Origin of the sequence: Waltera sp. (assembly GCF_046969025.1) — a bacterium.
Lineage (GTDB): Bacteria > Bacillota > Clostridia > Lachnospirales > Lachnospiraceae > Acetatifactor > Acetatifactor acetigignens.
On the sequence record NZ_JBKVQF010000013.1, the window covers coordinates 1 to 57671 of the forward strand.

The 57671-nt window shown below is 48.3% G+C and carries 50 protein-coding genes (1 of these 50 running past the window's edge); 11 read left to right on the plus strand and 39 right to left on the minus strand.

Features of this window, described 5'->3' with window-relative positions; translation table 11 throughout:
- Both ACLTOH_RS08630 and srtB read right to left on the minus strand, forming a co-directional pair.
- Positions 1-1015: collagen-binding domain-containing protein (locus tag ACLTOH_RS08630; protein WP_412223936.1), on the minus strand; the 1015-nt coding region annotated here is incomplete at its 3' end.
- A 157-nt stretch (positions 1016-1172) separates the two neighbouring features.
- Positions 1173-1940: a class B sortase gene (srtB, locus tag ACLTOH_RS08635; protein WP_412195774.1), complete on the minus strand. Its 768-nt coding sequence runs from the start codon at positions 1938-1940 to the stop codon at positions 1173-1175.
- 144 nt (positions 1941-2084) lie between these two features.
- Between srtB and ACLTOH_RS08640 the strand changes: the two genes are divergently transcribed.
- Positions 2085-5378 carry a phospholipid carrier-dependent glycosyltransferase gene (locus ACLTOH_RS08640; RefSeq protein WP_412223937.1) on the plus strand — a complete coding sequence of 1098 codons (3294 nt, stop codon included), beginning with the start codon at positions 2085-2087 and terminating at the stop codon, positions 5376-5378.
- 304 nt (positions 5379-5682) lie between these two features.
- On the opposite strand, the gene ACLTOH_RS08645 is transcribed toward ACLTOH_RS08640, so the two are convergent.
- From ACLTOH_RS08645 to ACLTOH_RS08675, 7 genes are all read right to left on the minus strand, one after another.
- Complete coding sequence (locus ACLTOH_RS08645) at positions 5683-7608, minus strand: ABC transporter ATP-binding protein (protein WP_118668669.1); 1926 nt, start codon at positions 7606-7608, stop codon at positions 5683-5685.
- Complete coding sequence (locus ACLTOH_RS08650; RefSeq protein WP_118539349.1) at positions 7608-9362, minus strand: ABC transporter ATP-binding protein; 1755 nt, start codon at positions 9360-9362, stop codon at positions 7608-7610. Before ACLTOH_RS08650 ends, ACLTOH_RS08645 begins: the two co-directional genes overlap by 1 nt.
- Positions 9363-9439: 77 nt before the next feature.
- Complete coding sequence (locus tag ACLTOH_RS08655; protein ID WP_118539347.1) at positions 9440-9943, minus strand: MarR family winged helix-turn-helix transcriptional regulator; 504 nt, start codon at positions 9941-9943, stop codon at positions 9440-9442.
- A gap of 279 nt (positions 9944-10222) precedes the next feature.
- On the minus strand, positions 10223-11284 hold the full coding sequence (locus ACLTOH_RS08660; RefSeq protein WP_262593767.1) for an iron-containing alcohol dehydrogenase family protein: 1062 nt from the start codon (positions 11282-11284) through the stop codon (positions 10223-10225).
- 92 nt (positions 11285-11376) lie between these two features.
- The gene (locus ACLTOH_RS08665) at positions 11377-11859 is read right to left on the minus strand and encodes a SpoVA/SpoVAEb family sporulation membrane protein (RefSeq protein WP_262593768.1); all 483 of its coding nucleotides are present in this window, start codon (positions 11857-11859) and stop codon (positions 11377-11379) included.
- 111 nt (positions 11860-11970) lie between these two features.
- Positions 11971-12192, minus strand: coding sequence for a hypothetical protein (locus ACLTOH_RS08670; protein WP_262593770.1), 222 nt, complete (start codon positions 12190-12192; stop codon positions 11971-11973).
- On the minus strand, positions 12164-12517 hold the full coding sequence (locus ACLTOH_RS08675; RefSeq protein WP_262593771.1) for a hypothetical protein: 354 nt from the start codon (positions 12515-12517) through the stop codon (positions 12164-12166). Before ACLTOH_RS08675 ends, ACLTOH_RS08670 begins: the two co-directional genes overlap by 29 nt.
- A gap of 161 nt (positions 12518-12678) precedes the next feature.
- On the opposite strand from ACLTOH_RS08675, the gene ACLTOH_RS08680 reads away from it, so the two are divergent.
- The gene (locus ACLTOH_RS08680) at positions 12679-14814 is read left to right on the plus strand and encodes a clostripain-related cysteine peptidase (protein ID WP_191835470.1); all 2136 of its coding nucleotides are present in this window, start codon (positions 12679-12681) and stop codon (positions 14812-14814) included.
- A gap of 7 nt (positions 14815-14821) precedes the next feature.
- Here the strand turns inward: ACLTOH_RS08680 and ACLTOH_RS08685 are convergent, their stop codons facing one another.
- Positions 14822-15448 carry a stage V sporulation protein AA gene (locus ACLTOH_RS08685; protein WP_118504425.1) on the minus strand — a complete coding sequence of 209 codons (627 nt, stop codon included), beginning with the start codon at positions 15446-15448 and terminating at the stop codon, positions 14822-14824.
- A 99-nt stretch (positions 15449-15547) separates the two neighbouring features.
- Positions 15548-16033 carry a stage V sporulation protein AB gene (locus tag ACLTOH_RS08690; protein ID WP_022313040.1) on the minus strand — a complete coding sequence of 162 codons (486 nt, stop codon included), beginning with the start codon at positions 16031-16033 and terminating at the stop codon, positions 15548-15550.
- 232 nt (positions 16034-16265) lie between these two features.
- Here ACLTOH_RS08690 and ACLTOH_RS08695 point away from each other — a divergent pair, with 232 nt between their 5' ends.
- Positions 16266-16784, plus strand: a complete 519-nt coding sequence (locus ACLTOH_RS08695) for an acyl-CoA thioesterase (protein WP_022313041.1) — start codon at positions 16266-16268, stop codon at positions 16782-16784.
- Here the strand turns inward: ACLTOH_RS08695 and ACLTOH_RS08700 are convergent.
- The 12 genes from ACLTOH_RS08700 to ACLTOH_RS08755 all read right to left on the minus strand — a co-directional run bounded on the left by ACLTOH_RS08700 (position 16781) and on the right by ACLTOH_RS08755 (position 28911).
- Entirely contained in the window at positions 16781-16954 is a 174-nt protein-coding gene (locus tag ACLTOH_RS08700; protein ID WP_182427106.1) for a hypothetical protein, read from the minus strand. The two genes, ACLTOH_RS08695 and ACLTOH_RS08700, sit on opposite strands and share 4 nt — an antisense overlap.
- Positions 16951-17310 carry a hypothetical protein gene (locus tag ACLTOH_RS08705; RefSeq protein ID WP_262593772.1) on the minus strand — a complete coding sequence of 120 codons (360 nt, stop codon included), beginning with the start codon at positions 17308-17310 and terminating at the stop codon, positions 16951-16953. The genes ACLTOH_RS08700 and ACLTOH_RS08705 overlap by 4 nt, the downstream gene beginning before the upstream one ends.
- A 234-nt stretch (positions 17311-17544) precedes the next feature.
- Positions 17545-18243 carry a metallophosphoesterase gene (locus ACLTOH_RS08710; RefSeq protein ID WP_022313042.1) on the minus strand — a complete coding sequence of 233 codons (699 nt, stop codon included), beginning with the start codon at positions 18241-18243 and terminating at the stop codon, positions 17545-17547.
- Between the two features lie 920 nt (positions 18244-19163).
- Positions 19164-19886 (minus strand): hypothetical protein, encoded by a 723-nt coding sequence (locus ACLTOH_RS08715; protein WP_412223941.1) that lies wholly within the window; start codon positions 19884-19886, stop codon positions 19164-19166.
- A 27-nt stretch (positions 19887-19913) separates the two neighbouring features.
- Positions 19914-21059: a glycoside hydrolase family 25 protein gene (locus ACLTOH_RS08720; protein WP_412223943.1), complete on the minus strand. Its 1146-nt coding sequence runs from the start codon at positions 21057-21059 to the stop codon at positions 19914-19916.
- Positions 21060-21360: 301 nt separating this feature from the next.
- Positions 21361-22128: a SigB/SigF/SigG family RNA polymerase sigma factor gene (locus ACLTOH_RS08725; RefSeq protein ID WP_117464822.1), complete on the minus strand. Its 768-nt coding sequence runs from the start codon at positions 22126-22128 to the stop codon at positions 21361-21363.
- A gap of 3 nt (positions 22129-22131) precedes the next feature.
- Positions 22132-22614 (minus strand): anti-sigma F factor, encoded by a 483-nt coding sequence (gene spoIIAB, locus ACLTOH_RS08730; RefSeq protein ID WP_227064248.1) that lies wholly within the window; start codon positions 22612-22614, stop codon positions 22132-22134.
- Positions 22615-22786: 172 nt separating this feature from the next.
- Positions 22787-23095, minus strand: coding sequence for an anti-sigma factor antagonist (locus ACLTOH_RS08735; RefSeq protein WP_022313048.1), 309 nt, complete (start codon positions 23093-23095; stop codon positions 22787-22789).
- 123 nt (positions 23096-23218) lie between these two features.
- A complete protein-coding gene (locus ACLTOH_RS08740; protein WP_022313049.1) occupies positions 23219-24634 on the minus strand; it encodes a tetratricopeptide repeat protein in 1416 nt (471 codons plus the stop codon).
- Between the two features lie 11 nt (positions 24635-24645).
- Positions 24646-24795, minus strand: a complete 150-nt coding sequence (locus ACLTOH_RS08745) for a hypothetical protein (protein WP_022313050.1) — start codon at positions 24793-24795, stop codon at positions 24646-24648.
- Positions 24782-26182 (minus strand): bifunctional folylpolyglutamate synthase/dihydrofolate synthase, encoded by a 1401-nt coding sequence (locus ACLTOH_RS08750; protein WP_412223945.1) that lies wholly within the window; start codon positions 26180-26182, stop codon positions 24782-24784. The genes ACLTOH_RS08745 and ACLTOH_RS08750 overlap by 14 nt, the downstream gene beginning before the upstream one ends.
- A 50-nt stretch (positions 26183-26232) precedes the next feature.
- Entirely contained in the window at positions 26233-28911 is a 2679-nt protein-coding gene (locus ACLTOH_RS08755; RefSeq protein WP_412223947.1) for a valine--tRNA ligase, read from the minus strand.
- A 901-nt stretch (positions 28912-29812) separates the two neighbouring features.
- Between ACLTOH_RS08755 and ACLTOH_RS08760 the strand changes: the two genes are divergently transcribed.
- The 3 genes from ACLTOH_RS08760 (at position 29813) to ACLTOH_RS08770 (ending at position 32532) form a co-directional block, all read left to right on the plus strand.
- The gene (locus ACLTOH_RS08760) at positions 29813-30397 is read left to right on the plus strand and encodes an ECF transporter S component (protein ID WP_227064249.1); all 585 of its coding nucleotides are present in this window, start codon (positions 29813-29815) and stop codon (positions 30395-30397) included.
- Complete coding sequence (locus tag ACLTOH_RS08765; protein WP_227733030.1) at positions 30387-31322, plus strand: bifunctional hydroxymethylpyrimidine kinase/phosphomethylpyrimidine kinase; 936 nt, start codon at positions 30387-30389, stop codon at positions 31320-31322. The genes ACLTOH_RS08760 and ACLTOH_RS08765 overlap by 11 nt, the downstream gene beginning before the upstream one ends.
- A gap of 208 nt (positions 31323-31530) precedes the next feature.
- Positions 31531-32532, plus strand: coding sequence for a PDDEXK nuclease domain-containing protein (locus tag ACLTOH_RS08770; RefSeq protein ID WP_118539359.1), 1002 nt, complete (start codon positions 31531-31533; stop codon positions 32530-32532).
- Positions 32533-32660: 128 nt separating this feature from the next.
- On the opposite strand, the gene ACLTOH_RS08775 is transcribed toward ACLTOH_RS08770, so the two are convergent.
- The 8 genes from ACLTOH_RS08775 to ACLTOH_RS08810 all read right to left on the minus strand — a co-directional run bounded on the left by ACLTOH_RS08775 (position 32661) and on the right by ACLTOH_RS08810 (position 42153).
- Positions 32661-33635 carry a DUF4097 family beta strand repeat-containing protein gene (locus ACLTOH_RS08775; protein WP_337545202.1) on the minus strand — a complete coding sequence of 325 codons (975 nt, stop codon included), beginning with the start codon at positions 33633-33635 and terminating at the stop codon, positions 32661-32663.
- On the minus strand, positions 33632-34357 hold the full coding sequence (locus ACLTOH_RS08780) for a DUF1700 domain-containing protein (RefSeq protein WP_182427102.1): 726 nt from the start codon (positions 34355-34357) through the stop codon (positions 33632-33634). Before ACLTOH_RS08780 ends, ACLTOH_RS08775 begins: the two co-directional genes overlap by 4 nt.
- 28 nt (positions 34358-34385) lie before the next feature.
- Positions 34386-34721, minus strand: coding sequence for a PadR family transcriptional regulator (locus ACLTOH_RS08785; protein WP_117464831.1), 336 nt, complete (start codon positions 34719-34721; stop codon positions 34386-34388).
- Between the two features lie 189 nt (positions 34722-34910).
- Positions 34911-36224 carry an alpha-amylase family glycosyl hydrolase gene (locus ACLTOH_RS08790; protein ID WP_117464984.1) on the minus strand — a complete coding sequence of 438 codons (1314 nt, stop codon included), beginning with the start codon at positions 36222-36224 and terminating at the stop codon, positions 34911-34913.
- Positions 36225-36486: 262 nt separating this feature from the next.
- Positions 36487-39108 carry an ATP-dependent DNA helicase gene (locus ACLTOH_RS08795; RefSeq protein ID WP_337413147.1) on the minus strand — a complete coding sequence of 874 codons (2622 nt, stop codon included), beginning with the start codon at positions 39106-39108 and terminating at the stop codon, positions 36487-36489.
- A 299-nt stretch (positions 39109-39407) separates the two neighbouring features.
- The gene (locus ACLTOH_RS08800; protein ID WP_022312539.1) at positions 39408-39632 is read right to left on the minus strand and encodes an HPr family phosphocarrier protein; all 225 of its coding nucleotides are present in this window, start codon (positions 39630-39632) and stop codon (positions 39408-39410) included.
- Between the two features lie 268 nt (positions 39633-39900).
- Positions 39901-40668: a TIGR03915 family putative DNA repair protein gene (locus tag ACLTOH_RS08805; protein ID WP_337545203.1), complete on the minus strand. Its 768-nt coding sequence runs from the start codon at positions 40666-40668 to the stop codon at positions 39901-39903.
- A gap of 168 nt (positions 40669-40836) precedes the next feature.
- Positions 40837-42153, minus strand: a complete 1317-nt coding sequence (locus ACLTOH_RS08810; protein WP_337545205.1) for a putative DNA modification/repair radical SAM protein — start codon at positions 42151-42153, stop codon at positions 40837-40839.
- 233 nt (positions 42154-42386) lie between these two features.
- Here ACLTOH_RS08810 and asnA point away from each other — a divergent pair, with 233 nt between their 5' ends.
- Complete coding sequence (gene asnA, locus ACLTOH_RS08815; RefSeq protein ID WP_117464834.1) at positions 42387-43397, plus strand: aspartate--ammonia ligase; 1011 nt, start codon at positions 42387-42389, stop codon at positions 43395-43397.
- Positions 43398-43463: 66 nt separating this feature from the next.
- On the opposite strand, the gene ACLTOH_RS08820 is transcribed toward asnA, so the two are convergent.
- Both ACLTOH_RS08820 and ACLTOH_RS08825 read right to left on the minus strand, forming a co-directional pair.
- Entirely contained in the window at positions 43464-45425 is a 1962-nt protein-coding gene (locus ACLTOH_RS08820) for a hypothetical protein (RefSeq protein WP_412195747.1), read from the minus strand.
- Complete coding sequence (locus ACLTOH_RS08825) at positions 45422-46549, minus strand: acyltransferase (protein ID WP_118539307.1); 1128 nt, start codon at positions 46547-46549, stop codon at positions 45422-45424. Before ACLTOH_RS08825 ends, ACLTOH_RS08820 begins: the two co-directional genes overlap by 4 nt.
- Positions 46550-46835: 286 nt before the next feature.
- Between ACLTOH_RS08825 and ACLTOH_RS08830 the strand changes: the two genes are divergently transcribed.
- Complete coding sequence (locus ACLTOH_RS08830) at positions 46836-48893, plus strand: methyl-accepting chemotaxis protein (RefSeq protein WP_337545392.1); 2058 nt, start codon at positions 46836-46838, stop codon at positions 48891-48893.
- Between the two features lie 92 nt (positions 48894-48985).
- The gene (gene arcC / locus ACLTOH_RS08835) at positions 48986-49921 is read left to right on the plus strand and encodes a carbamate kinase (protein ID WP_118504372.1); all 936 of its coding nucleotides are present in this window, start codon (positions 48986-48988) and stop codon (positions 49919-49921) included.
- A 107-nt stretch (positions 49922-50028) separates the two neighbouring features.
- Here arcC and ACLTOH_RS08840 read toward each other — a convergent pair whose 3' ends face one another.
- Together ACLTOH_RS08840 and ACLTOH_RS08845 are read right to left on the minus strand one after the other, a co-directional pair.
- On the minus strand, positions 50029-50178 hold the full coding sequence (locus ACLTOH_RS08840; RefSeq protein ID WP_182427098.1) for a hypothetical protein: 150 nt from the start codon (positions 50176-50178) through the stop codon (positions 50029-50031).
- Positions 50144-50425: a hypothetical protein gene (locus tag ACLTOH_RS08845; RefSeq protein ID WP_337545394.1), complete on the minus strand. Its 282-nt coding sequence runs from the start codon at positions 50423-50425 to the stop codon at positions 50144-50146. The genes ACLTOH_RS08840 and ACLTOH_RS08845 overlap by 35 nt, the downstream gene beginning before the upstream one ends.
- Positions 50426-50664: 239 nt before the next feature.
- On the opposite strand from ACLTOH_RS08845, the gene ACLTOH_RS08850 reads away from it, so the two are divergent.
- Positions 50665-51225 (plus strand): RNA polymerase sigma factor, encoded by a 561-nt coding sequence (locus ACLTOH_RS08850; RefSeq protein ID WP_119623462.1) that lies wholly within the window; start codon positions 50665-50667, stop codon positions 51223-51225.
- Complete coding sequence (locus ACLTOH_RS08855) at positions 51222-51947, plus strand: hypothetical protein (RefSeq protein WP_119623461.1); 726 nt, start codon at positions 51222-51224, stop codon at positions 51945-51947. Before ACLTOH_RS08850 ends, ACLTOH_RS08855 begins: the two co-directional genes overlap by 4 nt.
- 261 nt (positions 51948-52208) lie before the next feature.
- On the opposite strand, the gene ACLTOH_RS08860 is transcribed toward ACLTOH_RS08855, so the two are convergent.
- From ACLTOH_RS08860 to addA, 4 genes are all read right to left on the minus strand, one after another.
- Positions 52209-52883, minus strand: a complete 675-nt coding sequence (locus ACLTOH_RS08860; protein ID WP_337545395.1) for a sensor histidine kinase — start codon at positions 52881-52883, stop codon at positions 52209-52211.
- Positions 52884-52994: 111 nt separating this feature from the next.
- Complete coding sequence (locus ACLTOH_RS08865; protein ID WP_337545397.1) at positions 52995-54092, minus strand: J domain-containing protein; 1098 nt, start codon at positions 54090-54092, stop codon at positions 52995-52997.
- 117 nt (positions 54093-54209) lie between these two features.
- A complete protein-coding gene (locus ACLTOH_RS08870; protein ID WP_022311789.1) occupies positions 54210-54743 on the minus strand; it encodes a GNAT family N-acetyltransferase in 534 nt (177 codons plus the stop codon).
- Between the two features lie 27 nt (positions 54744-54770).
- Positions 54771-57671 carry the 3' portion of a helicase-exonuclease AddAB subunit AddA gene (gene addA, locus ACLTOH_RS08875; RefSeq protein WP_412195744.1) on the minus strand. 1143 nt of this gene lie beyond the right edge of the window, so the window shows 2901 of its 4044 coding nt (coding positions 1144-4044); its start codon lies off the right edge, out of view — the gene reads right to left on this strand; the stop codon is at positions 54771-54773.

Below are 57671 nucleotides of genomic sequence, written 5' to 3' on the forward strand. Positions count from 1 at the left end.
CGGTTACTACCGGCGTAGGCGTAGGCTCCTCGGTTACTACCGGCGTAGGCGTAGGTTCCTCGGTTACCACCGGTACCGTCGGCGTAGGCGTAGGTTCCGGCTCATCCGGTTCGCACGGACAGTGAATCTCTCCACCCTGCTTATACTTATCCGCTATGATGCCTCCGACAACAGTTCCGCCATTATAGACAGTTGCATTCGGAGCCAGAATATATCCGAAAATAGAATTTACATTAACTTCTGTTGCATTGCCAAAGTTCCAAATAATTCTGTCTGCCCACAGCTGATGTTCCAATGCTTGCTTTTTTGCACCATGCGCATTCATCCAGCCGGTAATATTCACAGTACCGGAATCACTTACATTTACCACAACTGTTTTTCCATAAAAAGCAGCACCGGTGATCTTTTTATCATACTCTTCTATTCCAGAATTCAACTCAGCACTTGTCACATTCAACACCAGCCGTGTATCGCTGTCTTCATTCGCCATAGCATATAAATCTTTGCTTTTCTGTACCATATTACCTGCCAGGACATTGCTGATCTCAGATGCAATATCCGTATCCCATACCTCGCAGTTCTTCAGAAGATTTCCAGTATATAATTTATTTTCACCAGCTATAACATTATAACCCTGTCCAGTCACTTCCCGCTCAACAGAGTTCTGGGTTCCGTCAGAATTAGTAAGGGGAATCACCAGCTCCTTTTCATCTGTTCTGCCTGAAGCTGTATATTTAAGAATCTGATTGGGAGCAGAAAGATCTCCCAGATAAGATCTTCCCCCATAGCTTACCATAGAAACCTTTAATTCTTTAATTGCGGCATTTCCCTCAATATGGTCCAGATTTGAGGATACAAATTCATTTGTATATAATACAAATGAAAATGGATCATTTAAATCTGCACCTGCTGCCTGCAAAGTAATCCCTTCGTTCCCTGCAACAGAACCTATAACCAGTGCTGTCACCAGAACCTTTACCACTTTTTCCCTTACATACCTGCTCAATCTGCTCATCTGATTTCTCCCTCAATGAAACTGCGTGTTTCAACGTCTTTAAACGTTTTCGTTCCTCTTTACAATCATTAAGACTGGCGCTATTTCAAAAAAGGTTCAGATTTTTATTATATTTTTGATCTTTTCAGTATCATTTGCTATTTTTGTAACATAAGCCTTAGTATACAGCCGTTTCTGTCAGGACTCCATGGATCAGAGCCCGCCTTTTTGTACCGGATGAGCCGTAGCAGGTAGATAGGGATACGATATTTCCCCTGTCACTTAAGTCTGCATCTGAAGCATACAGGGAATGTTCCGTGGCCCACTGCACATAATCATCATAGGAGGCATCTGAGGTAAACGTGGCAAAACGGTCACTGGTACTCTTTGTTTCATAATAGGAAAAAATCTCATAAATGTAGACTTTATCTTCCGTGTATATATAGAAGTAAGGATTCTCCTCGCAGCTTGCCGTCCCCTTCAGCAAATTTTTAAAAGCCCCAAACATGCTCTCATCCCGCATATTATGTCCGAATACAAAGGTATTCCTGTCTGACCAGTCTGCTGAAGCCCCACAGTCCATGAAAATGCATCCAGCATTCACACTCTCCCCCTCGAAGGAATGCTTCAGATAATAGTCATTGTCCTCCCCCTGTACCACCGGATAACTGATGTCCAATACCGGGAAATAGAGCCATCCACGAAAATCCTGGTTGGTCCTGATAAGTTCGGCAAAGTCGATCTGCAGCTCCGGATAATTTTTCTCCGCAATCTCTTCCTGTGTTTCCCCCGCCGCAGGCTCTGCCACCACCTCCTGGCGGATGGCATCGTATTCATTTTTTGCTCTCTGCTCTGACAGATAAGAATGCAGACTCATTCCTCCGGTCACCAGTACCGCTGCCGCCAGCACTGCTGTGATCGCATTTTCCGCTTTTTTATTTTTCATGCCAGTTTCCCCTTCCTGCAAGAATCGTTATAATTTGTTAATGATTATACCTTATTTTTCCGCATTCGTCTTTACGAAAGAGTCATTTTTTGATATTTTTAAGGTATGATTTTAAATAAGAAACTATTGGGGGAATAAAATCTTATGATACATCTTTTTGCACTGCTTTCACTGCTTTTGTGCGGTGTCTGCTATACAGGCTTTCAGAACAGTTCTCATTTCCGCAATACCGGCAGCCGGCGTTCTCTTCTGTTGCTTGTATTTGGAGGTGCCCTGCTTCTGCGCCTGCTCCTTGCATACACCACCCACGGCTTCAGTAATGATATCGCCTGTTTTGCAGCCTGGGCTGACCGGATTTTCACTTTAGGGCCAGGGCAGTTCTATTCTGCCGAGATGTTTACGGACTATCCGCCAGGTTTCATGTATGTATTGTATCTGATCGGAGCGTTACGATCTCTGCTGCAGATTCCTTATTATTCCGATCTGCATATTTTACTGTTAAAATTACCCGCAATTCTCTGTGATATTGCCTGTGGGTTTCTACTCTACAGAGAGGCGGTAAAGCGGCTGCATTTTTCCGATCTGCAGGGAATCTTTGCTGCCTCTGCGTATCTGTTCCAGCCGGCGGTCATTCTGAATTCTTCCTGCTGGGGACAGGTGGATTCCGTATACACGCTGATGATCATCCTTATGTGCCTGTTCCTCATGAAGGGAAACCTGCTTCCTGCTTATGCTGTCTACGGACTGGGTGTCCTGTTAAAGCCACAGATGCTGATCTTCACGCCGGTACTGCTGGCAGGGATCTGGGACCATGTGTTCTTACAGGATTTTTCCTGGCGGAAATTCTTCTATAATTTGTGCGGTGGTCTGGTTGTCATCTGCGGGATGCTCCTTCTGTGCGCTCCTTTCGGATTAACCGCTGCAATCTCACAATATACTTCAACGTTGGGATCCTATGAATATGCAGCCATCAATGCCTACAATTTCTGGGGACTATTAGGAATGAACTGGGTCGACCAGAACACGATTTTCCTCTTCCTGCCCTGTAAGACCTGGGGCACTATCGTGATCCTGCTGATCGTACTCTTTACCTTCCTTATTGCAGCCCGCTGCCGGAAAGAGCCTTCAAGATATTTCTGTCTCGGTGCCTTTATCATCCTGACGATGTTCCTGTTCTCCGTCCGTATGCATGAGCGTTATATGTATCCCGGTCTGGCCCTGTTGCTTTTCTGCTGCCTGTACCGGCCCTCTACACCTCTCTGGAAATGCTTCAGTGGATTTGCAGTGCTGCATTTTTACAACACCGCCAATGTGCTGTACCATTACGATCCGCAGAATTATGACCGCAAGGCTCCCATCATTCTGCTGGTATCTGCCGGAATGTTGTGCTGCCTGTATTATTTCTATAAGATCATCTGGAAATATTATGTTCACGGTGAAGCAGGAGCTGCCACCGATGCAAAGCCGCAGCCCACGATAGGCCGTAGAGCTTCCGGGCATACTGCTTCCACAAGATCTGCCGCAGGACTCGGACAAAGACTTCGAGAATATTTTCTCTCTCCCCTGGAGCCCATTCCTTCCGAAGAGAGAATCCGTTTCACGAAACCGGATCTGTGCCTGTTGCTGGCAATCGGTATTCTGTACAGTTGCTTTGCCCTCTATGATCTGGGAGACCGCAAAGCTCCGACAACAACTTACGATATGTCGGGAGAATTACAGGCCATCGAGCTGGAATTCCCCGAAGATGCGCTGCCTGTGACTATGGCCAGTTATCTGGCTCCCTGGCACCAGCGACATTTTGGGATGGATGTCAAAAGTAATGCCGAAGACTCCTGGACTTATCTCGGTGAGATCATTTTAAACAATGTCTTCACCTGGCAGGATGTCTCCCTGCAGGATCTGCTGACACAGGCCACAGAAAACAGTACTTCTGATATGTCTGCCACAACCAGATATCTGCGTCTGTCATTGACGGATAATGATGCCTCTCTGATTGAACTGGTCTTCCTGGACGCGAATGGCAACATCACACGCCCGTTGAACGCAGATGCCTACCCTACACTGTTTGACGAAAGCGATCTGTACCCGGAACGCTATTCCTTCCGCAACAGCATGTATTTCGATGAAATCTATCACGCACGCACGGCTTACGAGTTCCTTCACGGCCTGCCGACCTACGAAAATACCCACCCGCCTCTGGGCAAGATCTTCATCGCCCTGGGTGTTGCCATCTTTGGAATGAATCCTTTCGGCTGGCGTATCATGGGTACTCTGTTCGGCATTGCCATGCTGCCGTTTATCTACCTGCTGGGGAAAAAAATGACAAGGAATACTCCTGCGGCAGCTCTGGCCTGCTTCCTGTTTGCCTTTGATTTTATGCATTTTACGCAGACAAGGATTGCCACCATCGATGTTTATATCACATTCTTTGTGATTGCAATGTACTATTTTATGTACTACTATTGTTCTATGAGTTTTTACGATACACCGTTGTATAAGACCTTTGTGCCTCTGGGCTTATGCGGCATCTGCATGGGACTGGGAATTGCCAGCAAATGGACCGGTATCTATGCGGGCTGTGGACTGGCACTGCTGTTTTTTGCGCATCTGCTGCGACGCTACCGGGAATACCTCTATGCCAAAGCCCATCCCGGAAAAAGCACCAACGGCATGGAGCATCAGCAGATTGTAAAGAAATTCCCGGATTATACGGTAAAGACGATCGACTTCTGCCTGACCTTTTTCGTGCTGGTTCCGGCAGTGATCTATCTGTTGTCCTACCTGCCATTTGTAGACAATTCCCATCCGGGACTTTTTGACCGTATGCTGACCAACCAGACTTCCATGTTCAACTATCACAGCGGCCTGGAGGCAACGCATCCTTATTCCTCTTCCTGGTATCAGTGGCCCACTATGGTCCGCCCGATCTGGTACTATTCCGGATATCTGACCGATGCAGTCAAAGAGGGAATCAGTGCTTTCGGCAATCCTCTGGTGTGGTGGGGCGGCATTCCGGCATTTTTGTATGTGCTGTATCTGCTTGTCACCCACAGCAGTTTCCTGCGTGCCCTGACAGGCAAAGCTACCGCTTCCTCTGCGACAACTCCCCTGTCCCGCAGAGAATATCATGCTGCCGCATTTCTGGTGGTTGGCTACCTGGCGCAATATCTGCCCTGGTTCTTCGTCACCAGAATCACCTTCATCTACCACTATTTCCCCAGCACACCGTTTGTGGTACTGATGATCGTGTACAGCCTGATGCAACTGAAAAAGCGGGTATCCAACCGCACTTTTGCAGTCATCTGCTGTGCCTATGCCGTGCTGGCCTTCGGTCTGTTCCTGCTGTTCTATCCGGTACTTTCGGGTCAGCCGGTGGATGTGGATTTTGTAGTAAAATACTTACGCTGGCGGGATACCTGGGTGTTGATCTCGGGTTAAGTCATTTTTATAATATCTTACTTTAGGAGGTTTTTATGTAGTCAGAACACACCTTATAAATACTATTTACTGAGCGCTTTTATCATACTTACAATGTTCACTTTCTCCGTTCGTATGCATGAGCGATACATTTTCCCAGGAATTGTTTTACTGGTCTTTCTGCTGATTTATTTTTACTATATAATAGGTAAATATTGTCTCGTTCATTCTTTTCCTGAAAAATCATAAGAAAATGTAAAAATTATTTCATACAAAAAACAGTGCCAACCCAGGCACTGTTTTTGGGTATAGCATATCTATTCACTTACCCCTCAGCGATCGCATTACCGGTATACAACTGATAATATCTGCCCTTCTGGGCGATGAGTTCATCGTGGTTGCCGCGCTCGATGATGCGGCCCTGTTCCAGAACCATGATGCAGTCACTATTCTTGACAGTGGACAGTCTGTGGGCAATGACAAAGGTGGTTCTGCCCTTCATCAGTTTATCCATGCCGTCCTGTACAATTTTCTCAGTACGGGTATCGATGGAGCTGGTAGCCTCATCCAGGATCAGCACCGGCGGATCCGCTACTGCGGCTCTGGCAATGGACAGAAGCTGTCTCTGACCCTGGCTTAAGTTCGCACCGTCACCGGTGAGGACTGTGTTGTAACCATCCGGAAGCTGACGGATAAAGGTATCCGCGTTAGCCAGTTTTGCTGCGGCAATGACTTCCTCGTCTGTAGCATCCAGCTTACCGAAACGAATATTGTCCATAACGGTAGCGGTGAACAAATGGGTATCCTGCAATACGATACCCAGAGACTTCCGCAGATCCGCTTTTTTGATCTTGTTGATATTGATGCCGTCGTAACGGATCTTACCATCCTGAATATCATAAAAACGGTTGATCAGGTTCGTGATTGTGGTCTTGCCGGCACCGGTGGAGCCTACAAATGCAATCTTCTGACCGGGCTTTGCATACATCTCGATGTTATGCAGCACGATCTTGTCATCATTGTAGCCGAAGTCCACATCATCGAATACTACTTCACCCTGTAATTCAATATAATCTACGGAACCATCTGCCTGATGCACATGCTTCCATGCCCACATACCGGTTCTCTCGGTACACTCCACGATCTTGCCGCTTACCTTCTTGGCACGGACGATGGTCACATATCCCTCGTCGGTCTCTACCGGCTCATCCAGCAGATCGAAGACTCTCTTGGCACCAGCCTGTGCCATAACGATACTGTTCAGCTGCTGGCTGACCTGGCTGATAGGCATGTTGAAGCTCTTGTTAAAAGTTAAGAAGCTGGCAAGCTTACCCAGCGTCAGTCCTGCGAAACCACCCAGCGCCATGGCACCACCGACGATGGCACATACCACATAGCTTAAGTTACCCAGCTGGGCATTGATGGGTCCCATCAGGTTTGCGAACTTATTCGCATTGTATGCGCTGTCGCACAGTTCATCATTCAGAGCCTTGAACTCCTCCAGACTCTTATCTTCATGGCAGAATACCTTGACTACCTTCTGGCCTTCCATCATTTCCTCAATGTAACCGTTGACTTTACCGATATTCTTCTGCTGCTTTACGAAATATTTTCCGCTTAAGCCCGCTACCTTACCAGTGACGAACATCATCAGTGCCACCATGATCAGACTGACTGCTGTCAGAGGCACACTTAATACCAGCATACTTCCCAGGGTACCGACTACGGTGATGAAGCTGGAAAATACCTGCGGGATACTCTGGCTGATCATCTGACGTAAAGTATCAATATCATTGGTGTAAATGGACATGATATCGCCGTGGGAATGGGTATCAAAATACTTGATCGGCAGCTTTTCCATGTGTTCGAACAGATCATCACGGAGATTCTTCAGTGTTCCCTGAGTTATGGTTACCATGATACGGTTGTAAGCATAAGTGGCCGCCACACCGACCAGATAAAAACCAGCCACACGGACAATTTCCCGGAACAGATTGCCAAAGTCAGGAGTCTTCTGTCCGATCATGGGCATGATATAGTCATCGATCAGTCTCTGCATGAACAGAGTACCCTGAATGCTTGCCACAACGCTCAGTACAATACAGACCAACACAAAGATAAAGTGAATGCCGTAATTTTTAAAGATATACGCCATCAGTCGTTTAAATACTTTTCCCGGATTCTCAATACGTGTACCGCCCTGCATTCTTCTGCCGGGTCCACGCATTCCGCCGCCCATAGGTCCTGGCATTATGACTCACCTCCATTCTCATCAAAGTCGCCGCCACCCGTCTGGGTCTGGGCTTCATATACTTCCTTATAGATCTCATTAGTACGAAGCAGTTCTTCGTGAGGTGCAAATGCATCGATCTTACCGTTATCCATAACGATGATACGATCTGCATCCTGAATACTGGAGATACGCTGTGCAATGATGATTTTCGTCGTACCGGGGATCTCCGTGGCAAATGCCTTACGGATCTTCGCATCGGTAGCGGTATCCACGGCACTGGTAGAGTCATCCAGAATCAGTACCTTCGGCTTTTTCAGCAGTGCTCTGGCAATACACAGTCTCTGCTTCTGTCCGCCGGATACGTTACTTCCGCCCTGTTCAATATAGGTATTGTATTTCTCTGGCATCTTCTCAATGAATTCATCGGCGCAGGCCAGACGACAGGCACGGATGCATTCCTCTTCAGTAGCATTCTCATCGCCCCAACGGAGATTCTCTAAGATGGTACCGGAGAACAGCACGTTCTTCTGTAATACTACGGATACTTCGTTACGCAGAGTCTCCAGATCATAGCTTCTGACATCCTTACCGCCGACATAGACCGTACCCTCATTTACATCATACAGACGGCTGATGAGGTTCACCAGACTGGTCTTGGAACTACCGGTACCACCCAGAATACCGATGGTCTCTCCGGCTTTGATCTCAAAGTTCAAATCATCCAGTACCGGCTTCTCACTCTGTTTGTTATAGCGGAAGGTCACATGATCAAAACGGATACTACCGTCTGTCACATCGTAGTCAGGTTGTTCGGGGTTGGTGATGTCCGCCTTTTCATTTAATACTTCCGCGATACGCTTTCCGCTGGCAGCGCTCATGGTCATCATAACGAAGATCATGGCTAACATCATCAGGTTCATCAGAATCGTCATACAATAGGTCAGCAGGCTCATCAGTTCACCGGTAGTCAACTGGCTGGCAACGATCATGTGAGCGCCAAGCCAGCTGATTCCAAGGATACAGCCGTATACGGTAAACTGCATTACCGGCCATACATAAGTCATGGTACATTCTGCTTTTTTGAACATCTTGTAGATGTTGTAGCTGGCCTTATGGAACTTGTCGATCTCATAGTCCTCACGCACATAAGCCTTTACCACACGCTGTGCGGCTACGTTCTCCTGTACGCTGGCATTTAAATCATCGTATTTCTTGAATACTTCACTGAAATACTTGGACACTGCTCTCATAATAAAAATGATAACGATTCCAAGGAACACTACCGCCACCAGATAAATACTTGCCACTCTTGCATTAATCAGGAACGCCATCAGCATAGCACAGATCAGGCTGACCGGTGCGCGGAAGCACATACGTAAGAGCATCTGGTAAGCGTTCTGGATATTGGTAACATCCGTGGTCATACGGGTGACCAGTCCTGCCGTGGAGAACTTATCAATGTTGGAGAAAGAGAAGGTCTGAATGTTCTCATACATGGCCTCTCTTAAATTTCTGGCAAAACCGGTGGATGCTTTCGCACCGTATTTACCACCCATGACACCGGCGAACAATCCGACAATAGCTGCCAGGATCATGTAACAACCGATGGCAAAAATATGTTTCATATCTCCCGCCTGCACACCGTCATCAATGATGGATGCCATCAGGAGCGGAATCACCATTTCCATGGCTACTTCCAGGATCATGAAAATAGGAGTTACAAGAGATGCACTCTTATATTCCTTGATCTGTTTTGCTAATGTTTTGATCATAGCTGGTTTCCTTTCTTGTATTTTTCTATCCTATAATAAATGTTTTGTAACCTCTCTGTTATGCATGACTGCCAGCATCACTCGTTCCGGCATGGCCCGTTACAACGTCCGGTCCGCCTGCTGTCCTGCCCCAGATTCTGCATCATCTTATCTAAAATAGTTAAGAATGTCTGCTTCTCTTCTTCGGTAATACCGTTCTCCAGCTCTCGATTGAAATCCCGGATCTGCTCTTCGATCAGATTGTGATGCTCGATCGCTTTCTCCGTCAACAGGATCCTTTTCAGTCGGGCATCCTCCGTGGATGCCACCCGGACGATATAGCCCTTCTGTTCCAGATTTTGGAGCATTACCGTTGCCGTGGATCTGCGGATTCGGAATTCCTTCTCCACATCCTTCTGATATACATCGCCGTTCCGGCTCTTGTGATACAGATATCCCAACAGCGGCCCCTGCATTCCGTTGATTTCATTTCCTTCCATCTGAGCAAAGATCGCATCGATCTTCCGGCGGATCATGTTGTTGGCGGCCTTGATCTCAAATCCAAGCTGACGGTTCGTCAGTACACTTGTCTCTTCGTTCATCCTGCCTCCTTATCTCCTATGCCTCTAATGCGGTGTTCGTCAAATCCTCATGCCAGCATGGGATTTTCCTCTCTACTCGCGCAAACTATGAGAAACACGCTTCGCGAGTTTCTCAAGTTATCGCGGCAGTCGCCAAGGTCTCGTGCAAGCACGGACTTTGGCTCGTTGCTCGCGTAAATAAAAATGTTAGATAGCTAACCATTTTTGTTAGCCATCTAACATTATAACGCAATCTTTTATGTTTGCAAGAAAAAAAGTATAAACTCTTTATAAACTCCGTCAATCCTCCAGTACCCGGTTCAGAACTTCATCTTCCAGCACCAGTTTCTTTGCTGCTTCGCGGTATTTTTCCTCGTGGAGATAGGTATGGCGGTGGGGTTTGATGGTGGGAGCCATGTCGATGGCTTTGAGGAAATCGGCCTTCTTCATATGTAAGGTTGCCACGTAATCCCAGAATCCGGTATCTTTAAGTACCGTGCTGACACGGATGTAACGGTGATCCTGTACCTTTGCCATGATATAGGTGGCAATACCTACCTGGATGCCATGAAGCTGCGGCACTTCCAGGATCTTATCCAATGCATGGGAAATCAGGTGCTCACTTCCGCTGGTAGGGGCACTGCTGCCGGCAATCTCGTTGGCAATACCGCTCATGGCCAAAGAATCCAGCAGTTCTTTTAGGAACAGCTCGTCCTTGATGCTCTCATAAGGGGTACGAACGAAGCTGTTCACCGCTTTCTTTGCGATCATCACTGCAAAATCATTCACCTCACCGCAGCCGGCCTTTTCTTCGAAAATCCAGTCATAGAGTGCCGTGATCTTGGAAATCATATCTCCGATGCCGGAGTAAATGAACTTCTCCGGAGCGGTACGGATCACCTGGGTATCCACGATAATGCCATAAGCCAGTCTGGCAGGGACAGAAGTTCGCTTTCCCTGCACCAGAAGGGATGCGCTGGCACTGGAAAAGCCGTCGCTTGAACTGGAAGTCGGCACACTGATAAAAGGAAGGTTCCGCAGAAATGCCGCATATTTTCCGGCATCGATGACCTTGCCTCCACCGATAGAGATCACCGCCTTTGCCTTGTTGGGAATAGCGAAAGCCAGCGTAATGATATCGTCAATATCCACCGTATCCAATTCATTGTATTCCAGAACATTCACGTCCGCTTCCTTCAGTGAATTCATGACCAGCTCTCCGAACATATCGATCAGTCCGTTACCGAAAAATAACACTACCTGATCCAGACCTTCCGTTTTTAAATAACTACCGATCTTACCTAATGCCCCGTTTCCGATCTTCAGGATGGACGGGATCGCCATCTCTTTTCCTATCTGCATGGTAATCTCTCCTTTAACATTTCATAAAAAAACTTTGCCCGAAACCGCGTCCGGACAAAGTCATTTTACACTGTTTTCTATTTCAGTTCAACTTACAATTGGATCCCGAACATCTGCAGCACCCAGCAGATCAGTCCCAATGCCCAGCTGGCGAAAATTCCGTACAGGATCACAGGTCCTGCAATGGTGAATATCTTGCAGCCGATACCGAATACCTGTCCTTCTTTCTGGTATTCCACCGCCGGGGCTGTCACGGAATTGGCAAAGCCGGTGATGGGTACTAAGGCTCCTGCACCTCCCCATTTGACGATCTTGGGATAAATATGCAGTGCCGTGAGTACCACCGATGCAAACACCAGGATCAGGGAACACCAGCTGCCTGCCGTCTGGGGATCCATTCCCAGCACATTGCCGGTATAGTTCAGGATTCCCTGCCCAATACAGCAGATGATCCCACCGGTCAGAAACGCTTTTCCCATCTGTGCCCACAGATTGTGGGTGGGGGTCACCGATTTGACATACTGTTCGTATTCCTGCTTCTGCTGATTGCCCTGTTTTGTTTCTTCCTGTTTCATAGATGTACCATGCCTTTCCGCCGCCCGGCCGCTTGCACGGCAGGCAGACTCTGTGACTGCTCTCTCTGATAACAGAATGTCCTTTTTCACTCTTTTTATGTATGCTTCTATTTACAAATTTTCTTTTAACACAGTTTTCTTCCATAAAAACAGACTTCTCAGCAGCTCCGCGATCTCTGCCACGGCGGTATCCATATCATTTCCGGTATCCGTGATCTGTTCCGCATCCATAAGATTATGATCTTCTGCCAATGTCTTGTGCACCATATCCGGTGTCGCCACCATCTGCTGCAATTTCACCGCGTCATAATAATACCCCGGTGTCACATCCACCGGAAGCCATCCAATACCGTCGAAATAGACCTCCGCCCAGCAGGATCCTGCGGCCGCGGAACGCGTTATCCGCATTCTGTTCCCGATTCTCTGTTGTCGTTTTCTCTTCGATACTGCCTTCCTCTGCCAGAGGCAGCTGCAAAAACACGGTGAAATCCGAGCCCTTATCTTTCAGACTCTCTACGACGGTTTCTCCGCCCATGAGCTGTACCAGCTGATCCGTGATGGCCATACCGATTCCGGTGTCATGTACCCGGATCATGAGGTTCACACCGTTTTCCTGTAAAAAAGTCTTTTCTTCTTTCCTGTGGTTCTGACTGTCCACCGGATTCCGGCTCCCCATCTTTTTCCGAAAAAAAAGAACCAGAATTTTGTTTTTTCTTTGGTATTTTTTCAGATTGTAAGCAATTACACTGTTTGACGCTCTCTTTTTTTCATGCGATAATGGGCGATGAGTATAAATTTTATTTCATGAGGGAGATTATTATGAAAAAAAGAACAAGGAAAAAGTTACGGGCCCTTTGGGGTCTGCTGCTGGTCCCCGTGGTTCTGACCGGGTGCCGCATCCGTACCACGCCTATGGGCGTATTTGCACAGATCCTGGAGTATGCCGGACAAAACAATTCGCAGGCATCCTCGTCTCACGGTCATGGTACTTACCATACCGAATCACAGCCGTCTTCCACCCCTATTCCCCAGATGGATTACGACTCGCTGGATGCTATCGGTGAGGTCCAGACCATCATGGTCTATCTGGTAGGCTCAGATCTGGAATCCGATTACGGTAATGCCAGTCTGGATCTGGACGAGATGGAAACGGCCGGAGTGGACACAGCGCACAATAATATTCTGGTCTATGCCGGTGGTGCATCCGAATGGCAGGACCGCGGCCTGTCCAGTGACGAATGCACCGTCCTGCTGTTGACCGACACCGGTTTCGTCCCCGTGGATACCTATCCGGCGGAAAACATGGGGGATCCCCTGACTTTGAGCAGCTTTTTAAATTACGGTTTTGATTTCTTCCCGGCAGATTCCTACAGCCTGATCCTCTGGGATCACGGCGGCGGACCAGTGCTGGGCTACGGTGTAGATGAGAATTTCCGTGACCTTCTGACGCTGGATGAACTGTCCGAGGCGCTGGAAGATTCCGTGGGTGCACACATGACAAAACTGGAATGGATCGGCTTTGATGCCTGCCTGATGAGTTCCCTGGAAGTGGCTTCCGTGCTGGCTCCCTACGCCAACTATATGATTGCCTCCCAGGAGACCGAACCCGGTTGGGGCTGGAATTACGATTTCCTGTCAGAGCTGTCCGATGAGGTGATCCCGGGCGATGTCATGGGGGAATATATCGTGGATTCCTACATGGATTACGGGGAATACGTCTTCAACATCTATCCGAATCTGTATTCCGACCTGACGCTCTCCTGCGTCGATCTGAGCGCCTATGCTGAAGCCGAAGAAGCTCTGAACGATTATTTTGCGGAACTGGACACTTCTCTGGATGTGCAGAATTACCCCAGACTGGTGCGTAACCGTGCACGGGTGAGAGACTTCGGTACTTACTCCTCCGATATGAATTACGGCATGGTGGATGTCCTGCATCTGTTAGAACTGGTGGGGAATGATTCTGAAGCCGCACAGGCTGCCACAGAGGCCGTAGAAAACTGTATCGTCTATTCCGACACCAACATGGACAATGCCGGAGGAATCTCTATCTGCTATCCTTACCAGACGGATACGGATTACCGGGATGCCTGCATTGAAATGTTATATTATCTGGACTTTGCTCCCAATTACACCCGTTTTCTGGAAGACTTTTACGCCATTGAAAACGGTGACACCCTGCTGGCAGATCGAGAGATCTCCAATGCGGAGACTTCCGTCACCACCCAGAACGACGGTGCTTACGATGAATCCGACATTACCGTGCAGCTGACCCCCGAACAGCAGGCGAACTTTGCCTCCGGCGGCTACTACATCCTCTGCAAAGCCAGGGACGAAGGCTATATTACCGCGGAGGAAGACGAACGTGCCGATGATATGTATCTCTTCATTCAGGGAAGTACCCGTGTGACTCTGGATGAAAATGGTTTCTTACATGCTGCTTACAAAAATAACGCTGTCTACATGCAGGATCAGGACGGTCTCTCCGATATTCCCATGATCCTGACAGAGACCGATATCAGCGACACAGAGAATCGTTATCTGGCACATGCGGTGCTGATGAATTATACTGACAACTGGGAATCCCAGACGGCGAAAGTACAGATCGTCGTCAGCGACGAATATCCCGATGGTATCATCCGTAGTGCGATTCCTCTGGATCATGACGATGCGGAATTGCAGAGTGCCAGCAAGCAGTTGATCCATCTGGATGACTATGAGACTATGTCCTTAGTGGCAAGATGCAGCTACGTGACCCGGGATGATAACGGTAATCTGTTGAACTTCTTCGACTGGGAAAAATCCGGCTGGATGATGGGCTTCGATGTGGATCTGACCGGCGATTATCATACCGTGGTACAGCCGCTGGATCACCCGGAAAATTACGTATGCATCTTCTTCATGAAGGATTCCCAGGGGAATACCTCTTATTCCGAAATGATTCCACTAAAATAAGGGAAGGTCAGCTTTCCAGCTCTTTTCCTTCTCTTCCTGCTTGTTCGATCAGGGTCTTATCCACGTCGGTCTCGTAGTTTTTGATGGAGACTTCGACGGGGGTAGGATCCTTGGTCAGGCGCCTGCCACCGACATGATTGAAGAAAACGATAATGCCAGCTGCCAGCCCAAGAGAATAGAATACTTCCAACGTATTCAAGCCTCCGGGTTCAGCACCCATGGCCATCCGGTACACTTCCGTGAAAACCTCATTGATTCCCACATCATTATGGTAAGCCATAATCGTATAGGCTGTACCGAAAAAGCTGATCAGGCACACAAAAGCAGCCTTGATCCACTGCTGCCAGCCTTTGTGTCTGTTCACACAGATCCATTCCACCAGCACATCTGTCTCTCCAACCACCTGCACATCGATCTCCGGACAGATTTCTTCCATAAGACTTACCAGTTTCAGACAACTGATCACACATCGTTTTTCGCCGTCCTTGGGAAAATGATAAATTTTGATGGCTTTTAGTTTTGCCTGCAATACCGGATCCTGACAGCGAATCTCTGCCACATCTTTCAGGAAAACATCCTGTGCCTGCACCTCCGCACTTCTGTCACATTTCAGATAAACCGTCTGCTGCTTCATATACCCTGTCCCTTCCTGCCGTTTCTGCTCTGCATAGACATATTTTCCCAGATTGTCCATATCATTTGTGTGCTTGCTCCCCCGGAAGAATTTCCTTGCTTATTGCACGGTCCGATGCAGTTCTGTGGCAAAATAAAACAGTGACCCGCAGATCTTTCCCGCTGCCATCCCCAGAATGGCCCCGCCCAGCCCGTGGCGGAAAGAGATTCTTCTGGCAAAAATAGGAATACTGTCCAGCATCTCAGCAATGGCCAGCGCCAGACAGCCGATGAACATTCCGGCAAACAGCCCGAAAACCGCCTGTGCTCCAATGCCCGCTGCCGTCCACAGCCTCATCTGTTCCGGGAAGTGTTCCCGCAGATAATTTCCCCACTGACTGTACTCTGGGAAAATCGTAACAAAACATCCCGCCAGCGTCCCGAAAATGACCATTTCCTCATAGAGAAGTACATAACGTGCGGTATGGGTCTTGCCTGCGAACCGGGGGATCAGCCCCACCGCCACCAGCACTGTAAACACTCCGGCTGCCGACAGCAGGCCGTAACTGGCCCCGGTTACTATGAGCAATAATTGTCTGATCAGCATCTCCGTTCCCCTTTCGCAAAGTTCTGCTCCCGGCAGTTATCAAAGGATCTGCAAATGATCTTTTTCTGCACACAATAGAATATCCCAAAACCGAAAATCATATACGGATGGCACTTTTTTCCAAAATGTGCTATACTATCTTTATATATGTGCAGACGCTGCCCCACTTACTGTTTGCGCCGTTTTGAGTGAAGAATTTTAGATTTCAAAATATATGTGAGGTTTTACAACTATGAATACAGCAGATACGACTGAAAATACAGAAAAAAAGACGAGTGCACTTCCCGCGAAAAAAGTCTCCGATTCCGAGACACATCAGCTGCATGTGGTCATTCATCCGGATATCAACGGTTTCGGGCGCCTGTTCGGCGGAAGACTATTAGAGTGGATCGACGAAGTAGCCGGTGCCACCGCCAGACGTCACTGCGGCAGAGACGCCACCACCGTAGCCATCGATAACCTGTATTTTAAATCCGGCGCTTATCTGAATGATATTATTGTGCTGATCGGCAAGGTCACCCATGTGGGACACACTTCCATGGAAGTCCGCGTGGACACCTACCGCGAAGAACAGGATGGTACCAGACACCCTATCAACCGGGCTTATTTTGTCATGGTAGCTATGGGAGACAATGGAAAACCCACCCCGGTTCCCGGCCTCATCTTAGAGAACGACGGGGAACGCATGGAGTGGGATAATGCCATTAAGAGAAGAGAGTTACGATTAGTTCGTAAGAAGGAAGGATTCTAAATCCGATTCTCGTCGCATCCGCAGATCGGAGAACTCAGAAATCTTCGATCTCCCGGATAATGGATCAGCGGTTCGATCACATTATGGTAATTTTCCCGATACAGGTCATCTCTGATCCAGAAGATTTTTCCGTAATCCTCGTGTATCTGAAAAGAGATAAACTTTTTCATGATTCTTCCTTTTCATTCTCTGAAAGCACGATCACCAACCGCTTTGGCGGCAATGTATCCGCATCGGGATTATCCTCCATACCGATTCCATATACGGGCCTGTCATCGTATTTCTCCGGTATGTCATCTCTGTACTTATACATTTCACCGGACCAGTTGTCTCTGTCCACTACAGAAAAATATCCGAATATCTGTAAATAAGGTTTCAAATCCCGAAACAAAAGCTTTCCTTCCGTACTCCGGGCAATATCTCGGGGTTTCTGATACAATACGATCTCCACCCGGTCGATCCGGTAAGGAACACGTCTTCCGTTTTCTTCTGTGAAAAATCTTTCTTTAAAGATTCTTTCCAGCAAAAGTTCTCTGCATCTTTCCAGTATCCCTTCCCACGAAACTCCGGATACAGCACCGGAGATATCTTACAGGTATTTTCTTTGACTTCCAACGCAACATAACCGGGAATCAGCCTCTTATGTTTACTTCCCTCAAGGAACCGCTCTTTTTCATCCTCTTCTTCCAACTGTGTCAGTTCTACCTTAAGATCCTCCCTGTAGAAATAATTCCTGTACATAAATATCCTCGTCCCGTTTTCAGGCGTAAAATCGCTCTTTTGTCTCCAGACAGAGACAGGCAAGTCTTCCACCGGCAAAGCCACATCCGCAATCTAAGAGATATACGTTATGTCTGTCGTTGCACCAGATGGAATTGCCCGGCTCGTCCAGATATCTTCTGTCCTTCTTCCACACAATGCTGTCCGTGGGCGTATGACCGCACATGGAGATATATCCATCGATACCTTCAAAGAAAAAGCAGTCAATATCCATCGTCCCCCGCATGTAATATCGGTCCTCTTCCCGGACATCCGGATGGGAAGTCATGGCATGGGCAAACAGATATTTCTTTCCCTCCAGCTCCAGTTCCTTCTGTAGCGGCAGTCCCTTGATCAGATCAGCAATGTTCCGCATGTCTACTTCGGTAATACGCTGTCGCAGCAGTTCAAAACTGTTGTAACCATAGGGAGCTAATTTGTGCCGTTTTTTCTCCGGAGTATTAAAGTACTCATAAGTATAATTTGCCAGCCAGTCATCGTGGTTGCCTCGTATCCAGGAGCACTTTCCCTGCAAGCCGGCAAGGGCACAATATACTCCGAAGGGGTCCGCAGTTTCTCCACCCCGGTCAAACACATCACCAAGGACGATCAGTTCATCATCCCTTGTGATATTGATCTGCTTTAGGATCTGTTTCAGTTTCTTCAGGTCGTTATGTATGTCGCCGATAACATAATGCATATCCTTCCTCCTTTTCTCATTTCCTTCGGTAGCACTTCTGATATCTGTCGAGCTTTCTGGAAGCGGGATCGCTCCTTGCTTCTGTTCCCCTTCGCCTCATATACCGGCGTATGCTTATAGCTTCTGCTCATTCAGACTCCTTAATATACTTTGTCCCATATAGTTTCTGCCTCACCCGCAAACCCAGTGTGCTCTCTGCTTCTCATCCTGCACCTCTTCCATCTCCGGAAAATCTGCCTCCAGATACAGGGGATTCGGAAAAACTGATATTCAAAGCGATCCTTTCTCTGGGAATCCACCCGCTCCTCTTCCTCCGCAGGAATCTCGCAAGAATCCCATGTCAGACATTCTCCACCGGCTTTATGCATGCTGTTCCCACTGCTTATTCCTATGCATTCCTCCCTGCCGGGAAGTTCTGGCTGTAATAGTCCTCAAATTTCACCTGAAATACAATTCTGGACCGCATACCGAGATTTCTGTCAAGGAACCCCTGCATAGGTTCCGGGTACCCGGCAAATATCACAATGACATCCTCTCTGTGGTTTTCCATTTCCCGAAGCAATGTCGTAATAGCGATCTCGCCTTGCAGAGAATATGCTTCATCAATGAATAATACGCCTCCTTTTGCTACTTCCCGGATTTCCTCCGAATATCATATGCATCATAGATGCCTGATAATGCTTTCCTCCCCGTCTCTTCCTCTCTTTCTCCACAACATCTATGGCAATATTTTTGTAAATAAGTGGTAGTATATTTAGAAAATAAAATGATTTTTGGATATGGGGATATGGATAAGGTTATAAAAAATTTCTGGCTACATAAAACGAGACGGCCGCAACCGTCTCATTTAAAGTCTTACTTTTAAAAAGTATCATTATTTGTATTATAGGAGCTATATTCGCAAGTGAATGAATATCTATTCAGGCTTTCAATTTGTCTCTTTCTTCAATCATTCTTTTTGCGTTTTCGAAATATTCCTTCCAATCCTTATCCGTTGCGTTTGCTAATTTACTGGGACCATAACTCCAAAATGGGATTATTTCCTTACGCGGATCCTTATCCACAAAATAACACTCAAATTTATTGGTCTTTACATAATCAACCCACGCTTTTTCTTCTTTTATATACTTCTCATGTATGTTTTTCAGTTTTGCATCCCAATTATCCAAGGCACCACCCCTGGATGTCACCGCTGCACTTGTCATATTGCCCACGGCATAAACTGATCCAAGGAACCCCATAAATGCATCTATAACGTCTTTTTCTATTATTTCCCCTGTTTTTTCATGCCGAATTTTTGATAAGCTTTCTCGGAGTTGCTTTTCATCCTTCCCCATAGGAATCCGTTTCTCTCGGAATTCCTCCAATAGGAATTCCTCCAATTCTCTCCTTGATTTTTTCCTTAACTTCTCCTTATTTCCCAATAAAAAGATTTTAGTCGGAGTCCACCAGCTTGTCATGATATCATTTCTCATATTTTTATCACTCTGCTCCGGCATCAGTGAAGCATCTGACACACTTTTTTCAACATCTCTGGAATACAATTTAGAAAACATAAGAGAATTATATAACATATTATTGCTGTTCCATTCCATATACAGCTTCTGACATTCTCCTTCCTCGCATTCTTTCAGTAATTCCATTCTATAGTCTTTCATTGTAATCACCCTTTAGAAATCCCCAAACCAGATATTCAGATCCACTTCCTCATTGATGCCGTCCACAGCGCCTTTTTCGCTGTACTGCCATACCTTGTAGGCATACGGATAATAGAGATCATCATTGTAGTAAGCAAACCACTTATCGTACTGTTCCAGCTGTCCCAGATCCAGCATCAGTGTTCCCATCTCCATGTTATGATAGATCATGGGCTTGTAGCCGGCATCCTGAACAGTCTGGCAGAACAGGGCCGTCAGGCGGGTTCTCTCTTCCACGCTCAGTTCGTTGGCACGTCCCTTGCCGCCGCTGACTTTTTCCACATCGAAGACGATGGGCAGTTCAATGTTATAAGGTTTTACCTTTTCCAGTACCAGATTCGCCTCTTCCAACAGTTCTGCATCCGTGATTGCCTGGGAATAGAAGTAGACACCTACTTTGATACCTGCCTGCAGGGCCCCCTTGATATTCTGTTCAAAATATTCATCTTCTACTAACTTACCCTCGGTACCGTATCCTCTGAGTCCCACACGGATAAAAGCGAATTCTACGCCATCCGCAGCGACTTTCGTCCAGTCGATATTGCCCTGATGCTTGGAGACGTCGATTCCCTTGTGGGATACCACCTGTCCGTCCTGCATATACTGCACTTCGCCGTCCTCTAAAATGTTCAGGTTCTCCAATGCATAGTCATTTTTCTGCAGATTTTCATTGATAGGAACGAAATTAAAGGTTCCGTTGCTCACAACGACCAGTTCATTGGGATAGTAAGGACGCAGGGTCTCTACCATGGTAGTGCCAGAGGTCAGACCATCACGGATCCCGGAGAGGATCTTGTTCTCTTCCTCGTCCTCCGCCTGCTGCTTTGCTTCAGCGATCAGGGCATCCACTTCCTCCTGCGTATAGGTCTTCACCACTTCCTGTGTGCTCTCTTCCGTCTGGCTTCCGGCTTCCGCTGCTGCCGCCAGATCGTTGGCATTATCCTGGAACTTGCTGTCGATCCAGGAATACAGGATTCCCGCAACATACGTTACCAGTACTAACACCAGCAGGCATCCGGTCATGACCAGAATGGATGCTATGGTGTTGTTTTTCTTACGCTTATTTGCTCTGCTCAGACGGTCCTCGGGGATCCGTCCGTTTTCGTTTTCTTTTTTCATAAGTACCCCTGCTCTCCTTTTTCATGCTGTCTCTCTATAACTATGCAGCATTGCGGTCTATAAGATTATATATAACTATTCAGAGCCGTGCAAATTATGGCAATATATACGTCGAATGCTTGCATTCGTAAGAATATTTGACATAATTTATACGGCGAAATAACCACATGAGTAAAAAGCAAGCTCTGAAAGAGCGGTTTTGCGAATGCGGGCTGAATAGTTCCTTTATATAATATAATCGAATTTCCGACGGAAAGGAAGAGGAAAAAATTTGTTTTATGAATTATTAATGAATTGGCCCTTATCCGGCCATCTCCCGCATTTCCCGCAGGATCTTTTTCTCCAGACGGCTGACCTGCACCTGACTGATCCCCAGGATCCCGGCGATCTCCGTCTGGGTCTTGTTCTGAAAATAGCGCATGCGGATCAGCTCCCGGTCTCTCTCCGGCAGTTCCCCAAGCAGCTGTGCCAGCAGCATCTGATCCAGCAGCCTGTCCTTCTCCACATCATTTTCCACCGCACCGCTGCTTCCCATGCTGGCTCCCACACAGCCGTGGGCCGCGGCCACCACCCGGTCCGCCAGACACAGCTCGCTGCCGTCCTCCTGCCCGCTGCTGCTATAGAGGGATTCCACCTCCGCTCCGGCCTCCATGGCCAGAATCACATCTTCTCTGTCCAGCTGTGCCTCCTCGGACAATTCTTGTAAGGTGGGCTCCCTGTGCAGTCTGCTCTGTAAACGCTGTCTTGCCAGTCTGACCTTCAGCCCATCCTCCTTGATGGTACGGGATACCTTTAACAGACCGTCATCCCGCAGAAACCGTTTGATCTCCCCAGTGATCATGGGGACGGCATAGGTGGAAAACCGTACCTCCAGCTTCAGGTCAAATTTATCGATGGCTTTCATCAGGCCGATCACGCCGATCTGGAACAGATCCTCCGGGTCATATCCTCTGCCCAGAAATCTTTTCACAATGTGATGCACCAGTCCCAGATTTTTCTCGATCAGTACTTCTCTCGCTTCTTTATCTCCGCTTTGTGACTTTCCGATGAGTACTGATACTTCTTCCATGCCTCAGTCCTCTTTTCCGATCCAGTCTCCGCAGCGCATTTTCTTCCACATATGTACTCTTGTGCCCTTGCCCGGGATGCTCTCCACTTCCAGCTCATCCATGAAGGCTTCCATAAAGGCAAATCCCATGCCGGACCGTTCCAGTTCCGGCTTCGTGGTAAATAACGGTTCCATGGCTCTGGCCACATCCTCGATGCCTTTTCCCTGATCCGATACCTCGATGGAAAGCGTATCGTTCTCAAGAATGCAGTGCAGTCTTACCTTTCCCGGATGGATAATGCTGTACGCCGGGCGCATCTCCCCATGCTTCGTATAACCGGACAGATTCTCGTATCCATGGATAATGGCATTGGTTACTGCCTCCGATACTGCGGTCTTGATATCCGCCAGTTCTTCCAGTGTGGGATTCAGATGGGTAATGAAAGCCGCCACCGCCACTCTGGCAAAGCTTTCATTACAGGAGACCGCGTCAAATACGATCTCCATCTCATTCCGGCTGCCCTGCGTTCTCTGCTGCAAAAGTTCTTTTTCTTCCGTCACCTGAATGTTTTCCCTCTCTGCTACCATGTTCTCCTCATTTCTGCGCCTATTATTGCACTGTTTTTCATAATTTTTTGAATAATTTCTTTCATTTTTGACAGAATCTTCCTTCCAACGTTTAACCCGGCAGGATCTCGACGATCTTGTGAAGCCCGGACATACGGAAGATCCGCTGGATCTGCCGGTCTGCATGGATCGCATAGACATGTCCGCCGAAGCAGGAAATCTTGCGGTACCGTCCCATGATGATCCCGATCCCGGAAGAATCCATGAACCGGGTATCCTCAAAATCAAACACTACATTTTCCACGTTTTCCCTGACCAAGAGCCTGTCCGCCCCTTCGCAGATATAGGAGGCTCTGTGGTGGTCCACTTCCTCCGGCATGCGCACCATCAGGCAGTTATCAATGATCTGAAAGTCTTCCATATTTCCTCACATTCCGCTGTTTTCCAGCATTTTTACTCAAAAGAAAAGAGAACCCGCGCTTTACTTTACGCATGTTCTCTTTCGTGTGTTGTGTGTCATTGTCTGATGGTATGTTGTTCTTCCCTACTGTGCCGTATTCTCTGCCAGCTGGGAACGATATCTCTGGGCACTTCTGGCCGTCTCCGTATCCGGGAACAGCTCTATGATCTTGTCATAGGTGGTGATGGCATTCTGGGCATCGTCACTCTTACGGTAAGAGTTGCCCAGGCTCAGCCAGGCATCCTTGTTGGTCTCATCGTAAATGACTGCCTTGGACAGGTTCTCGATGGCCGTCGCGTAATCCTCGCTGCGGTAAGCATTGTAGCCTGTCTCATAATACTGTGCGGACAGCTGCGGCCCGATCAGGCCAAGCAACGTCTTGTACAGCTTCTGGAATGCTTCGGAAGTACTGTCCACATCCACGGATGCCGAAATGCTTTCCAGGTTAGCCGCCGTCTGGGTAATATCCTGCGTCTCCAGATATGTGGTGGCTGCCGCTAACAGGCTGTCGATGGTCTGTAGCGTACCGTCGGTTCCCACATACCCCTGCAGTTCCTGATTCAGCGTATCATTCTCTGTCTGCAGTGCCTGCATCTGGGTCTCCAGTTCCTGGATCCGGGAGGTCTTGGTGTCTAACTGATTGCCGATGTCGGTGATGGTCTTCTGGGCCTCATTGTTGGCATTGGATACCGCTGCCGGAACCACCAGAAAATACATCACGGCCAGACCAATGATCAGACCGATGGCAATATTGATCAGGGAAGAGAGACCTGCACTCTTCTGCTCCTTCACATTCAAAGGCTGAATGATGATCTCATTGTCGCTCTGGTAGCGAACCGCATCATCCTTCTTCCGCCGGCCGGTCTGCTTGCTATTCTCGTCCGGAGTCAGCTGCATCTCAACTTCCTTCAGATACCGCAGGGTCAGCGTATTGTTGCGGTCGATGTCCATGCACTTACGCAGTTCTCTCTCCGCTCTGTCCCACTGTTCACTGTCCATATAAAGCAGGGCTAACAGCTGGTGTGCCCGGATGAACTTCGGGTTCAGGGACAGTACCTTTTTCAGCTGGATGATAGCCAGATCCTTGCTGTCCTGATTGCAATAGACCAGTGCCTGATTGTATTTCTTGATGGTCTGGTTAATGGCATCCAGGCGGGCCGCATTGGACTGCAGCATATTGATGTAATCGTCCGCGATATTTTTCTCAGGCCGCATATTTTTGCTGATGACCCATTCGCTCAGTGCCGCAACGACCTCTCCGGTCTCAAAATACACCAGTCCCAGCAGATTTCTGGCTTCGATATTGTTCTTATTAAATTTCAGGCTCTGCCGTAAGCTGTTGATCGCACCTGTGAGATCCCGTACTCCTGCTTTCTCCAGACCGTCATTGTAGAAACGGTTGGACATACACATGATCTTCTTGTAGAGGGATACATCTGCTCCGCAGGACGTACAGAAATCGTGCTCTGACAGATGGCAGCCGCAGTTATAACAAAACATGCTCTCCCTCCTTATTTCTCTTCTTTTTCTTCGGATTCTTTTATCATTTTCACCAACAGATCCGCCGCATCGGTCAGATCCTGATTGTAGATAGCTTCCTCAGCGTCTTCCACTTCCAGGCTGGGATGAAATTTCTTCAGTTCTTCTTCAAAATTGATCATGGTCCAAAGACTCCTTTATTTCCCCGACAAGATACAGGCTTCCCGCGATATAGAGCCGTTCTCCTGGCTGTCTGCCCGAGACTTCCGTCCGCAGTGCCGTATCCGCTTCCGTATACATAGTAAACCGGTCTTCCGGATAAGCTGCCAGTAAACCTTTCAGTTCTTCCAGCGAAAGCGACCTCGCCGTCCGCATATGCGTAAAAGCGATCCGGTCGAATAATCCCGACGTGATCACCCTCTGTATCATATGCCTGCAATCCTTATCCGCCGCCACACCAAATAACAGTCTCCTGCCCTCCGTGCAGCCGTCCTGTTCCACGGTATCCAGAAAAGCCCGGATGCCGTCGTCATTATGCGCACCATCCACGTACACCTCCGGAAGTACTTCTTCCATGCGTCCCTGCCAGAAGCAGCCAAGGATTCCCTGTCGGATCTCTTCCACAGTGGGACACCCGGATGCGGCACACATTCTGCCGTCAGGCATGTCCGTACTGCGAAACAGCACTTCCACGGCCCGCACTGCCAATGCCGCATTTTCCATCTGGTAGCGTGCAATGGTATGCAAAGTAAGACTAATATAATTATAATACTCAGAGCGCAAGGAAAAATCAATGTATTTCTTCCGAAATCCAAGGAAAGTATAGTCCTTTTTCGACACCGGTATCTGTATCGCACCAAGTTCTGACGCTTTGCGGCAAATTACCGCACTGGCATCCGCATCCCCGTCCAGATACACCACCGGAACACCGGGGCGCAGGATCCCTGCCTTTTCCGCAGCGATCTTCGCTGTGGTGTCTCCCAGATACTGTACATGATCCAGACTGATCCGCGTAATGACGGTCAGGAGCTTATTGTCCACATAATTCGTGGCATCCAGTCTTCCGCCCAGGCCGGTCTCAATGATGCAATAATCCGGTTTTTCTTCTGCAAAACAGAGTAATGCCATGCAGAATAGGTATTCATAAAAGTTGAGAACGAATTCCTGTGGCGCTTCTTCCCCTCGCTGCCCGTCCCCAGTATTCGCAGAATTGGTCTCCTGCAAAGCGTCCCATACCGCAAGAAACTCCTGTAAAAAAGCTTCCTCTGAGATCATTTCACCATTCACGGCAAAACGCTCCCGCATATCCACCAGATGAGGTGAAGTGAATACAGCCGTGCGATAGCCTGCTTCCCGCAGGATCGAACTCATGTAGGCACAGACGGAGCCTTTTCCATTGGTGCCCGCCACATGAATGATCCGCAGATCCTTCTCCGAATTTCCGAGTTTTTTTAAAAACCATTTAAGGTCCCTGCTGTCCGCAGGATTTTTTTTAACAGTAAAGCGGGGCATATCCTTCAGATATGCCACCGCTTCTTCAAACGTTATCATGTCATTACCGAATCTCATCGTATTCCTTATGCTTTACGTTCTTTTTATTCTGTACGTTTCGTTGCAGATCATGCCAGCTGTTCTAAGCGTTTTGTCACCTGTTCCATCATCTGCTCGTATTTTGCCAGCTTTTCCTTCTCCTCTGCGATCTTCGCTTCGGGAGCCTTGGACAGGAATCTCTCATTGGACAGCATTCCCCTGGAACGTAACAGCTCACCTTCCAGTCTCTTCTGCTCCTTCTTCAGTCGCTCGATCTCCTGTGCGATGTCTACCAGCTCTGCAAACGGAATGTACAGGGTTGCACCGGGGATCACTACGGATACCGCATCCTCTGCGATTCCGGTCTTGTCAGCCTGGATCATGATCTCATTCGCATAAGCAAGGCTTGCGAAGAACAGCTTACCTTCCTCAAAAATCCTGCGGATCTCGTCATTTTCGCTGACTACATACACACTTGCCTTACGGCTGGGTGCTACGTTCATCTCAGTACGGATGTTGCGGATACCGCGAACGGCTTCCTTAATCGTTTCTATGGCCTTCTCCTCTGCGGGGAATGCACGATCCTCGCTGTACTCCGGCCACTTGCTGATCATGATGGACTCTTCTTCATTCTGAATGGTGCAGAAGATCTCCTCAGTGATGAACGGCATGTAAGGATGTAACAGCTTCAGGGCGTCGATCAGGACAGTCTTCAGCGTCCACAGTGCCGCATTCTGGCTGACTGCATCGTCGGTGCTGTACAGACGGGGTTTTACCATCTCGATGTACCAGTCACAGAACTCATCCCAGATAAAGTCATATACCTTCTGTACGGCGATACCCAGCTCGAAGTGATCCATGTTGTCGGTCACATCTTTTACCAGAGTATTTAACTTGGACAGGATCCACTTATCTACGGGCTGTAAATCTGCTGCCGCAGGGGTGGTGATATCTTTTCCGGTCTTCTCCAGTGCCTGCTCCATGTTCATCATGATGAAACGGGAAGCATTCCATACCTTGTTGGCGAAGTTACGGCTGTTCTCTACTCTCTCATAGTAGAAACGCATGTCGTTGCCCGGTGCGTTGCCGGTGATCAGGGTCAGACGCAGTGCATCGGCACCGTACTGGCTGATGATCTCCAGAGGATCGATACCATTGCCCAGAGATTTGGACATTTTCCGTCCCTGACTGTCACGTACCAGTCCGTGGAACAATACGGTCTTGAAAGGCTTCTCTCCCATCTGCTCGTATCCGGAGAAGATCATACGGATCACCCAGAAGAAGATGATATCATAACCGGTTACCAGGACATCGGTAGGATAGAAATACTTCAGATCCTCGGTCTGCTCCGGCCAGCCCAGGGTCTCAAAAGGCCACAGTGCGGAGGAGAACCAGGTATCCAGCGTATCGGGATCCTGTGTAAAGTGGGTGCAGCCGCACTTGGGACATACCTTCGGCATCTCCTTGGCTACGACTACTTCACCGCAGTCATCGCAGTAATATGCGGGAATCCTGTGTCCCCACCACAGCTGACGGCTGATACACCAGTCGCGGATGTTATCCGTCCAGTTGAAATAGTTCTTCTCCATACGCTCGGGGATCAGCTTGATCTCGCCCTTTTTCACTGCTTCTCTTGCAGGTTTGATCAATTCATCCATCTTAACGAACCACTGGTCTTTTACCATAGGCTCGATGGTGGTCTTACAACGGTCATGGGTACCTACGTTGTGTACATGGTCTTCGATCTTTACTAACAGCCCCATCTGATCCAGTTCTTCCACGATGGCTTTTCTTGCTTCGTAACGGTCCATGCCCTCGAACCTGCCGCCGTTTTTATTGATGGTGGCATCATCGTTCAGGATATTGATCACAGGCAGATCATGACGCTTGCCCACCTCAAAGTCATTGGGGTCATGAGCGGGGGTGATCTTAACGACACCGGTACCGAACTCTCTGTCTACATAAGCATCCTCAACGATAGGGATCACACGGTTTACGATAGGAAGCAGTACCTTTCTGCCATGCAGATGGGTGTAACGCTCATCATCGGGATGGATGGCTACTGCGGTATCACCTAACATGGTCTCGGGACGGGTAGTTGCAAAGGTCAGAAACTCTGTGGTGCTGGGCGTTCCGTCCTCGTTCATCAGCGGATACTTGATGTGCCAGAAATGTCCTGCCTGCTCCTGATATTCTACCTCTGCATCGGAGATGGAGGTATTACATACGGGACACCAGTTAACGATACGGGCACCCTTGTAGATGTAGCCTTTTTCGTGCATCTTCACGAACACTTCGATCACAGCCTTGTTGCATCCCTCATCCATGGTGAAACGCTCTCTGTCCCAGTCACAGGAAGAACCCAGCTTTTTCAGCTGACCAATAATACGTCCGCCGTATTCCTTCTTCCACTCCCAGGCTCTCTCTAAAAACTTTTCACGACCCAGATCGTGCTTGTCGATGCCTTCTTCCTTCAGCTTCTGGATGATCTTGACCTCGGTAGCGATACTTGCATGGTCGGTGCCGGGCTGCCACAGTGCATTGTAGCCCTGCATTCTCTTATAACGGATCAGGATATCCTGCATGGTGTTGTCCAATGCATGTCCCATGTGGAGCTGTCCGGTGATATTTGGGGGCGGGATCACGATAGTGAAGGGAGTCTTACTGTGATCTACCTCCGCATGGAAATACTTTTTGTCAAGCCACTTCTGATACAGTCTGTCTTCTATGCCGCTGGGGTCATAGGTCTTGGCTAATTCTTTGCTCATTGCTTCCTCCTTAAATTCTCCTGAAATTAACAAAGCCCTCTGCCGACTCTCGTCAGCAAAGGGCGTCAGTAACGCGGTACCACCTTTGTTCACAGCTTGCGCTGCCTTGCGACTTCTTACAAAGTCCTATCCGGTAACGGGGATAACTCGTGAAAACCTACGCCCGGAATATCCGGTCTCGGCTCTCCAGCTTGGAAGCTACCTTCCACATTCCTGTCTTGAAGCAGCCTTCCAGCGCATACATGCAGCCGCTCTCTCTGGTAAGGGGAAATGTGTACTCCTCTTCGTCATTGCCTTTTGGATTTGGTTAATTACTAATAAAAAATATAGTACAGAAATTCCGACTTTGTCAAGGAAATCTTGTTTTCCTGCATATTTTTCCTTCAGAATGTATGGTTTTCATGTATAAACTGGCATGGTAAAAAAAACATATTCTGGCTCTTTTAAGCAAGCCACTTTTTCTATACACTGAATCCTAACATATCCCACCGAACAAATGGGAATTATGAAAAAGAAATTAAAAGAGGAGATCATCATCATGGAAAAGAAAAAATCATACGGTGTATTGATTGCGGGAGCCATTCTCCTGATCCTGGGAATCGTCCTGGCAGTCATTACCCACAATAACAGTTATCAGGAATCCGTTGCTTATGGCAGCCAGTTAAGCGATGTCAAGGCACAGCTGGAGGAAGTAGAAGCTTCCATCGAGGCAGTCACCGGCGGCACAGCAGACGGTGATCTGGATTCCCTGAATGCGCAGAAGGATGAATTGACCGCTTCGAAGTCCACTCTGTCCGACCAGAAGCTGTCCGCAGAGCGTCCTTACTCCTATAGCCTGGTTCTGGTATTCTTCGCTATCCTGTTAACTGCCAAGGGATTGTACAATGCCATCGCAGGCGTAATTCCCGCACAGAAGGCGGATGTGAAGAAGCTGGCGCAGGCAGGTCTGTTAGCAGCTCTGTGCTATATCGGATTTGCTTTCTTCAAGATCGACATTCCCGTGGGTCCCGAGAAGACCGCATTCCATCTGGGCAATGTATTCTGCGTACTGGCAGCTCTGCTGCTGGGCGGTTACTGGGGCGGACTTGCCGGTGCCATCGGCATGACCATCGCCGATCTGACCACCGCTTATGTAACCAGTGCCCCCAAGACCTTCTTATTAAAATTGTGCATCGGTCTGATCGTAGGACTGGTTGCTCACAAGATCTTCCATCTGAGCAAAGAGCATTCCGTAAAATATGTGACCGGCGTAACGATTCTTGCTTCTGCCTGCGGTATGGCATTTAACGTGGTAGCGGATCCGTTGGTTGGTTACTTCTATAAAATGTACCTGCTGGGTGTGCCTCAGGATATTTCCAAGGCTCTTGCCAAGATCAGCACCGTAACTACCGGTGTCAACGCCATCGTTGCTGTGATCTGTGCTTCCGTATTCTATCTGGCACTTCGTCCGGCACTGAAGAAAGCAGGATTATTCCATGACATCTAATTTCGATACTTCTGATAGAAATGCACAAAAGGGCGGGGATTTCGTTCCCCGCCTTGCTATGATCAACGATATTGCCGGTTTCGGACGCTGCTCCACCACCGTGTCCCTGCCCGTGATCAGCGTAATGAAGGTACAGGTATGCCCTGTGCCTACTTCTGTTTTATCGAACCATTTGGGATTTCCTCTCTGCCATTTTGATGACTACACCTCTCATATGCGAGATTATATAAAAGTATGGAACGAACTGGGACTTACCTTCGATGGGTTATACTGTGGATTCTTAGGAAATGAAGAGCAGATCGACATTGTACGGGGGTTCGTGGAAATGTTCCGGCCGCCCCTGTTTTTGCTGGATCCGGTCATGGGAGACCACGGCAGGGCCTACTCCTCCATTACAGAGACCCATGTTCAGAAGATGAAGGAGCTGCTGCCTCTGGCGGATATTATCACGCCGAATATCACGGAAGCCTGCCTGCTGACCGGGACTCCCTGGAAGGATAGGGAATGGACGATGCAGGAGCTGTCCGGATTGTGTGAACGGCTGACTGACATCTGTCAAACAGCTTCCATTACATCCGACGAAGCCTCCACGGGCATTACTGCCAGTGGTTCTGACGGGAGTTCCGTTGGCACTGTCTCCATCGTCATCACCGGGATCCGGCAGGGCGATTCTCTGGTGAACTTCCTATGGGATGACGGCGTCTATACCACTGTTTCCACCCCCATTGCCGGAGCATCCCGTCCCGGCACCGGAGACATCTTCGCCTCCATTCTCGCCGCCGATGCCGTCCGCGGGGAGACCTTACTATCCTCCGTGCAAAAGGCAGCGAACTTCGTAGGTCTGTGCATCACCGGAAGTGAAAAGGCGGGAACGCCCGTGCAGGAGGGCGTGGTGTTTGAGAAGTATCTGGCGGCGCTGTTGTAAGAATATTAAAGCTCAATGATTTAGTTGACTTTTCATTTCATCTCTTTTATATTTTATATAGAAAAGGAATTGTGGTTGTTCTCAAGAATGAGATCCCGTATAGCAAATGCTTAAACGGTGTGCTGCGATTCTTTTTTTATATTATACTGGCTATCCTCCATCTGGAAAGGGGGCATTAAAATTGAGTAATTTGACACATACTGATTCTATGATGAATGAAATCAGAGAATTGTTATTAAATGCACGTCAGCGCGTGGCGGTACAGGTAAATACGGAATTGCTGTCTACCTACTGGAATGTAGGAAAGATCATTGTTGAGTATGAGCAGGAAAGCAAAGATCGGGCAGATTACGGAAAGCAGACCTTAAAGGAACTTTCTAAAGGATTGACAAAAGAATTTGGAAAGGGATTTTCTGTTTCCAATCTATACAATATGCGCCTGTTCTATATGCACCATCAAAAATTCCAGACAGTGTCTGGAAAATTGTCGTGGTCGCATTATTGTGAGCTGTTGACGATTTCGGATCCAGACAAACGCAGTTTTTATGAAAAGGAAACCATCAACTCCGGGTGGTCGATCCGAGAATTAAAGCGGCAGATTTCCACTTCTCTCTATGAACGATTATTACTGTCAGAAGGAAAGACAAACAAGGAAACGGTACTTGCCCTCGCGGAAAAAGGTATTGAAATGACTACGCCAAGCGACATTATCAAAGACCCCTATGTGTTTGAATTTTTGGGTGTGCCGGAAAACAAGCCCCTGCTGGAAAGTGATCTTGAAAAAGCACTGGTCGCGCAGATTGAAAAATTCCTGTTGGAATTAGGTCGCGGTTTCATGTTCGTCGGGACGCAGCAACGCATTACGTTGAACAATACTCACTACTATGTGGATATGGTTTTCTATAATAAAATTCTCCGAGCGTATGTGCTGATTGAATTAAAGACAACCAAGCTCACACCGGAAGCCGCCGGGCAACTTAATATGTATCTGAACTACTACGCCGCAGAAGTAAATGATGAACATGATAATCCCCCCATCGGTATTATCCTTTGTACAGACAAAGACAGTGTAGCTGCTGAATATGCTCTCGGAGGTCTGTCCAACAATATCTTTGCTTCACGTTATGTTTCTTATATTCCAAATAAGGAACAACTCATCGCACAGGTAGAAGCTGTTTTGGATGAATGGCACAAACCGGAAAAAGAATAACAAAAGAATTCTAACATTACCGCCTGAGGGAATCACAACTCCACTCAGGCGATATCGCGTATCTTATTTTCCGAATTTAGCAGCTTTTTTACCGCCGCCATGTGAAAACCGTTCTGTCTGGCAGTATTTTACTTAAACTCCACCACAACGCTGCCCATAGCACATTCCAGCTCCATATTTTTAGAAGCGTTGTTGTTGATTTGTTTCTCCTGTGCCAGGCCGTTGTAACTGTCATCACCGACTTTCAGTTCACCCATGCCGCAGCTTAAGTCGTAGTCGAAATCTGTCTGCATTCCTGCCAGTGTCAGTTTCAGTTCTCCCATGGAGCACTCTCCGTCCAATCGTTCGGTCACATCTCCGTTCAGACGAACGGATCCCATTCCTACGGAAACCTCTGCCACGCGGCTGCTCAGTGCTTCTACTGTCATCTGACCGGCACCACAGTCTAACTCTGCCTGGTCAGCATCCAGTTTCTCAAACGTCATCTTGCCGGCACCCACATTGGCTTCCAGTGCCCCCGTCTGCAATTCCTCTACACTGAGGCTTCCGGCTCCCATATCCAAAGAGGTATTTTCAAAATAATATCCCTCCGGCACATACAGGCAGATGGAACCGCCCAGGTTGCCATCACTGTTGCTGTTTGCTTTCGAAGTGCCGCGGATCTCCATCGTACCGCCTTCCACATATCCCTGGAACTTTCGCATTCCGTCGGCTTCTACCCGGAAGCAGTCGTCCTCTGACACCTGAATCTTCATGACACAGCCACCGGCCTGCACACGTAGATCCGTGATGCCCTGACTGTCATCCCCCAGAACATACAGCTCTATCTTTCCCGACTTTACTTCATAATCTGAGTCATAATCCACGTTGTCCTCCAGATCATAGTGCACATCGTCCATATTTTCCCGAATCTGCTCCGTCACACCGTCACTCCAGTCATCTACCTTTTCTCCGGAGATTCTTCCCAGAGTAACCGCTGACAGGATCTCCCCCGGCGAAAAATGCGTGGAGCCATTCCCCAGGCTTCCGCTCACTCCCAGGATCAGTCCCAATAATATGAATATCAACGCTGTGATGGCACAGCCCTTCATAAATTTTCTCATGCTTCTGCTTTACCTCTTTTCTGGAATAATCCTCCGATCCAACAACAGATCGCCGGTGTGGCGATTCCCGCCATGGCCACGGTCAACATCAGAAACAGAAGTCCGACACCTCCGCAGATCAGTCCGGCACCGATCAGCCCCATTCCCACGAAGGGATGCGTAAACAGACTGATGATCCCTGCAACCACCAGTGCGATCAGAATCAGTATCAGTGCTGCTGCCGTTGCCCCGAAACCAACGATCAGACCGAGCCATGCAACGATCAGCCCCGCTGCCACACCGATGCCTGCGGAAGCTACTCCCAGGATCACCGGAGATGCCAAAATACATAAAATTACGATCAGCACGATCATACCGGTGGACATTCCTTCTTTTTTCCGAGAGGACACTGCTCCAGCTGCCTGTGCTTCATTTTCCTGCCCAAAGCCTGCCTCTCCGGCACCGCTCTTCGCGCCGGAATCCGCCGGATAAGTGATCACCGCACGGTTGTCCGCATTGATCTTCTGGTAAATATTCTCTCCATAACCGTTCCCGAAAATGTCCTTTTTGATGTTTTCCGCCACCTTGGCAGGATTTCCCAAAGCCTCAATAACGTTCTGTTCATTTTCCGGACCCGCATCATTAAAATATTCATTATAGTATTGTAATGCTTCCTCCCGCTCTGTAGCGGAAATATTCTGCAACAGACTTTCCAGCTGCCTCATAAACTCCGTTCTATTCATTCTACTATGTTCTCCCATCTGCGCCTGTTTACGCCTCTGACCTGTCACTTAGTTTTCCTTCAAACAATCCCGTGATCTTATCGCTGTAGCTGCGCCACTCACTTTCATATAAATGAAGCTGCGCCCAGCCTCTGCTGGTGACTTTGTAATAACGCCTCGTTCTGCCACTGCATTCCCGGTCATAGACTTCCAGACATTCGTCCTTCTGTAATCGCCGAAGCACGGGATACAGGGTGGATTCCGACAATTCGATCACCTGCCGGACCTCCTGGGTGATCTTGTACCCATAGGTTCCTTCCGGTTCCCGGGCGACCACCGCCAGCACGATAGCATCCAGCAGAGCTGCTCCTGTATTAAAAAGCATCCTATCGCTCCTCTCTGAAATTTGCGGCTATCCGCCTTTCCTTACAATATTATATGCCGTATAGTATTGCTCTGTGGCTATACTATACGGCATATAATATCATGCGTCAATATAGAGAAACCGTAAGAAATTCTAAAGACTTTCCAAAGATTCCACAATGGCTTTGCCATCATGACCGGGGATGCTCTGTTAGTTTTCCATCAGCCAGAAATATGCACTGTACGCCGGCAGAAGACTACCGCCGCCAAAGTCATGTTTCTCTCCGGTGATCAGATCCACCGCCGTGCCGCAGCCGGCATCAAAATGCGCCATGAAATCCGCTCCATCCGCATTGATAGCCACCATGACTCTCTCATGCTCCGACTTTCTTTCGAAAATGCATTGCTTATTGGTCAGCAGTACTGAACGGAAAGCACCGTAATTCAATGCTTCCGAATGCTTCTTTGCCTCTGTCAGCTTGCTGATCCAGTCACACAGACCATTCCACTCCGGCTTATCAAAGTAGGGACGCAGTGCAGGATCGCCGTCTTCCTTGCGGGCCTTGAAGCCCCATTCACTTCCGTAATAGACACAGGGAATGCCCGGCATACCGAATGCCATGGCATAGATCAGCGGCAGATGATTCTCGTTGTTCAAAATACTTGCCACACGGGTCACATCGTGGTTGTCCACAAAGGACAGCAGATGCTTGCCCTTATACAGGGTCCAGTTCTCCGGTCCGAACTGACGTAACAGGGAATGTACGATCTCGAACATATTCATACTGTTGAAACTGCTGTAAAGTCCCTTGTAGCACTCGTAGTTCGTTGCGGAATGCAGCATCTGATCGTTCATCAGACGGTTGTAGTCTCCGTGAAGCATCTCTCCCAATAAGAAGAAATCCTGTTTGTAAGCGCTGGTTACTTCCCGCAGTCTTCTGACGAAATTTTCATCCAGACTGTAAGCCACATCCAGTCGCAGACCGTCAATACCGAATTCATCGATCCAGCCCTTGACACTGTCCAGCAGATAGTTCACCACATCGGGATTCTGCAGGTTCAGCTTCACCAGATCAAAGCAGCCTTCCCAGCCCTCATACCAGAGTCCGTCGTTGTAATTGGAATTGCCACCGAAGTCGATCCGGTAGAACCAGTTCACATACGGTGAATTCTCCCGGTTGCGGATCACATCCTGGAACTGGGCAAAGCCTCTGCCCACATGATTGAACACACCGTCCAGCACGACCCGGATCCCGGCCCTGTGCAATGCGTCGCAGACCTCCTTAAAATCTTCGTTGGTTCCCAGTCTCACATCGATCTTACGATAATCTCTGGTATTGTAACCATGAGTATCCGATTCGAATACCGGGGAGAAATATACCGCGTTCACTCCCAGCTTCTGCATATGGGGGATCCAGTCCTCCACATGTTTGATCTCATGTCTCTGTACTCCGTCATTTTCAAAAGGAACTCCGCAGAATCCCATGGGATAGATCTGATAAAAAACACTTTCATACGCCCACATATTAGTTACCATTCCTTTCTGCCTTAATTTCATACCTTGTACTCGTAATGCTTTTCCATTGACTGGTTCAGTACTGCTTTTATTTATTTGTCCACATCAATTCTTTTGCTATTATACACCATTTTTGAACCGTCTGTCGTTTTTTCTGTGTAAAACCACAAATAATCCACAAAATCCACCGACTTATCCACATATACACATGTGTCATATGTGGTTATGTGGATTGTCATATCGGATATCAACTCGTGTATCACATTGAAAATCATCCCTTTTGCCACAACCAGGCATCCCAGAAGCGCTCCACCTTTTTGGCTACCGTATCCACGGTCACAGGCTGCACCTGTTCCCACTCTCTGGGGAATAATCTCCGGTAGGAATACTGCTGAAACCGATCATCCAGCAGAACAATGATACCCACATCCTCCGCCGTCCGGATCACGCGGCCTGCCGCCTGCAATACTTTATTCATTCCCGGATAGCGGTAGGAATAATCGAAGCCGTTCTCTCCGTCCTCATCAAAATAGCCCTTGAGGATCTCCCGCTCACAGCCTACCTGGGGCAGTCCGGTTCCTACTACAATGACTCCGATCAGACTGTCCTTCTTCAGATCGATGCCCTCTCCGAAGATTCCCCCCAGCACGCAGAAGCCGATCAGCGTCTGCTCCTCTTCCTCCTCGATCTCCATACCGATGAGACTTTGCAGGTCACATTCCTCATTGCCCCGGAAGCGATTCAGGAAGTATTCACGCTCTTCCTCATTCATGGATTCCTGTTGGACGAGACATTCTTCTTCCTCTGTCATAAAATACTGTTCATAGATCTCGTAAATATGATTCATAAAGGAATAGGACGGGAAAAATATCATGTAATTGCCGTGCCGGTTCTTCACCACTTCGTGAATGTAACGGGCAATATTGTAGTATTCTTCCTGGGATCTTCTGCTGAACTTGCTAGTCACATCCCCGGCGATCAGTATGGTACGCTTCTCGGGATCAAACACCGAGTGGGCATACACCTCGTAATCCTCCTTCTCACCGCCCAGCAGGTTCTTGTAATACTGGATGGGCAGGAAGGTAGCGGAAAAAAGGATCGTACTGCGTCCTCTGAGCATGCATTCCTTCAGGTTTTCTCTGGGATTCACGCAGAACAGCTTCAGTTCAAAGCTGCCATCCTCACACAATCTGGTATATTTCACATAGTTTTCATCTTGTCTCTCGTAAATATCCAGAAAATGACTGAGCTTGAAATAGAAGTCCAGCAGATTCTCCCGTACTTCCAGGCTGACCTTCTCCTGCTCCTCCAGATAATCACTGATCACAGCGTGCAGTCTGGTCAAGGGCTGCACCAGCATGTCAATATCATCCACCAGCCGGTACCCGTCACAGTCCCGCTTCATGGACAGCAGCTGTGCGTTACACTTCTCCAGCAGCTGGCTGATCCGTTCCGCATAGCCTTCCCGCACAAAGGTACTCTTTCCGTCAGACTTTTTCCCTTTGTGTCCCCTTACATAGAGGGAATCGGTACCGTCTGTTTCCTCCAGGGTAATCTCCTGTGGCAGTTGTTTTGACATGCCTGTCATTTCTAATGTCATCTGCCCGGAAATCCCGTCTTTATCACGCTTTTTCTGGGCTGCTTCTTCCATTTCCGACGTGATTGTCTGTTTGATCTCCCGCTTGAGTTCCAACAGATCTTCCTTCCGTAGCGGTGCACTGTACATCTCCCGGCCCCGCTCTAAGAGGTTATGTGCCTCATCGATCAGAAATACATAATTCCCCTGACTGCCGTCCCCGAAAAATCTCTTCAGATACACATGGGGATCAAAGAGGTAATTATAATCTCCGATAATTCCATCTGCAAACAGACTTAAATCCAGTCCGAATTCAAAAGGGCATACCCGATATTTCAGGGCATATTCTTCTATTTTGCTTCTGGTAAAGCTCTCTTCGTGGGTCAGAAGATCATAGATAGCCTCATTGACACGGTCAAAATGCCCCTTTGCATAAGGGCACTGCTCCGGATTGCACTCCGTATGACCCTGAAAACAGATCTTCTCCTTGGCTGTCAGGATAATGCTCTTAAAGCGCAGTCCCTTCTGCCTGAGCAAAGAAAAGGTGTCCTCCGCCACCGTCCGGGTGATGGTCTTGGCGGTAAGATAGAACAGCTTGTCTCCCATATCCTTTCCCATGGCCTTTACCGTGGGAAAGATCGTGGATATGGTCTTACCGACTCCCGTAGGAGCTTCAATAAATAATTTTCTCTTATGATAAATGGTCTGGTACACATAGCTGACCAGCTCTTTCTGTCCATCCCGATAGTCGAAGGGAAACTGCAGCTCAGCAATGGACTGCTGCCGCAATTCTCTCCACTGCCAGGTATAGTCCGCCCATTTGCGGTAATCACTGATCAGCTGCTGGAACCAGGCTTCCAGTCTGACGAATTCATAATCTTCATAAAAATAGCGGATATCTTCCGTCTCTATATTGCAATAGGTCAGCCGCACCCGGATATAGGGCAGCTCCTTTTGCAGGCTGTACATATAGGCGTAGCATTTCGCCTGGGCAATATGTAAAGGCAAGGGTGCCTTCAGCTTCGACAGATCTCTATAGGTTCCCTTGATCTCATCGATGGTGGTCTCTCCATTCTGCTCGATGATGCCGTCGGCCCGGCCTTCCACGATGATGACATAGTCCTCCGTGGGATGGGTGTATTTTAATGCCACTTCTGCCTGATACTCCGCACCCATACGGCGCTGGATCATACGGTGGATCCGGCTGCCCTCCTGCATGGCATTCTCCAGGGATCCCTGCCTCCTGTCGTCGATGTCGCCACTGCGCAGGATGAACTCTACAAGATTACGTACCGATATTCTGACTTCTCCCGCCATGTGACTTAACCTCCCTCAAACAAGTCCCTACGATACCCAGATGCCTACGGCTTGTTCCGTGCTGCGCACTCTCACAAGCCTCCCCACTATTCGCATATCGTGGGATTAACATCCCACTTTTATGCGAATAGTGGGGGCGGGGCTAAAGGTCTTTCATCCACTTATGAGCAAGCTCAAGTGGATGAAAGACCTTTGTCCCCTGGCATCATATAATAAAACTACCCAGGTAAATAGTACTCTATCTTACCTGGGTAGTCAAATGACATTCTGTTGTTGAGAAATACTGACCTGTCAGTGCATTAACATGCAATCGCACACTGCTTCAGCATCTCTTCGAATTTATCATTGTAGCCGTCATAGGACACGGTCAACGGCTTCGTGAAATCCAATCCGTACACTCCAAGGAATGATTTGGCATCGATTACGTATCTGTTATAGCATATATCAATATCAAAATCACACTTTGAAGCTACATCAACAAAATGTTTCACGTCTTCAGGTGTCAAACGGATCGTCTTTAACATTTCTTGTTCCTTCCTTTCAATAGTAAGTTCGATCGTAAGTAAAATAATACACCGGGTACTTTCCCCTCACATCTGAAATCATTACTATTATAGCCAACCATCCCCAAATGTAAAGCGGTTTTTTTCTTCCAGAAAACGCACATTTTGGGCATTTTTACCACTCTGCTATCATTTTCACAATATATGTTCGCCGTATGGAAAACCTTTTCGGCGTTTTGTATATTTGTTGCGTTACCGCGGTAAAATATAAATCCCAATTTGGCGAAATCTACTGAAATTCCACCATATATTCTTGGAACCTGAGGGGCAGCATATTTCGTTGCAGATCACTGTTTTCACGTTCTTTTATGGCTATTGTATGACAGAAGGAACGGAAAAGTTCCCGGTAGTGCTGTTCCGCAGCGGACAGTTTCTCCGTCTCAGATCTTACTTTCTCCCAGGCATCCTTCCCCTGCAGCGTATACCAGGGCTTTCCCGCCGGATGTATTCCGAACAGATACCGGCCTGCATCGAACACCAGAAAGTCTTCCATGGGAAAGCGGTCTGCAAAATGCACCATCAGAAAGGTCAGAATATTATTCTTCGGCGCGATCTTCGAATAGAGGATTGTATTCTCCAATTCTTCAAACCGCGTAAATCCTTTCAGATGGTGATACTCATTTCCGGCGCCTCTGGCCAGGCTGAAGGTCTGGTTTACATACGTGTCTGCCATGGCATCCAGCAGATGTCCCGGCGGACACTTCTCGGAAAGCCCCTTTGCAATGGTACGGTATACCGCCTGGGCCTTTTCCGGCTTCGGGGATGAAAGAGCCAGACACAGGCTCTCATAATCTTCCTCCCCAAATCTGCGTTTCAATGTCCGGATCACCTTCACCGTCTTCTCCGGATCCGGCACCACCTCCACAGACTCAGAGAACAACAGATTCTCCTCGATGGTCGTGACCATAGTATCCCGGATGATACAGTGATCTTCATAAGTATTATAAATAGCGGTGAAGATTCCCTCCAGCGAATCCTCACAGTGATAAATCTTCATATAATAAGTTTCACCTCCCGCTGTTTCTGTTCTCTTCCCCTTCTGCCGCTGTCAACCTATCATTTTGCATTGCCTTGCTTCTGCAAACGGCCGTCATCTACCGGTACAGGACCTTACGTTTACCTGCCAATGCAGGCAGTCAGGAAATGTTTCCCTGTACGCTGTGCGCTACAGTTCTCCCACTGCTGCAGGCAGCACTTCCTCCTGCCGTACCCCGTTCGGGAACATCCCATCATCAAACAAGGTCATCTGCCGGTAACTCATGCCATCGCTGCCGAACCGGATCCGTTCCTTCGGATCCGTCAGATTCCGCACGATATAGTCCTCCTCCAGCTTCGTGGGATACATCATCCTGCCACCACAGGTAATAAAATAAACAGCCCGTTTCATCACCACGCCCAGCTTCTTCAGATCCTGAAACGTAAGCTTTGTGCTCCTCCTGGCACTAAGGATCCGTCTGGCGCTTTTCACGCCGATCCCCGGCACCCGAAGCAGATCTGCATAAGGTGCCCGGTTGATCTCCACCGGGAAACATTCCAGATGCCGCACCGCCCAGTCCTCCTTGGGATCCAGCATCACATTAAAAAACGGTCTTTTCTCGTCCAACAGTTCCTCCGCCTTAAACCCATAAAACCGCAGCAGCCAGTCTGCCTGATACAGACGGTGCTCCCGCAGAAGCGGCGGCCCCCCGGGAAGCGCCGGCAGGCTCTTGTCCTCATTGACCTTTACAAAAGCGGAATAGAACACACGCTTTAACTCAAACTTCTGATACAGATTATCTGCTACATTTAAAATCTGATAATCCGTCTCCGGGGTTGCCCCTATGATCATCTGGGTAGACTGCCCGCCACTCACGAAAACAGGGCTCTTGCGGTACAGGATCAGTTCCTCCTTATTCGCATGAATTCCATTCTGGATCTGCCGCATGGGCGTCAGAATATTTTTCCGGTGCTTGTTCGGTGCCAGTGTCCGCAGCCCCTCCGCCGTGGGCAGCTCCAGGTTCACGCTCATACGATCTGCCAGATACCCCATCCGCTCCACCAGTTCGGGATCCGCTCCCGGAATCGCTTTTACATGGACATAGCCGTTAAAATGGTATTGATTCCGTAGCAGCCATATGGTCCGATACAACAATTCCATGGTAAAAGTAGGATCCTGTATGATACCGGAGCTTAAAAACAGTCCCTCGATATAATTACGCCGGTAAAACTCCATAGTCAGTGTACAGATCTCCTCCGGGGTAAAGGTGGCTCTGGGAACATCATTGGACTTTCGATTCAGACAATATTTACAGTCGAAGATACATTCATTGGTCATCAGAATCTTCAACAAAGAAATGCATCTGCCATCCGAAGAAAAGCTGTGACAGATCCCGGCCTTCGTGCAGTTCCCCATGTACTTCCCGTCGCCCTTACGTTCCACCCCACTGGAAGTACAGGCCACATCATATTTGGCTGCATCGGTCAGGATCTCCAGCTTCTGCATGATGGACAATTCCCCGTTTTGTATAAGATATTCCACATTATCACCGCCTTTTACCGAAAATTTCCAGAATCAGAACGTTTGTTCTTGTGTATATTCAAGTTAGCACATATGTTCGATTTTTGCAAGTGGTTATTTTTTCCGAAAAAAGGCTTGCAAAATCGTGCATTTCGCAGTTAAATAATATAGGAATATTTTGTAACACACGCCGCCCGGCGGCAGAATGAGAGGTCAGTATGTCAGATATTGTCATACCTAAAAATTATAAGTCTCAGCTGAACCTGTACGAGACACAGGTTGCCATTAAGACAGTGAAGGACTTTTTCCAGGGATTGTTAGCAGAGCGTCTGCACCTGCTGCGTGTATCTGCTCCCTTATTTGTGGATCCTACATCCGGACTGAACGATAATCTGAACGGTGTGGAGCGTCCCGTGAATTTCCATATTGCAGCACAGGGAGACCGTGAAGCAGAGATCGTACAGTCTCTGGCCAAATGGAAGCGTTATGCCTTGCAGAAATACGGTTTTCAGCCCGGCGAAGGTCTCTACACCGATATGAGTGCCATCCGTCAGGATGAGGAGACCGACAACATCCATTCCATCTATGTGGATCAGTGGGACTGGGAAAAGATCATCACGAAGGAAGAGCGGAATCTGGAGACTCTGAAAGAGACCGTCCGCACCGTATACAAGGTTCTTCGCAAGACCGAGAAGTATATGTCCATCCATTACGACTACATCGAAGAAATCCTTCCTCATGACATCTTCTTTGTAACTACCAGTGAGCTGGCAGAGATGTTCCCCGACTACTCCCCGAAGGAGCGGGAATACTACATTGCCAAGGCAAAAGGCGCTGTCTGCATCATGCAGATCGGTGAGACCTTAGAGAATGGCAAGCCTCACGATGGCCGTGCACCGGACTACGATGACTGGTCGCTGAATGCCGATATCGTGGTATATTATCCGGTTCTGGACATTGCTCTGGAGCTGTCCAGCATGGGTATCCGTGTAGACAAGAAGGCTCTGTTAGACCAGCTACAGAAGGCTGGCTGCCCCGAGCGTGCCGAACTTCCTTACCACAAGGCAGTCATTAACGGTGAGCTTCCTCTTACCATCGGCGGTGGTATCGGTCAGTCCCGTATCTGTATGTTCTTCTTAAGAAAAGCTCATATCGGCGAAGTACAGTGTTCCCTGTGGTCCGATGAAGTGATGGAGACTGCAAAAGAGAACGGCTTACAGTTGTTATAAGACATTTCCATTCAGACTTCAAAATCCCCGGAAGATGAAAATCTCCCGGGGATCTGTTTTCTGTTTTTATTCAAAAATCACAAATTTCTCATTTTCAAAGGTTTTCTCGTATCCATATGCATCCATGAACTCACCGATCAACAAAAGCTTGGCATTATCCACGATGAGACTCCGTTCTCTTTCCGTGGGCTGTAATGCTTCCAGGGCATCCTCTCCCGCTTCCAGATACACAGCATATTTTTTCTCTAACAGTATCACCGGACGGTAAGTCGCATCCGCGTCCATCCGCTCCTGCATCTTATGCATATCCTCTTCCAGCTGTGCGATCTGATAGGAATCCAGATCCGGCCAGGGATTGAACGCTGCAGGCATCTGTAAATAATAAGACAGCGCCGGGATCTGTCCGTAGATCAGTACATCTCTTCCGGCAAGTCCCCGTTCATTCACATACTCTGAGATCCCCTGCATCCATCCGGCCCGTTCCTCGCTCATCCACACACCTTTTAATGTCTCATTATTCGTCACCTGCGCATCGATGTCCTGTATGCCGGTACCTTCGGCAAATGCAAAGTTTCTGCCGAACAGTCCTACCTGGACAAAGAACAACAGAAAGAAAGCGCCCAAGAGACATTTTACCGGCATAGCAGATATGGTGATCCGCTTCCACCGAAAGCTGCCAACATATTTGCAGAACCTGTAGAACTGCCAGTACATATAGGGCAATGCCAGAAACAGATTGTTCATGCTGGGGTATAGCTTGTTGTTACTGCCCAGGGAAGTGATCCATACGATCAGGAAGATCAGTCCGCTGATCAGCTTTTCTTCCTTCGGCGCGGAGGGCGTAAATATCCGCCACAGGGTCACCAGCAGAGTCAATGTCAAAAACGTCACTCCGGGCCAGATAATGGCACCGTAATTCGTATATTCTCTGGCACAGAAGCCCTGGCGGTACAGCCAGAACACCATCACAGCCGCCAGTGCGATACTTCCCGCCCATTCCAGGATCCGCAGAACCTTTGTTACTGTATCTTTTCTCACGTAGGAGCCGATGAGTTCCAATACTCCCACAGTGACAATCCCCACTACAAAGAACACGCACATCCGGATCTCCCAGTACAGATTCTGAAAATACCAGTCGAACATGCCCATGATCATGGATGCAGCCGTATAGTCCGTTGCCACCTCCGTCATGGAAAACAGTCGCAGAATGCCCTTCACATATTCATCCATGCCGTAGCAGATCTGGATATAACCGAATAATACCAGCAGTGCCGTCAGATACCCCGCCAGACACATGCCGGTATCCTGTAATAATTTCTTACGGAGTTTCACCCCCGCTGCCTTTTTCCGCGCTTTTATTTTTTCCGCAGTTTCTGTCGTCTCCCCAGCCTGACCGAGACTCTTTCCAATCTCTTTGCGCGCTTCCAGCCAGCAGATGATTCCGTAAGCCCACACGCCCACGATCATGGCCGCCTCCGGCAGATTGGAGAATCGGGACAGCACATTACAGCCCAGCGCTACTCCGGCGGCAAACAGCCACCCCTTTTTCCCCCGGGCAAGGCCAAGATACAGACAGACCACCGATACCAGATAGAACACGTAGGTCACATAATTGTAAAAAGAGCCCGTGGGGCACCAGCAGAAGCTCACCGCCGTAAATTCTCCCAGGAATACCAGAAGTGCAGGGATCTTCAGTACTTTCGTGCAGAAATAATACCCAAGCACCGCCAGCAGACTGATACTCAGTCCGGTATAAAAGTTCATGCCGATCAAAGTCCCGGCCCCGGGCAGCAAACTGAAAAAATGTCCGATGGCTGTGGTCAGATAGGTGGAAAACAGCCACATGGGATCCATATGCTGCGTCCCCATATATTCAAAGTTCGCATAGCCGTAACCGGTATCCCACAGATCCAGTCCCCAGGCAATATGCCGCAGAGGATACAGCACCAGGATTGCCACGAATACAAATTCCCAGAGACGTCTCTGACTGTCAATACCCGCTTTTTTATTTTTTATTATCTCTGTCACTCCATTACCTCTCTTTTGAACATAGTATCTACGTCCCGTATTTTCTCTGTCAGACTGCGATAGGGACGGATATGCAGGAATATCTTATGCAGTCCGTCGCAGATAGCTTTCCGCACAAAATCCACCAGAATTCCCAGTACAAATACTACCACAACAACAAGTACCGTCCACAACAGCAACGGCAGTACACCGTCGATTTGCTCCACACCAAGCCACTTCTGCCAGGCATAGCGCACACCCAGATTTTCATGCAGCAGATACACTCCCAGCGTATAGGGCGCGATCCTCACCGCCACACTGCCGATCTTTCCCTGTATGCTGCTGTCCAAAAACAGGCAGAACAGCCCCAGTGAAGCCAGAAACGGGAAAATATGGTTATACTCATACGGAATCTTCAGGATCAGCTCCAGACTGCCTGTTTTCAAATAAAACAGGTGCAAAAGCATGGCTTCTCCAAAGGTTCCGAAGATACCGATCAGATACAACAATAATGCCCGGGATTTTTTCTGTAAAAACGGGATTCCAAATCGGCGCAGGTAAGCCGCTGCGCAGAATACACACAGATACCAGAGACAATCATAGCCTTTACCGTCTTCTTCCAGCCGGAAGGGCAGCACAGATTTTAACAGGCAGAAGGTGACAAACAGCAATACTAATGCCACCTGAAACTGCTGCTTCGTCATCCGCCGCAGTCCCATTCCCACAAAGGGGAGCAATATATATAAGAAAAGATACGCTGTCAGGAACCAGTAATGTCCCATAGTCACCGGGAACAACAGGGTCAGATAATAGTGAGTGCTGACTTCCGCCGCGGGAACGATCCCAGTCACCACCGCCAGCACACCGATGCCCACAGAATACAGCCACAGCTGCAGCCACAGTGTAAGCAGCCTGCTCAGTTTAAAAGAGCTTTCGCATAAAAAGTATCCGCTGATCATCATATACACATTCACAGCTACAATGCAGAATGCTTCCAACAGCCAGGCTACCATATCCTGCACCGATAAAGGCGCCGTCAGATCCGGCAACAGTCCTCCCTTGCCCAGATAGTGCAGCACCACGACCATCATCATTGCCACACAGCGCAGTACTTCCAGATTTGCCATACGTTCTTTTTTCTGCATATCGATTCCCGTTTCCTTCCTGCCATTGCTTCGTGCTACGCACTACCACAATTCTACCCAAGGTCTTTCACCCACTTATGAGCAAGCTCATGTGGGCTTAGACCTTTTGACCCTGGTATCATTATATTACTTTGTAACATATTATGTAAAGCAAAAGCGATTCCGCCCAGATTCTGCCTGATAAAGATGTTAATTTAGGAAATCGTTTTCATATTGATGTAGATATTTGTGTAAAACTTTGGTAAAATGCATCTATCAATACTAATCTGCAGCGGAGGTGTCTGTTTTGACAAAAAATACCAAGAAAAACCCTATTCCTCTCTGGAAGCGGATACGCTTTAAGCTGATCTTCGCTTTTCTGATCCCTGTGGTCTTCATCATTGTCTTAGGCTTCGTATCCTATCAGAAGGCTACCACTCAGATCATTGCAACCTACCGTGACTCCGTAGACCAGACCGTCAGCATGATGAATCAGTACCTGACGCTTTCTTTTGACACGGTCCAGTCCAACTACAAGGGATATATGAATGAGGATACCCTGAAGCAGTATCTGAACGGTCTGTATGATAACGATGCCACTACCTTGTACAATACTCCAAACACCTATGAAGACACCTTTATCAAAGCCGTGACCACGGATGCCCTGCTCTCCAATATTTACGTGCTCTCCGACAAAGAGCGGACGATCTCTACCACGAAAACGAAGGAGACCGGTCTCTTAAGTGCGTACCTGGAAAGCTCCCAGGGGCAGATTTTATCTGCGGACAGGGCAAAATATTACCTTTTCGGCAACCAGTCCGAGGTCGATGCAAAGCTTGGCACGGATTCCTCCAAATACAGTGTCCGCCTCGCCAGATATTTCTCCAACGCTCCGGCGATCCTGATCATTGATTTCAAACCGAGTGTCCTGGATACCTCCTTATCCTCCCTGGATGGCGGTGAGGGCAGTCTCGTAGGCTTTGTCACCTGCGATGGCAACGAATACCTCTCCTCCCGGTCCGATACAGCGGCAGAAAATACGTTTGTCGGCAAATCCTATGTAGATGAAGCATTTGCCTCTGAGGAAGACAACGGCTCCTCCTATGTGGAAGAGGCAGGCGAAGAATATCTTTTTCTCTATTCCAAGATCGGTGCCCGTAATGCCATGATCTGTGCCCTGATCCCTCAGGCAAATATCATCGGTCAGACAGCGGAGATTAAAAATGTATCTCTGATCCTTGTCGTTGCAGCAAGTGCCGTGGCGATCCTACTAGGGTCTCTGCTGGCCGGACAGTATGGCGGCTCCATCTACTATTTTATCCGCCGGCTGAAAAAAGTCTCTGACGGAGATCTGACGATCGAAGTCCACTCCAAGCGCAATGACGAATTCCAGCTATTAGCTGATGGCATCTGTGATATGATCGCACACATGAAGAAGCTGGTATCCGGGCTGAAGGATGTCAATGAAGAATTATCCCGGGCTGCCACCGATATGTCTGCGGCTTCCTCACATTTCCTGGCGACCTCCCAGGATATCCAGAATCAGGTAGGTGAAATGCGCCAGGGTATTGAAAAACTGGATGAAAGCTCTGAGGACTGCCTGCAGCAGATGGACTCTCTGTCCGACACCATCGGCAGCGTATCCTCACATTCTGACCAGATCAGTGCGCTTGCCACCGGCACCACCGCTGCGATCCATACCGGTATCGAATCCGTGGAACATCTGAAGGAGAATACCTCTTCCACCATGCAGATCACCTCCAACATCGTAGATACCATCGGCAGGCTGAACGAGAAATCCAAAGCCATCGGCTCCATCACCGAAGCCATTAATGAGATTGCAGAGCAGACCAACCTCCTATCCCTTAACGCTTCCATTGAAGCTGCCAGAGCCGGCGAATCCGGAAGAGGGTTCGCAGTGGTCGCTCAGGAGATCCAGAAGCTGGCGGATCAGTCCCTGCACTCCTCCGGTGAGATCTCCCGGATCATCGAAGAGATTGAGATTACCACTGACGAAGCTACGCAGGTTGCCAGACAGGCCGAGGGCATTGTAGCGGATCAGAACCAGTCCGTTGGCAGTACCACAGACTCCTTCCGTGAGATAGATTCCAAGGTAACAGAGCTTCTGAAATTCCTGCAGCAGATCAATGCAGGCGTGTCGGAAATGGAACACCAGCGCACCACTACCCTGTCCGCCATCTCCGGTATCTCCGCAGTATCCGCAGAAACTGCTGCCGGGTCCTCCAATGTACAGACTGCTGCCGAAAAACAGCTGCAGGCTATTCAGGATCTGGACAAAGCCACCTCCGCACTGGCAGCCCGCTCAGAAGAACTGACTACGATTCTGGAAGGTTTCATTGTATAGAAATGGCTATACACCCTGGAGAAAATATGTTATACTGATAACATCTTTTGACGAAGAAATTCTTAGGAAAATACATATAGAGAGGTAATCTTATGAGCAAAAAAAGAGTTGTCGTATCTCTGGGACACGATGCCCTGGGTTATACCACCACAGAACAATGGGATGCAGTAAAAGTAACCGCGAAAGCACTTGCCGATCTCGTGGAGGCTGATTATCAGCTGACGATCACCCACAGTAACGGTCCGCAGGTCAGCATGATCCATAAGGCCATGACCGAGTTACGCCGTGTGTACATCGACTATACCCCCGCACCTATGTGTGTCTGCTCTGCTATGAGCCAGGGTTATGTAGGCTATGATATCCAGAACTCTCTTCGTGCAGAGCTTTTGGATCGCGGCATTTCCAAGCCGGTCAGCACTATCCTCACCCAGGTGACAGTAGATCCTTATGATGAGGCTTTCTATGAGCCCACCAAGGTCATCGGTCGTTACATGTCCAAGGAAGACGCTGAGATTGAAATAAAGAAGGGCAACTATGTCAAAGAAGATCCCGGAAAGGGCTTCCGCCGTGTCGTTGCTGCCCCCAAGCCTATCGATATCGTAGAGATCGAAGCCATCCGTGCGCTGGCAGCCGCAGATCAGGTAGTCATCGCCTGTGGCGGCGGCGGAATCCCCGTGATCGAGCAGAAGCATGCTCTGAAGGGTGCCTCCGCTGTGATTGAGAAGGATGCCATTGCAGGTAAGCTTGCTTCCGATTTAAGCTGTGATGAGCTGATCATCCTGACCAGTGTTCCCTGCGTTTATAAAAATTACAGCAAAGAGGATCAGACTGCATTGGAGACTCTCACCGTTGCGGAAGCCAAGACACTGATGGCAGAAGGTCAGTTCGAGGAAGGCACCATGCTTCCCAAGATCGAGGCAGCCATTGCTTATCTGGAGAAGGTTCCAGCAGGAAAGGTCCTGATCACTTCCATGGATCACGTCAAGGATGCCATCAGGGGCAAGGCCGGCACCGTGATCACCGCTTAATTTTATATCGTAAGCAGTTAAGGCAACACAAAAGGAGATATCCGCCACGGATACCTCCTTTTTACATGTCATGATTCTAATATCTCTGGGTTATATATCTCTGATCTCTATGCTTCCTTTCCGGTCAGATGGTTCGACAGGATATTATACAATGTCTTCGGGTTGATGGGCTTGGACAGGTGATAGTTCATTCCGGCCTCCAGTATCTTTTTCTTCTCCTCTTCAAAGGCATCCGCTGTCATGGCAATGATAAGCACCGTTTGCAATCTCCACCACACATCCGGCTTTTTCCAGGATCAGCTGGGCCACATAAATGTTGATCTCGCTATCTTCCACCAGTAAAATTCTGGCATCCATCAGATTCTCCGTGATGTTTTCCTCGGAATGCTCCTCCACCTCGGCTTCTGCCAGCGGCACATACAGGTCTACAATAAATTCTGTACCCTTCCCCAGTTCACTCTTCACAGAGATCGTACCACCCATAATGTCAACAAGACTCTTCACGACTCCCTTTTACCTTTTGTGTGGATAGGGTAGAACTCCGGTGATTTCACTAAATCACGCACTTAACCGGTACTGGATACCGAAAAGAGCCGAAGGCAACTTCGCCATCTTTTCATGCCCAAATTGTAGAACATTGTGGTATTATGGGATAGAAAAATATTTGAAAAAATATGTGAGATTTGAGTTCAAAAGTTGTGTATATAGGTGAAAGGGTAAATCTGAAAGTGAGGTGAACACTGATGGATGACGCAAAGATAGTCCAGTTATACTGGGATAGGAATGAGCAGGCAATCCCCGCAACAGCAGACAAGTATGGAAGATACTGCACTTCGATTGCCAATAACATATTGGGTAATAATGAAGATGCCGAGGAATGTGTGAACGATACATACTTGAACGCGTGGAACTCCATGCCACCGCATAGACCGAGCATTCTATCTACATTCCTTGGGAAAATAGTCCGCAACTTATCGTTTAACCGATACAAGCATAACACTGCCGACAAACGAGGTGGTGGAGAGTTGCCTGTGGTTTTGGAGGAACTTTCAGACCTGGTATCTGGCAAGGATGATGTTGGGCAGGCATTTGACCAAAAGGAACTCACGAAAGCCATTGATACATTTCTGGATAGTCTTTCTCCAGAGAAAAGAAGTATTTTTATCAGCCGATACTGGTACACCGATAGCATTTCAGAAATTGCTGTCCGGCACGGCATGAATGATGGGGCAATATCAATGACCCTTAACCGCCTCCGCCTCAAACTACACAACTACCTTTTAGAAAGGGGCTTTGAACTATGACTAACGAAAAACTGTATGAGGTCCTCGGCGACATCAATGAGAAGCATGTCTACGAAGCAAGGGCATATCACAAAGCAAAAAAGTCCATCTGGGCAAAATGGGGAGTTATGGCTGCTTGCCTGTGTCTTATTGTGGCAGGAACAGTTGCGATGTTACACCAGCCAAAGTATGACACAATGACAGGTGATCCAATCAAAGATGCAGGCGGAGGAATCAGCGGAGGCTCAGAAATGGCCGGTTGTTATAGCATTGCAGTATTTCCAGATACTAAAAGCGAAGATTCCGTTGAAATTGCGGAAGTAATAACATTGTCGGAAACAGAGGTCAAGAACAACTCCCTATCCGTACATCTGCCACAGGCTTTGCCAGAAGGATTTCATTTCGGACGAGGGAGCTTGTATACGACTGTGATGAAAGACGGAGCACAGTACAATATGCTCAGCGTGCAGTATATCACCGGTTACATACCAGAAAGTCAAGTCTTAGAGGATGGCGGCGAAGCAGTGCCCGATCCTGCCCTTGAGGGAGAGAGTTTCATTATCAGAGTAATGAATTATAAGCCAGATTCGCAGGCAGAGGCTTGCTTGCCAAACGAAGTAAAACAGTCGGAATTAGAAAAAAATCGCAGGGCGTATATAAAGGCCGGAAGTTGCTATGTATACGCTTTCCCTGAAGTGGCAGAATTAACGGCTGTTCTAAAGGCTATTCAGACGATTGAATAAGTCTCTACAAAAAACACAATAAACACTACTAGCAAAAAGAGGCTCCCTTCGTTATGGATGGGAGCCTCTTTTATGTCCCCTAATGAATAAATCCACATTAGCCTACCCTGATCTATGCTCCGGGAACACAAAAGGGAATTGGGAATCTCCCTATTTCCCAAGCCAAGAAATCGACTGTCCTTTTTCTATGCCCATTTTCCGTCAAAACGACTTGAGGTTTGGCGGATAGGCTTATATCAACACAAAAAGTAAAAGGGATCTTCACGATGGGTAGTCCCAGACCGGTTCCCTTGACCTTGTCTCCCATCTCGGCTCCTGGGAGAACGGATCGTACAGGTGCGGCAGGAACTCCGGACTCATTCCGATACCGTTATCCCTCACACGAAACCGGATTCCCACCTTGTCATCCTTCGGTGGGATGGATTCGAACAGAAATTCGACAATTCCGCCTCTGGGGGTAAACTTCGCCGCATTGGACAGGAGATTGAAAAAGATCTGGTTGTAACGTAGTCTATCCACACGGATACAGTCTATATGGGTATTCATCTGGAATACAAAATTAATATCCCTGTTATCCATCAGCGGTTTAATGACCGTGTTAATGGAGTTCACGAATTCATCTTTGGTGTAGGTATCCTCTTTCAGCGTCAGTTCGCCGTTTTCAATTTTACTCATATCCAGAATATCATTGATCAGTCCCAACAGGAAATCACTGGAATTATCGATATTGTGCAGATATTCCCGGATCACCTGAATGTTGTCCTCTTCCTGCGCCAGATGGGTCAGACCGATGATGGCATTCACAATGCTTACAATCAATACAAAATAAAAAGCATTATCCTGTACATCATTGTGTTCCTTTCGCTGAGAATGCTCCTTGATCAACATGATCACGAAAACTGCCGGTGCAAAATAGTCGGTCTCTACATGCCACATATTCTTTTTCCTGTGTTCTGAGGTGGACTGCCCCGCGGCAGATCAGAACTCCTTATGTCATATATTAACGCAACTGTTCAGAAACACAAATAATTTTCTGCAATTTTTCAATCATTCCCAACTTTTTCTCATTTTGCCCGTCAAATCTGCCTCGTAATCGTTTAAGATTTTCGCAATTTCGAAATTTCGATCCCGTCCTTTGTATGTCATAATCTCTTTTTCCGCCCGGAAATACAGATCGATATCCACTTTCACCTTGTAGGGGTGATTTTTCCGCAACACCTGTACTTTCCGTACTTTCATCTGTACCTGTGCCAGTTTTTCCTGCAACAGGGGGATCACGCAGAAATACAGACGGTCATCCTCAAAAAAAAGGTGTCCCAGAGGATACTGTTTCTCCCGGCACACCAGAATACGATTCTCCTGAAATGCCAGCGGATAAATGGCATCTTCCGGTTGTAACGCGGTGAGCCTGCGGTAGGCAGGCTGCGTGGCATCCGCTCCCAAAGAGGTATGAAAATGATAAATTTTCCTGCCGGCTTCATCCGTCCGCTTCGGCTTTGCGATCTGATCAAGGATCTGCACCGGGTCGGTAAACTGGGCGGACAGATGATAGAACAGCCTTGACTGGATCTGAAAACGGTCTGCCTCTGTGTTCCATGCGCCTGTTGTCACAGTTGCCACAGATTCTGCCTTTTTGCGTGCCGCTCTCTCCTCTGTCTGCTCCAGCAGCTCCTTTGTCACATGGTGCAGACTGGTCACAAACAGAGTAAAATCCTCTGTCGCCGGATCCCACAGGTATCTTCCTCTGGCCACACGGTAATATAGCTTATCCGCAGGTCCTTCCACTTCCATGCTGTAACGCTGGTAGACGTTCCGCTTGCAGAAAGCTTTCTCATTGATCCTGCCGGTCCATTCCGGATTCTTCGGCGGTCTGTCCTTCCAGGCACTCTGCGTTCCAGTGCCGGAGGCGGTACGCCTGCTGCCTTTTCCTGTGGTTGCACCACTCTGGAAGATGCCGGTATGCTTTTTCAGATATTCATAAGCCTCATTGATCTCCTGCGCCCGGCGGATACTGTCTAAGGCATTCTCCCCCACCTGCGCATCCGGGTGGAACTGCCCCATAAGATGCCTGTATTTTTTCTTGATCGCGGCCTTGTCATCCTCCGGGGTGATCCCCAGAGTGCGCCTTGCCTGCTGTAGGTTCATAGATACACCACACTTACTTCTTACTTCATTTCTACACCACAGATACAATACCAACATTTTCTTTTTCGTTCTGCATACCATGCCATACTTAACTTATACTCTCCCTCTAAATAACTGCTATCTCTGTATAGATGTACTTCTGTAATAAACATTCCTAGGCCAGCCATCTACAACAAACTGATCGGCAAATTTATAGCCTGTACTCTCTATGCTACATACAGACGGAGTATTATTAGGATGAGCACAACACCAAATAGTATCATAACCCATCTGTCTAGCTTCTCTTATAGTAGCATCCATGAATCTCTTCTGTATACCATTACCTCTATATTCCATATCAACCACAACGAATTCATGACACATAATTTTATTGCCAGGAATTTCCATCCAATCAGTAATAGGCTTAGAGAAGAACAAACCACCTTCAAATGCAAAGCTTGCTGCAATAAGCTTATCTTTATTATATACGCCTAATAAGATATAATCACCATCCAAACATTCCTGTATAGTTCTTTCATCTGTAGGATAATAATATTCATCATGCAGCAAAGTCTTATTAACTTCATCCTGTAATTTAATAACAGGTTTCAAGTCTCTTTTTGGTTTCTTTATCTCAATCCTTCTTATTGATAAATCAAAATATTGACTCATATGAAACCTCCATTTACTCCGGCTTTTTTACTCGTATTTTTCCAGATAGAAGGAATACAGGATCCTCTCCTTCACGGGCAGCTGCATCAGCTTCGTCAGTGCCTCCTCATAGTATTGGATCTGGACGCTGTAGCGGTTCCAGAGGGCTTGCAGGGAATCGATCACATCGGTCTTGTAGTCCAGCAGGACGATCTCTCCGTTTTCTATAAAGAAGACATCGATGATACCCTGAATGAGAACCTTTTCCCCTTCAGGAAGGTCCTGATCCAGGCGCTTCGCATCAATGCCCAGCACGAAGGGCTGCTCTCTGTACAAAAGGCCCTGTTCAAAAGCTCTCCACATGCGGTAGGCCAGCTCCTGTTCCAGAAAATGCCGGATTTTGGGAAGGCTTACGGCCTGCGCATACTCTTCTGTCAGTCGTAGGGAAGCTGTCTCCCGCTGCAGGAATTCCTTCAGACGTTCCTGTAACCGGTCCGTATCCAGGCCCTGACGGTATTCCTCATAAGTCCCAGGGCATCCGGCAAATAGTCCGGATTCCATAAACAGATAAGAAAAGTCCAACAGTTCCATGGTCCGGTGGAACGCGTTACCGCGGACGGCTCCGCTGACCTTTTCCTGTTCTCTGCGGAAAGCCGGGATATAAGGCACCACTTCTTTTTCTTCGAAGGTATGAAATGCCGCTTCATCCTTCTCCGCCATGGCCGCAATCTTCAGTTCCGATACCGTGGTCTTGGTATAGAGCTTCTGCAGGCCGGGATACGGATAGGCATAGGCAAATCGCTCCCGCAGTTTCGCAAGCTTTCGTTCGTTCTCCTCCGGGTCCCCAGGCAAAGGAGTCTCGCCGTCCGTCACACGCTGCAACAGTTCCCTGCGGTCTCCCATGCGCAGTTGTTCCCTGATCTCCTCTGCCGCCAGGTCTTCTGTTCCCAGCGTTGTTACTGCAATTCCTGTCTTAGGCAGGATCGGCAGCAGAAAATCCATATAGCTCCCCGCCTCACAGAAATCCAGATAGGTCAGCTTCTCCTGTCCTGTCATCCGGGACAGCTCCCATTTTTCCTCCGCCTTATCCAACACCGCTGTCAGGATCAGTTTTTCTCTGGCACGGGTCAGTGCCACGTAAAGCACACGCAGTTCCTCCGCCAGATTGTCCTCCTTCATTTTCGCTGACAGAACGGCCCGGCGGAGGGTCTTATTTTTAATGCGGCGGCCGGAATCCACATAGTCCACCGCTACTCCCAGATCCATATCCACGATCAGGGACTGGTTCGCATCCTGCATGTTGAAACGCTTCGACAGCCCGGAGACAAATACCACGGGGAATTCCAGACCTTTACTCTTGTGGATGCTCATGATCCGCACCACATCGGCATTTTCGTCCAGGGTATCCGCCTCACCGTAATCCACATCGTATTTTTCCAACTGTTCCATATAACGGATGAAATGGAACAGTCCAAAATAACTGGTCTTCTCAAAAGCAGAAGCCTTCGTCAGCAGCATCTCCACGTTGGCCCGGCGCTTGCTGCCAGCAGGAAGTGCCGTCACATAGTTCAGATAATCGTAATCGTCCAGGATCCGCTGCAGCAGGTCGCGGATGGAGGTGAAGGGAGTCAGATCACGGTAATGATCAATACGTTGTAAGAAAGTATCTGCCTTTTGGGAAAGTTCTGTCTCCGCTTCCATGTCCTCCGGTACTGTTGCAGCTTCCAATGCGCGCTGCCAGTACTGTCCGGCCCCGGCGGTTTCTTCTCCGGCGCTTTCGCCCGCTGATGCCTCTTCTCCCGCTTCCGCCATCCGTCCCCTCTGCGCCACTTCTTTCAATGCCTCATACAGTGTCATTCTCTTCCGGGAATGCCCTTTGCTTCCGCTGCGGATCCGGGCGATCTCTTCCTGGGTAAAGCCTCCGAAGATCGACTGCATCACGCCGAACAGCGGAATATCCTGTCTCGGGTTGTCCAGCACTCGTAAAAACTGCAGCAGTTCCTGTACTTCCAGGGCCCCGAAATATCCGGTCTTGGATGTAATGTAGACAGGGATTCCCTGCTGTTCCAGTACTTTCTTGAATTCCTCATCCCAGCCACTGGTGGTACGAAGCAAAATCACCATATCCGAGTACCGCACCGGGCGCAATTCTCCCGTAGCCTTCTCCATGACTTTCAGACTGCCCTTCAGCTGCTTGATACGTGCCGCAATAGCCAGTGCTTCCAGCTGTCTTACGTTGTCATAGTCCACGGGACCTCTTGCCCCGTCGGGACGCTGTTCTCCGCTGCCGCCTTCCGCACCATCCCCCTTCTCCGGCTTACGGATCAGTAATAGTTCACTGCCGTATGCAGGATCCTCTGTGGCGGGATATGTGGCCCCGGGATACAATGCTGCCTTATCATCATAGGCAATGCCGCCGATCTCCTGGCTCATGATGCGGGAAAACACATCGTTTACCGCATCCACCACCTGCACACGGCTTCGGAAGTTCTTCGCCAGGTCGATCCGGCACAGATCCCCACTCTCCTGATAGGTGTCGTATTTTTCCAGGAAAAGTTCCGGTCTGGCCAGACGGAATTTATAAATACTCTGCTTCACATCACCTACCATGAAGCGGTTATAATGTCCCTCCACTTCCCCGGAGATGGCACTTAACAGATATTCCTGTACCAGATTACTGTCCTGGTATTCGTCAATGAGGATCTCCTGAAAATACTGGCGATACTCCAATGCCACGTCACTTGGCACAATGTCATATTTCACACCGGTGCTATCCATTCCTGTATCACCGGTGCTGTCCGTCCCTGCATCGCCGGTCTCTTCCACTTTTTCCCGTTTTAGCAGAATCTGTAACGCATAGTGCTCCATGTCGGAAAAGTCGATCAGATGTCGCTCCTGTTTGGCCGCAAGAAGCCTTCTGTCGAATTCCAGCACCAGGTTAAGCAGCAT

Coding starts and splice junctions, on each gene's coding strand:
- srtB (WP_412195774.1), bottom strand. CDS start 1,940: ATGAAAAATAAAAAAGCGGAAAATGCGATCACAGCAGTGCTGGCGGCA.
- ACLTOH_RS08640 (WP_412223937.1), top strand. CDS start 2,085: ATGATACATCTTTTTGCACTGCTTTCACTGCTTTTGTGCGGTGTCTGC.
- ACLTOH_RS08645 (WP_118668669.1), bottom strand. CDS start 7,608: ATGCCAGGACCTATGGGCGGCGGAATGCGTGGACCCGGCAGAAGAATG.
- ACLTOH_RS08650 (WP_118539349.1), bottom strand. CDS start 9,362: ATGATCAAAACATTAGCAAAACAGATCAAGGAATATAAGAGTGCATCT.
- ACLTOH_RS08655 (WP_118539347.1), bottom strand. CDS start 9,943: ATGAACGAAGAGACAAGTGTACTGACGAACCGTCAGCTTGGATTTGAG.
- ACLTOH_RS08660 (WP_262593767.1), bottom strand. CDS start 11,284: ATGCAGATAGGAAAAGAGATGGCGATCCCGTCCATCCTGAAGATCGGA.
- ACLTOH_RS08665 (WP_262593768.1), bottom strand. CDS start 11,859: ATGAAACAGGAAGAAACAAAACAGGGCAATCAGCAGAAGCAGGAATAC.
- ACLTOH_RS08680 (WP_191835470.1), top strand. CDS start 12,679: ATGAAAAAAAGAACAAGGAAAAAGTTACGGGCCCTTTGGGGTCTGCTG.
- ACLTOH_RS08685 (WP_118504425.1), bottom strand. CDS start 15,448: ATGAAGCAGCAGACGGTTTATCTGAAATGTGACAGAAGTGCGGAGGTG.
- ACLTOH_RS08690 (WP_022313040.1), bottom strand. CDS start 16,033: ATGCTGATCAGACAATTATTGCTCATAGTAACCGGGGCCAGTTACGGC.
- ACLTOH_RS08695 (WP_022313041.1), top strand. CDS start 16,266: ATGAATACAGCAGATACGACTGAAAATACAGAAAAAAAGACGAGTGCA.
- ACLTOH_RS08700 (WP_182427106.1), bottom strand. CDS start 16,954: ATGAAAAAGTTTATCTCTTTTCAGATACACGAGGATTACGGAAAAATC.
- ACLTOH_RS08710 (WP_022313042.1), bottom strand. CDS start 18,243: ATGCATTATGTTATCGGCGACATACATAACGACCTGAAGAAACTGAAA.
- ACLTOH_RS08715 (WP_412223941.1), bottom strand. CDS start 19,886: ATGGAATTACTGAAAGAATGCGAGGAAGGAGAATGTCAGAAGCTGTAT.
- ACLTOH_RS08720 (WP_412223943.1), bottom strand. CDS start 21,059: ATGAAAAAAGAAAACGAAAACGGACGGATCCCCGAGGACCGTCTGAGC.
- ACLTOH_RS08725 (WP_117464822.1), bottom strand. CDS start 22,128: ATGGAAGAAGTATCAGTACTCATCGGAAAGTCACAAAGCGGAGATAAA.
- spoIIAB (WP_227064248.1), bottom strand. CDS start 22,614: ATGGAGATCGTATTTGACGCGGTCTCCTGTAATGAAAGCTTTGCCAGA.
- ACLTOH_RS08735 (WP_022313048.1), bottom strand. CDS start 23,095: ATGGAAGACTTTCAGATCATTGATAACTGCCTGATGGTGCGCATGCCG.
- ACLTOH_RS08740 (WP_022313049.1), bottom strand. CDS start 24,634: ATGTTTTGTTATAACTGCGGCTGCCATCTGTCAGAGCACGATTTCTGT.
- ACLTOH_RS08745 (WP_022313050.1), bottom strand. CDS start 24,795: ATGATCAATTTTGAAGAAGAACTGAAGAAATTTCATCCCAGCCTGGAA.
- ACLTOH_RS08750 (WP_412223945.1), bottom strand. CDS start 26,182: ATGAGATTCGGTAATGACATGATAACGTTTGAAGAAGCGGTGGCATAT.
- ACLTOH_RS08755 (WP_412223947.1), bottom strand. CDS start 28,911: ATGAGCAAAGAATTAGCCAAGACCTATGACCCCAGCGGCATAGAAGAC.
- ACLTOH_RS08765 (WP_227733030.1), top strand. CDS start 30,387: ATGACATCTAATTTCGATACTTCTGATAGAAATGCACAAAAGGGCGGG.
- ACLTOH_RS08770 (WP_118539359.1), top strand. CDS start 31,531: ATGATGAATGAAATCAGAGAATTGTTATTAAATGCACGTCAGCGCGTG.
- ACLTOH_RS08775 (WP_337545202.1), bottom strand. CDS start 33,635: ATGAGAAAATTTATGAAGGGCTGTGCCATCACAGCGTTGATATTCATA.
- ACLTOH_RS08780 (WP_182427102.1), bottom strand. CDS start 34,357: ATGAATAGAACGGAGTTTATGAGGCAGCTGGAAAGTCTGTTGCAGAAT.
- ACLTOH_RS08785 (WP_117464831.1), bottom strand. CDS start 34,721: ATGCTTTTTAATACAGGAGCAGCTCTGCTGGATGCTATCGTGCTGGCG.
- ACLTOH_RS08790 (WP_117464984.1), bottom strand. CDS start 36,224: ATGTGGGCGTATGAAAGTGTTTTTTATCAGATCTATCCCATGGGATTC.
- ACLTOH_RS08795 (WP_337413147.1), bottom strand. CDS start 39,108: ATGGCGGGAGAAGTCAGAATATCGGTACGTAATCTTGTAGAGTTCATC.
- ACLTOH_RS08800 (WP_022312539.1), bottom strand. CDS start 39,632: ATGTTAAAGACGATCCGTTTGACACCTGAAGACGTGAAACATTTTGTT.
- ACLTOH_RS08805 (WP_337545203.1), bottom strand. CDS start 40,668: ATGAAGATTTATCACTGTGAGGATTCGCTGGAGGGAATCTTCACCGCT.
- ACLTOH_RS08810 (WP_337545205.1), bottom strand. CDS start 42,153: ATGCAGAAGCTGGAGATCCTGACCGATGCAGCCAAATATGATGTGGCC.
- asnA (WP_117464834.1), top strand. CDS start 42,387: ATGTCAGATATTGTCATACCTAAAAATTATAAGTCTCAGCTGAACCTG.
- ACLTOH_RS08825 (WP_118539307.1), bottom strand. CDS start 46,549: ATGCAGAAAAAAGAACGTATGGCAAATCTGGAAGTACTGCGCTGTGTG.
- arcC (WP_118504372.1), top strand. CDS start 48,986: ATGAGCAAAAAAAGAGTTGTCGTATCTCTGGGACACGATGCCCTGGGT.
- ACLTOH_RS08850 (WP_119623462.1), top strand. CDS start 50,665: ATGGATGACGCAAAGATAGTCCAGTTATACTGGGATAGGAATGAGCAG.
- ACLTOH_RS08855 (WP_119623461.1), top strand. CDS start 51,222: ATGACTAACGAAAAACTGTATGAGGTCCTCGGCGACATCAATGAGAAG.
- ACLTOH_RS08860 (WP_337545395.1), bottom strand. CDS start 52,883: ATGTGGCATGTAGAGACCGACTATTTTGCACCGGCAGTTTTCGTGATC.
- ACLTOH_RS08865 (WP_337545397.1), bottom strand. CDS start 54,092: ATGAACCTACAGCAGGCAAGGCGCACTCTGGGGATCACCCCGGAGGAT.
- ACLTOH_RS08870 (WP_022311789.1), bottom strand. CDS start 54,743: ATGAGTCAATATTTTGATTTATCAATAAGAAGGATTGAGATAAAGAAA.